52 protein-coding genes, 2 pseudogenes and 1 other annotated feature (1 of these 55 only partly in view) are annotated in these 57,444 nt (G+C 60.7%); of the genes and pseudogenes, 17 read left to right on the top strand and 37 right to left on the bottom strand.

Annotated features, from left to right (window positions below):
* The 5 genes from DI606_RS03745 to DI606_RS03725 all read right to left on the bottom strand — a co-directional run.
* Positions 1-538, bottom strand: the 5' portion of a protein-coding gene (locus DI606_RS03745) for an enoyl-CoA hydratase/isomerase family protein (RefSeq protein ID WP_293979858.1). 527 nt of this gene lie to the left of the window's left edge; the window shows 538 of its 1,065 coding nt (coding positions 1-538); the start codon lies at positions 536-538; its stop codon lies beyond the left edge, outside the window.
* Positions 535-1,680 carry an acyl-CoA dehydrogenase family protein gene (locus DI606_RS03740; protein WP_293979857.1) on the bottom strand — a complete coding sequence of 382 codons (1,146 nt, stop codon included), beginning with the start codon at positions 1,678-1,680 and terminating at the stop codon, positions 535-537. The genes DI606_RS03745 and DI606_RS03740 overlap by 4 nt, the downstream gene beginning before the upstream one ends.
* A gap of 221 nt (positions 1,681-1,901) precedes the next feature.
* Positions 1,902-2,552 carry a maleylacetoacetate isomerase gene (maiA, locus tag DI606_RS03735; protein WP_293979856.1) on the bottom strand — a complete coding sequence of 217 codons (651 nt, stop codon included), beginning with the start codon at positions 2,550-2,552 and terminating at the stop codon, positions 1,902-1,904.
* A 249-nt stretch (positions 2,553-2,801) separates the two neighbouring features.
* The gene (locus DI606_RS03730) at positions 2,802-3,644 is read right to left on the bottom strand and encodes an NAD(P)-binding domain-containing protein (protein ID WP_293979855.1); all 843 of its coding nucleotides are present in this window, start codon (positions 3,642-3,644) and stop codon (positions 2,802-2,804) included.
* Positions 3,645-3,835: 191 nt separating this feature from the next.
* Entirely contained in the window at positions 3,836-5,056 is a 1,221-nt protein-coding gene (locus tag DI606_RS03725) for a cytochrome P450 (protein WP_293979854.1), read from the bottom strand.
* Between the two features lie 119 nt (positions 5,057-5,175).
* Here DI606_RS03725 and DI606_RS03720 point away from each other — a divergent pair, with 119 nt between their 5' ends.
* Complete coding sequence (locus DI606_RS03720; protein ID WP_293979852.1) at positions 5,176-5,541, top strand: hypothetical protein; 366 nt, start codon at positions 5,176-5,178, stop codon at positions 5,539-5,541.
* Positions 5,542-5,577: 36 nt separating this feature from the next.
* On the opposite strand, the gene DI606_RS03715 is transcribed toward DI606_RS03720, so the two are convergent.
* The 3 genes from DI606_RS03715 to DI606_RS03705 all read right to left on the bottom strand — a co-directional run bounded on the left by DI606_RS03715 (position 5,578) and on the right by DI606_RS03705 (position 9,875).
* Positions 5,578-6,381, bottom strand: coding sequence for an SDR family NAD(P)-dependent oxidoreductase (locus DI606_RS03715; protein ID WP_293979850.1), 804 nt, complete (start codon positions 6,379-6,381; stop codon positions 5,578-5,580).
* A 72-nt stretch (positions 6,382-6,453) separates the two neighbouring features.
* Entirely contained in the window at positions 6,454-8,850 is a 2,397-nt protein-coding gene (locus DI606_RS03710; RefSeq protein ID WP_293979848.1) for a TonB-dependent receptor, read from the bottom strand.
* 146 nt (positions 8,851-8,996) lie between these two features.
* Positions 8,997-9,875, bottom strand: a complete 879-nt coding sequence (locus tag DI606_RS03705; RefSeq protein ID WP_293979846.1) for a helix-turn-helix domain-containing protein — start codon at positions 9,873-9,875, stop codon at positions 8,997-8,999.
* A gap of 240 nt (positions 9,876-10,115) precedes the next feature.
* Between DI606_RS03705 and DI606_RS03700 the strand changes: the two genes are divergently transcribed.
* Positions 10,116-11,396, top strand: coding sequence for an MFS transporter (locus tag DI606_RS03700; RefSeq protein WP_293979844.1), 1,281 nt, complete (start codon positions 10,116-10,118; stop codon positions 11,394-11,396).
* Positions 11,397-11,450: 54 nt separating this feature from the next.
* On the opposite strand, the gene DI606_RS03695 is transcribed toward DI606_RS03700, so the two are convergent.
* The 3 genes from DI606_RS03695 to DI606_RS03685 all read right to left on the bottom strand — a co-directional run bounded on the left by DI606_RS03695 (position 11,451) and on the right by DI606_RS03685 (position 14,144).
* A complete protein-coding gene (locus DI606_RS03695) occupies positions 11,451-11,843 on the bottom strand; it encodes a hypothetical protein (protein ID WP_293979842.1) in 393 nt (130 codons plus the stop codon).
* On the bottom strand, positions 11,840-12,688 hold the full coding sequence (locus DI606_RS03690) for an NAD(P)-dependent oxidoreductase (protein ID WP_293979840.1): 849 nt from the start codon (positions 12,686-12,688) through the stop codon (positions 11,840-11,842). The genes DI606_RS03695 and DI606_RS03690 overlap by 4 nt, the downstream gene beginning before the upstream one ends.
* A 127-nt stretch (positions 12,689-12,815) precedes the next feature.
* Positions 12,816-14,144 carry an MFS transporter gene (locus DI606_RS03685; RefSeq protein WP_293979839.1) on the bottom strand — a complete coding sequence of 443 codons (1,329 nt, stop codon included), beginning with the start codon at positions 14,142-14,144 and terminating at the stop codon, positions 12,816-12,818.
* A 144-nt stretch (positions 14,145-14,288) separates the two neighbouring features.
* Here DI606_RS03685 and DI606_RS03680 point away from each other — a divergent pair, with 144 nt between their 5' ends.
* Positions 14,289-14,561, top strand: a complete 273-nt coding sequence (locus DI606_RS03680; protein WP_293979837.1) for a PRC-barrel domain-containing protein — start codon at positions 14,289-14,291, stop codon at positions 14,559-14,561.
* A gap of 177 nt (positions 14,562-14,738) precedes the next feature.
* Complete coding sequence (locus tag DI606_RS03675) at positions 14,739-15,260, top strand: TetR/AcrR family transcriptional regulator (protein ID WP_293979836.1); 522 nt, start codon at positions 14,739-14,741, stop codon at positions 15,258-15,260.
* 3 nt (positions 15,261-15,263) lie between these two features.
* On the opposite strand, the gene DI606_RS03670 is transcribed toward DI606_RS03675, so the two are convergent.
* The 12 genes from DI606_RS03670 to DI606_RS03615 form a co-directional block, all read right to left on the bottom strand.
* Positions 15,264-15,794 (bottom strand): VOC family protein, encoded by a 531-nt coding sequence (locus DI606_RS03670; protein WP_293979834.1) that lies wholly within the window; start codon positions 15,792-15,794, stop codon positions 15,264-15,266.
* Positions 15,794-17,062 (bottom strand): hypothetical protein, encoded by a 1,269-nt coding sequence (locus DI606_RS03665; RefSeq protein ID WP_293979832.1) that lies wholly within the window; start codon positions 17,060-17,062, stop codon positions 15,794-15,796. Before DI606_RS03665 ends, DI606_RS03670 begins: the two co-directional genes overlap by 1 nt.
* Positions 17,059-17,835: an SDR family NAD(P)-dependent oxidoreductase gene (locus DI606_RS03660; protein ID WP_293979830.1), complete on the bottom strand. Its 777-nt coding sequence runs from the start codon at positions 17,833-17,835 to the stop codon at positions 17,059-17,061. Before DI606_RS03660 ends, DI606_RS03665 begins: the two co-directional genes overlap by 4 nt.
* Before the next feature lie 24 nt (positions 17,836-17,859).
* On the bottom strand, positions 17,860-19,047 hold the full coding sequence (locus DI606_RS03655) for a sulfotransferase (protein WP_293979829.1): 1,188 nt from the start codon (positions 19,045-19,047) through the stop codon (positions 17,860-17,862).
* A gap of 123 nt (positions 19,048-19,170) precedes the next feature.
* Positions 19,171-20,301, bottom strand: a complete 1,131-nt coding sequence (locus tag DI606_RS03650; protein ID WP_293979828.1) for a phosphotransferase family protein — start codon at positions 20,299-20,301, stop codon at positions 19,171-19,173.
* Between the two features lie 2 nt (positions 20,302-20,303).
* Positions 20,304-21,386 (bottom strand): TIGR03857 family LLM class F420-dependent oxidoreductase, encoded by a 1,083-nt coding sequence (locus DI606_RS03645; RefSeq protein ID WP_293979827.1) that lies wholly within the window; start codon positions 21,384-21,386, stop codon positions 20,304-20,306.
* A 61-nt stretch (positions 21,387-21,447) separates the two neighbouring features.
* A complete protein-coding gene (locus DI606_RS03640) occupies positions 21,448-21,903 on the bottom strand; it encodes a nuclear transport factor 2 family protein (protein ID WP_293979825.1) in 456 nt (151 codons plus the stop codon).
* Between the two features lie 11 nt (positions 21,904-21,914).
* Positions 21,915-23,084 (bottom strand): DUF1214 domain-containing protein, encoded by a 1,170-nt coding sequence (locus tag DI606_RS03635; protein WP_293979823.1) that lies wholly within the window; start codon positions 23,082-23,084, stop codon positions 21,915-21,917.
* Between the two features lie 129 nt (positions 23,085-23,213).
* Positions 23,214-23,978, bottom strand: coding sequence for a tyrosine-protein phosphatase (locus tag DI606_RS03630; protein WP_293979821.1), 765 nt, complete (start codon positions 23,976-23,978; stop codon positions 23,214-23,216).
* A 4-nt stretch (positions 23,979-23,982) separates the two neighbouring features.
* Entirely contained in the window at positions 23,983-24,495 is a 513-nt protein-coding gene (locus tag DI606_RS03625; RefSeq protein ID WP_293979820.1) for a VOC family protein, read from the bottom strand.
* 62 nt (positions 24,496-24,557) lie between these two features.
* Positions 24,558-25,343: an SDR family oxidoreductase gene (locus DI606_RS03620; RefSeq protein ID WP_293979819.1), complete on the bottom strand. Its 786-nt coding sequence runs from the start codon at positions 25,341-25,343 to the stop codon at positions 24,558-24,560.
* A gap of 127 nt (positions 25,344-25,470) precedes the next feature.
* Positions 25,471-26,349 (bottom strand): AraC family transcriptional regulator, encoded by an 879-nt coding sequence (locus DI606_RS03615; RefSeq protein ID WP_293979818.1) that lies wholly within the window; start codon positions 26,347-26,349, stop codon positions 25,471-25,473.
* A gap of 151 nt (positions 26,350-26,500) precedes the next feature.
* Between DI606_RS03615 and DI606_RS03610 the strand changes: the two genes are divergently transcribed.
* The 3 genes from DI606_RS03610 to DI606_RS03600 all read left to right on the top strand — a co-directional run bounded on the left by DI606_RS03610 (position 26,501) and on the right by DI606_RS03600 (position 28,740).
* Positions 26,501-27,790 (top strand): sulfotransferase, encoded by a 1,290-nt coding sequence (locus DI606_RS03610; protein ID WP_293979817.1) that lies wholly within the window; start codon positions 26,501-26,503, stop codon positions 27,788-27,790.
* Positions 27,791-27,880: 90 nt separating this feature from the next.
* Positions 27,881-28,198 (top strand): 2Fe-2S iron-sulfur cluster-binding protein, encoded by a 318-nt coding sequence (locus DI606_RS03605; protein WP_062731375.1) that lies wholly within the window; start codon positions 27,881-27,883, stop codon positions 28,196-28,198.
* 38 nt (positions 28,199-28,236) lie between these two features.
* On the top strand, positions 28,237-28,740 hold the full coding sequence (locus tag DI606_RS03600; RefSeq protein ID WP_293979816.1) for an ester cyclase: 504 nt from the start codon (positions 28,237-28,239) through the stop codon (positions 28,738-28,740).
* A gap of 32 nt (positions 28,741-28,772) precedes the next feature.
* Here the strand turns inward: DI606_RS03600 and DI606_RS03595 are convergent, their stop codons facing one another.
* The gene (locus DI606_RS03595) at positions 28,773-29,426 is read right to left on the bottom strand and encodes a TetR/AcrR family transcriptional regulator (protein ID WP_293979815.1); all 654 of its coding nucleotides are present in this window, start codon (positions 29,424-29,426) and stop codon (positions 28,773-28,775) included.
* 78 nt (positions 29,427-29,504) lie between these two features.
* Between DI606_RS03595 and DI606_RS03590 the strand changes: the two genes are divergently transcribed.
* The 3 genes from DI606_RS03590 to DI606_RS03580 are packed head-to-tail and all read left to right on the top strand — an operon-like array spanning position 29,505 to position 32,666.
* Complete coding sequence (locus DI606_RS03590) at positions 29,505-30,443, top strand: Rieske (2Fe-2S) protein (protein ID WP_293979814.1); 939 nt, start codon at positions 29,505-29,507, stop codon at positions 30,441-30,443.
* 13 nt (positions 30,444-30,456) lie between these two features.
* The gene (locus DI606_RS03585; protein ID WP_293979812.1) at positions 30,457-31,530 is read left to right on the top strand and encodes an aromatic ring-hydroxylating dioxygenase subunit alpha; all 1,074 of its coding nucleotides are present in this window, start codon (positions 30,457-30,459) and stop codon (positions 31,528-31,530) included.
* A gap of 59 nt (positions 31,531-31,589) precedes the next feature.
* Positions 31,590-32,666: an LLM class flavin-dependent oxidoreductase gene (locus tag DI606_RS03580; protein WP_293979811.1), complete on the top strand. Its 1,077-nt coding sequence runs from the start codon at positions 31,590-31,592 to the stop codon at positions 32,664-32,666.
* A 269-nt stretch (positions 32,667-32,935) separates the two neighbouring features.
* On the opposite strand, the gene DI606_RS03575 is transcribed toward DI606_RS03580, so the two are convergent.
* The 12 genes from DI606_RS03575 to DI606_RS03520 all read right to left on the bottom strand — a co-directional run bounded on the left by DI606_RS03575 (position 32,936) and on the right by DI606_RS03520 (position 49,513).
* On the bottom strand, positions 32,936-34,591 hold the full coding sequence (locus tag DI606_RS03575) for an FAD-dependent oxidoreductase (RefSeq protein ID WP_293979810.1): 1,656 nt from the start codon (positions 34,589-34,591) through the stop codon (positions 32,936-32,938).
* A 73-nt stretch (positions 34,592-34,664) separates the two neighbouring features.
* Positions 34,665-35,585 (bottom strand): TIGR03619 family F420-dependent LLM class oxidoreductase, encoded by a 921-nt coding sequence (locus tag DI606_RS03570; protein ID WP_293979808.1) that lies wholly within the window; start codon positions 35,583-35,585, stop codon positions 34,665-34,667.
* Positions 35,586-35,680: 95 nt separating this feature from the next.
* Entirely contained in the window at positions 35,681-36,226 is a 546-nt protein-coding gene (cofC, locus tag DI606_RS03565) for a 2-phospho-L-lactate guanylyltransferase (RefSeq protein ID WP_293979806.1), read from the bottom strand.
* A 23-nt stretch (positions 36,227-36,249) separates the two neighbouring features.
* Complete coding sequence (gene cofD, locus DI606_RS03560) at positions 36,250-37,176, bottom strand: 2-phospho-L-lactate transferase (RefSeq protein WP_293979804.1); 927 nt, start codon at positions 37,174-37,176, stop codon at positions 36,250-36,252.
* The gene (gene cofE / locus DI606_RS03555) at positions 37,173-37,910 is read right to left on the bottom strand and encodes a coenzyme F420-0:L-glutamate ligase (RefSeq protein WP_293979802.1); all 738 of its coding nucleotides are present in this window, start codon (positions 37,908-37,910) and stop codon (positions 37,173-37,175) included. The genes cofD and cofE overlap by 4 nt, the downstream gene beginning before the upstream one ends.
* 10 nt (positions 37,911-37,920) lie before the next feature.
* Positions 37,921-38,577, bottom strand: coding sequence for an NADPH-dependent F420 reductase (npdG, locus tag DI606_RS03550; protein ID WP_293979800.1), 657 nt, complete (start codon positions 38,575-38,577; stop codon positions 37,921-37,923).
* A 43-nt stretch (positions 38,578-38,620) separates the two neighbouring features.
* Positions 38,621-40,960, bottom strand: coding sequence for a 5-amino-6-(D-ribitylamino)uracil--L-tyrosine 4-hydroxyphenyl transferase CofH (cofH, locus tag DI606_RS03545; RefSeq protein ID WP_293979799.1), 2,340 nt, complete (start codon positions 40,958-40,960; stop codon positions 38,621-38,623).
* The gene (locus DI606_RS03540) at positions 40,957-41,958 is read right to left on the bottom strand and encodes an LLM class flavin-dependent oxidoreductase (protein WP_293979798.1); all 1,002 of its coding nucleotides are present in this window, start codon (positions 41,956-41,958) and stop codon (positions 40,957-40,959) included. The genes cofH and DI606_RS03540 overlap by 4 nt, the downstream gene beginning before the upstream one ends.
* Positions 41,959-42,061: 103 nt before the next feature.
* Positions 42,062-44,443: a TonB-dependent receptor gene (locus DI606_RS03535; protein ID WP_293979797.1), complete on the bottom strand. Its 2,382-nt coding sequence runs from the start codon at positions 44,441-44,443 to the stop codon at positions 42,062-42,064.
* 284 nt (positions 44,444-44,727) lie between these two features.
* Positions 44,728-45,822, bottom strand: coding sequence for a CaiB/BaiF CoA-transferase family protein (locus DI606_RS03530; protein ID WP_293979990.1), 1,095 nt, complete (start codon positions 45,820-45,822; stop codon positions 44,728-44,730).
* Entirely contained in the window at positions 45,819-46,748 is a 930-nt protein-coding gene (locus tag DI606_RS03525; protein ID WP_293979796.1) for a 3-keto-5-aminohexanoate cleavage protein, read from the bottom strand. Before DI606_RS03525 ends, DI606_RS03530 begins: the two co-directional genes overlap by 4 nt.
* Positions 46,749-46,831: 83 nt before the next feature.
* Entirely contained in the window at positions 46,832-49,513 is a 2,682-nt protein-coding gene (locus tag DI606_RS03520) for a LuxR C-terminal-related transcriptional regulator (RefSeq protein WP_293979794.1), read from the bottom strand.
* 216 nt (positions 49,514-49,729) lie between these two features.
* Here DI606_RS03520 and DI606_RS03515 point away from each other — a divergent pair, with 216 nt between their 5' ends.
* Both DI606_RS03515 and DI606_RS03510 read left to right on the top strand, forming a co-directional pair.
* Positions 49,730-50,731, top strand: a complete 1,002-nt coding sequence (locus DI606_RS03515; RefSeq protein ID WP_293979792.1) for a zinc-binding dehydrogenase — start codon at positions 49,730-49,732, stop codon at positions 50,729-50,731.
* Positions 50,728-51,504 carry an SDR family oxidoreductase gene (locus DI606_RS03510; RefSeq protein WP_293979790.1) on the top strand — a complete coding sequence of 259 codons (777 nt, stop codon included), beginning with the start codon at positions 50,728-50,730 and terminating at the stop codon, positions 51,502-51,504. The genes DI606_RS03515 and DI606_RS03510 overlap by 4 nt, the downstream gene beginning before the upstream one ends.
* Before the next feature lie 145 nt (positions 51,505-51,649).
* Here the strand turns inward: DI606_RS03510 and DI606_RS03505 are convergent.
* Positions 51,650-52,078, bottom strand: a pseudogene (locus DI606_RS03505) (transposase); the annotation flags it as partial.
* A 202-nt stretch (positions 52,079-52,280) separates the two neighbouring features.
* Positions 52,281-52,338 (top strand) — a sequence feature (sul1 is cis-regulatory element that is thought to sense ions involved in sulfur or methionine metabolism; They are found in Alphaproteobacteria).
* Between the two features lie 179 nt (positions 52,339-52,517).
* Between DI606_RS03505 and DI606_RS03500 the strand changes: the two are divergent.
* From DI606_RS03500 to DI606_RS03480, 5 genes and pseudogenes are all read left to right on the top strand, one after another.
* Positions 52,518-53,759, top strand: coding sequence for a cyclopropane-fatty-acyl-phospholipid synthase family protein (locus DI606_RS03500; RefSeq protein WP_293979788.1), 1,242 nt, complete (start codon positions 52,518-52,520; stop codon positions 53,757-53,759).
* 63 nt (positions 53,760-53,822) lie between these two features.
* Positions 53,823-55,307, top strand: a pseudogene (locus tag DI606_RS03495) (SulP family inorganic anion transporter).
* A 12-nt stretch (positions 55,308-55,319) separates the two neighbouring features.
* Complete coding sequence (locus DI606_RS03490) at positions 55,320-56,174, top strand: universal stress protein (protein WP_293979787.1); 855 nt, start codon at positions 55,320-55,322, stop codon at positions 56,172-56,174.
* Positions 56,175-56,176: 2 nt separating this feature from the next.
* Positions 56,177-56,515 (top strand): TraR/DksA C4-type zinc finger protein, encoded by a 339-nt coding sequence (locus DI606_RS03485; protein ID WP_293979785.1) that lies wholly within the window; start codon positions 56,177-56,179, stop codon positions 56,513-56,515.
* Positions 56,516-56,536: 21 nt separating this feature from the next.
* Positions 56,537-56,749 (top strand): cold shock domain-containing protein, encoded by a 213-nt coding sequence (locus DI606_RS03480; protein ID WP_293979783.1) that lies wholly within the window; start codon positions 56,537-56,539, stop codon positions 56,747-56,749.
* Positions 56,750-57,444 lie beyond the last annotated feature (695 nt).

Here is a 57,444-nt window from a genome sequence, read left to right as displayed (position 1 = left end):
CGATGCCGACGCCGGCGCAGTCAGCCCCATCGATCCGTGCGCCGGTGGCGGCAAGCCATGCGCCCACACGTCCCGGCAAGCGCGGCAGAAACCAGCCTCCGCCTACGTCGGGGAAAAGGCCGATGCCGGTTTCCGGCATAGCGAATGTCGTCCGCTCCGTCGCGACGCGGAAGCGCGCGGGCAGCGACAGGCCCACGCCCCCACCCATGACGATGCCATCGATGAAGGCGACGATCGGCTTTTCGTAGATGAACAGCAGATGGTTCATGCGATATTCGAGGTGGAAGAAACGCTCCGCCTCGACGCAATCCGCTTTCGCACTGTTGGCGATGAGCGCGATGTCGCCCCCGGCGCAAAAGCCCCGCCCTTCCGCATGATCGATAATGACCGCAACGACACGGTCGTCCTCCGCCCAGTCGAGCAGGGCCGCATTGATCGCCTCGCACATGTCCGGTGTCAGGGCGTGTATCGCCTTGGGGCGATTGAGACGGATGCGACCGACGCCGCTCTCGATGAAAGTAAGAACCTGATCCGTCATGAGCGCAGCATGTCCCTTGCGATGATCATTCGCATGACCTGATTGGTGCCTTCGAGGATCGAATGCACGCGCAGGTCTCGCAGGAAACGTTCGATCGGATAGTCCATCAGATAGCCATAGCCGCCATGCAGCTGAAGCGCGCGATCGACCACCGACGATCCCGTATCGGTCGCCAGACGCTTGGCCATAGCGGCGAAGCGGGTCTTGTCAGGCGCGTTTTCGGTCACCTTGACGGCAGCGGCGTAGAGCAGGGTGCGGGCGGCCTGAAGTTCCGTTTCCATGTCGGCCAGCATGAACTGGCTGTTCTGAAATTCAGCGATCGGCTGCCCGAACTGCTTGCGTTCCTTCGTATAGGAAAGGGCTTCGTCGATGCAGCGCTGGGCGCCGCCAAGCGAACAGGCGCCGATGTTGAGACGGCCCCCGTCCAGACCCATCATCGCGATGCGGAACCCCTCCCCTTCGGCACCGACGAGATTTTCGACCGGCACGCGTACCGCGTCGAAATTGACCTGCGCTGTGGGTTGTGAATGCCAGCCGAGCTTGCGTTCGTTCGCGCCGAAGCTGACGCCGGGCATGTCCTTTTCGATAACCAGGCAACTGATGCCCTTGGGACCGTCCTCACCGGTGCGGACCATGACGACGTAGATCTCGTTCTCACCCCCGCCCGAGATGAACTGCTTCGACCCGGTAACGACATAATGATCGCCATCGCGCACCGCGCGAGTCTTGAGCGCGGCCGCGTCAGACCCCGACCCCGCTTCGGTCAGGCAATAGCTGCCGATCCGCTCCATGGGGATCATGGACGGCAAATACTTGTCTTTGACCGTTTGATCCCCGAACCGGTCGATCATCCATGCGGCCATATTGTGGATCGAGATGAACGCGCTGGTCGAAGGGCAGCCATAGGCCATGGCTTCCATGATGAGCGCCGACTCCAGACGACCAAGACCGATGCCGCCCGATTGCTCCGACACATATATGCCGCCAAAACCCAGTTCTGCAGCCGAGCGGATCGTGTCGCGAGGGAAAATATGCTTTTCGTCCCACTCGGCGGCATAGGGCGTGATGGCGTCGGCGGTGAAGCGTTGGGCCATTTCCTGGATCGCGCGTTGGTCTTCGGTGAGGTCGAACTGGTTGGTCATCGTTTTTCGTCTCAATCGGGGAAACACGTCGATGAGAAGCGGCAAGCGACATCCTCATGCGGCGCGGACGTTTCCGTTGGCCTATCCTGCCGGTCTCCATGGACCATTGCGAATAGGCATTCAATCGCACATTAAGGCAGAGTTGATCTGCGTAAATGCAGAGGCGCCATGTCCGGTCGGATGTTCCGGGCATATCTGCATGAGGGGATATTGCCTGACCGCTATTCGGCATCCGGCTGATTTTCGGGCGCTGCCTTGCGAAAGGCGTCGAGGCAAAGGCATGCGCGCTCTGCCTCCAGGATGTGGGGCCACGCCGGTTCCACGCCGAAACGGCGGGCATTGGCAAGCTGAGGGACGAGGCAGATGTCAGCCAGCGTGACACTGCCGCCGAAGCAATAGGGGCCGGAAGAATGAGTTTCGGGGCGGCGGGCGATCAGCGCTTCGAACGCGTCGAGCCCTTCGGTGATGACGCGCGCAGCCCAAGCGGCGACCTGATCCTGCGACAGGCCGGCGTCGCGCAGATATTCTAGCACCTTGAGATTCTGAAGAGGGTGCACGTCGCAGGCTATCGCCTGCGCTGCCGCACGCACCTTGGCGCGGGCCAGCGGCTCCGAGGGGAGAAGCGGCGGATCCGGGAAGCGTTCGTCGAGATATTCGCAGATCGCAAGGCTCTGCGTCAGGACGTCGCTCTCGGCCTCCAGCGCTGGCACGAAACCCTGCGGATTGAGAGCCAGATAGTCGGGCGCGCGCTGTCCCCCCAGGCGCAGGTGATGAAAGGCGTCGGCATAGGCAATGCCTTTCAAATGGAGTGCGATGCGTACGCGGTAAGAGGCGCTGGAGCGAAAATAGCCGTGCAGGATGAAGTCTGTCATAAAGGATCCGGAAAATGCTCGTGGCGCATTCTTCCCTGTTCCTGTGCCATGAACAAGCCTCTCCCGCTCGGTGGCGGGGTCTGCGTCTCGGGCGAATTGAACCACGATGCTTCAGAACCTTGGCCGCCCGCGCTCCTGCGCATACCGAGCCGCACGGGCAACCTGCCGGGCGGGGGCGGCCGCGATCTGGCTGGGACCAAACCGCTGGGTTCGCTCACTATTTGGCTTTCTCTCAATGAATGAGCGCTTTTAGCTCTCTACGATAGAAAGCAGTGTCTTCTTCAGCAGCGTCTTGGTGTGACTGGTGATCGGCGAAGCGGCATTGGATCCAGCCGCAAGCTCTTCGGCCAGCGCAAGATCCTTTTCGCCGATTCCAGCTTGGCTGGCGAAAAAGGCGCGGCGGGCCGCGTCCCCGGGATTGTTGCGGAAATCGATGAAACCCGCCATGGGCGGAGTGAGATTTCCGTTGCGTTTCATCACGGTTAGCAGCTTGTCCATCGGAACGCCGGCCGCCTCCGCCACATTGGCGACTTCAACGCCCAGCATGATACCGCACCAGGACACAAGATTGTTGCAAATCTTGAGCGCCATTGCCGATCCGAGCGGCCCGATATGCATCGTGTTTGTCGAAAAGGCATCGAGTACGATCTGGGCGTGCGCGGCAGCCGCTTCACTGCCCCCGGTCATGCAAAACACGAACGGACCGTCATCGGTCATTTCGGTGCGCGTCACCGGCGCGTCTATGACATCGATCCCCAACGGAAGTGCGCGTTCCGCGATACGCTCTGCGGTCTTTGGCTTGATCGTACTGTGGATGAGCAGGATCGCGCCCCGCTTCATCACGGGGAACAGCGCATCGACGCACTCTAATACCTGTGTGTCGTCCCGTACGCAAATGCCCACGACATCCGCATCCACACCGACGTCCGCCATGGACGCTGCGAGGGTCGCCCGCCCTTCAAACTTGGACAATGCTTCGGGAAACAGATCGTAGACAGTAAGGTCGAGCGGCAATTTAGCCAGTTCCCGTGCTTGGTCGCCACCCATACTTCCAAGGCCGATAAAGCCAACTTTCCTGATAGCATCTGTCATGGAGAGTCCTTCAAGTTCGTTAGTGAGCCAGTCGCTTCGGGCGCCGTCGTAAATCCCCAACTCCACTCGGCCCATGTTCTGAAAGCAGGCAAATCAGGAGCGGATACCGAGTGAAATTGGATATCCGCTCCAAACCCGATTTTAAGGCGATGAGGTTCGATATTCCTTCATGTCAGGACAATGAGCCCCGTTCAGCCCCATTGAAGCTGCAGGTCGGGCACATGCAGGATATTGCCGACGAAATAGGGCACACGGAACCCATCCTTGATCCGGAATTCGGGTATCGCCTTGACGAACTCCTCTACCGCGATCTGCAGTTCCAGCCGCGCCAGGTGCATTCCGAGACACTTGTGAATGCCGCTGCCCAGCGACATGTGCGGAGCCTTACGATCGAACCGGATAGCCTGGGGATCTTCATAGAACGCAGGATCGCGCCCGACTACGGGAGAACTGAACGCCACATAATCCCCGGGCATGATCGTCTGACCTTGGATTTCGATGACCTTGGTGGCAATCCGGAAGGCCGTGACCGGCGCAAAGGCGCGGAGAAACTCCTCGACTGCCAGAACGATCAGCGCCGGATCATCGCGCAGTTCATTTTGCTTGTCGGGATGCGACGCCAAATAATTGAAAATGTTGCCCAACAGAGATGTGACCGTGTCCAGGCCGCCGATATACAGATTGAAGCAATGGCCGAATACCTCGTCGTCATTCCACAAACGACCGTCGACCTCGAAAGTCAGAACCTTGCTGATATAGTCGTCTCGCGGATTTTGGCGACGTGCTTCGATTTCCTCAAGCAAATAATCTTTTACGCAGCGGACAGCGTTACCGCGAACGGACCAATCGTTCGAATGAAGCATTTCCTTTTCCCACTTGAGGAACTGCGTCATTCTGTCCTGCGGAAGTCCCAGCAGATCGAGAACGATGAATATGGGGAATTTTTCCGAGAACTGGTCGATGAAATCGCAATGCCCGCTATCCTTGAAGCCATCGATCAGGGTTCGCGCTCTTTCGCGAACCTGTTCTTTCATCGCGAACATCTTCTGCGGCGCAAAATGGCTGTTCAGCGCCTTCCGATAACCGGTATGCACCGGCGGATCGGCCTCTGTTGGGATGACCAGCCAGTTTTCACCGATATTCTGGGCCCACTTGCCCATGCCATTCTTTGTGAAGTTGTCGGCGTCCCGCAGCATTGCCTGGACATCCTCCGCATTTTTGAGGAGCCAGCCTGGCTGATCGCCCGGGAAGATGTTGGTGACATAGGTGACGGGCGGCAGGTCCGCATGCATCGCGGGGATGATCACGTCCTGCGGATTGTCATAAACGATCTTCCGCGAAAAAAGCGGCAGTGCTATAGCCAGTTCGGGCGGTACGTGAGCCGGCAGAGGCTGTTGTGTGGCTTGGGTCATGATTGTCTCCGAAACGAGAAGCGGTAAATTTCACCCTTGCCAACGACAGGTACGTTCGTGGCCGCCAGGCATAGACTGGCGGCTATGCGGAATACCCGCGATGACAGGAGGCGATGCACATGAGCGACATAGAAACGCTGGATCTGGAACAGGCGATCCGGGATAATTACCGGCTGTGGAACGAAGGAAAGCGTGAGGAACTCGACAGGCTTTTCCGGACGCTGGGACCAAAAGGGTTTACGATCGAATATGTAGGCTCTCCAGCGGTCGACGGCGAAGCTGCAATGGCGAAAATGTGGGCTGAATACGGCGGAACATGCACGACCGAACCGCTGGAGGTGATCGTTAACGGGGGCGAAGGCGCAGCTTATGTCGCTAACCGCCTGCAAACGAAGGATGGCATCGTTACGTTGCCAAGCCTCGAAACCTACAAGGTTTCCGACGGTCGGCTGACGATCCGATATTTCCACCGGACCGAACACTAACCTCTCATCTCCCCGAGTGCAGGCGCTAGACACGGTTCAATCCGGCGCCTGCATGAAGGCGAGCAAATCTGCATAATGGGGTTGATGGACGAGACCGCCGCCTGAAATGGAGATATTTTCACCCGTGATATAGCGCGCTTCGTCCGAAGCCAGGAACGCAACCAGCCCGGCAATATCGTCGGGCGTGCCGAACTCCGGCGTCAATATGTGGCGCTGGATGATCTCCTTCAGCCCCGGCACTGTCTTTTCGAGCGCTTCGGTCAGCACGACGCCGGGAGCGACGCTGTTGCAGCGGATGTTCTGCCGCCCATGCTGGGTCGCTACATATTTGGTGAGCCCGATGATGGCCGCTTTGGACGAGCCGTAGGCGACACGGGCGAGATCTCCCGCGCTCCCCGAATTGGAGGCCGTGTTAATGATCGACCCGCCGCCGCCTGCGACCATATGCGGGATCGCATATTTACACCCCAGCAGATAGCCGGTGAGATTGACGTCGATAATCTCACGCCAGATGCCGATGGGAATATCGACCGCAGTCGTATCCTGAGGGCTTTTTACAGGATCGGTCATGGCGGCATTATTGTGCAATATATCCAGCCGACCGAAATGATCGACCGCGCGATCTACCATCGCCTTGACCGATTGCGGATCGGCGGCGTCGAACTGAACCGGCAGCGCCTTGACACCTAGTGGTTCCGCCGCACGAACCGCAGCATCCATGAACAGATCGGCGATCACGACCTGAGCACCCTCCGCCACCAGACGCCGCGCGACCGCAGCGCCAATGCCGCCGCCGCCGCCTGTGACAATCGCCACTCTGTCTACCAACCTCATCATCATGCGTACATCCTCGTCATAGCTGGCGGAAAAAGCTGCGTTGATTGCCGTTTTTTTCGCCGGCCACCTTGTCGATTAGAATTTGAACGTCGTTTCAATGCCATAAGTCGCAGGTTGGCCCACATAGGCCGCTGCTATGCCCAACGTCCGATACAGGTCGGGGAAGCGGCGCAGCAGATATTTCTTGTTCGTGATGTTGCGACCATAGATCGCCACTTCGAGATTGGGGTTTTCAAGCTGGAACGCGATACGCCCGTTGAAAATGCCATAGCCAGGCACGAAACCGAGGCGGTTCTCCGTATCATATGCGGCTTTCGTCGCCGCTGACGACTGATCCGCCGCCCGGACGGCATCGAAATGCTGACCGCCGACATAGGCGTAGGCGCCGGTCACGGCCAGCGTGCCGCCTCCGATCGGGAATTTCTGGGTAGCGCTGACATTCAGCTGCTTCTTGGGCAATTGCAGCAACGGCAGGCCACTCAGGTCGACGACGCAGCCGTTGGCCACCCCGGCGCTGTTCGTGCAGCCGCTACCGGCGACTACCTGGATTTCGCTGAAGCTGCCCTTTACATATTTGCCATCCTGCAGCGAACCGTTGACGCTGAGCGTCATGCCTTGCCACGGCACGAGCGTGATTTCGTTTTCCACGCCCCAGATGCGAACCTTCCCGTTGTTCTGGATATATTGCGTGACGCCTATGCCGGGCACGAAGCTGTTGACGATCGCCTGATTGTCGTCCTTCCATGTGTGGAAGACTGCCGAATTGAAGCGCAGGCGACGGTTGAAGAGATCGACCTTCAAGCCGGCCTCGACATCCTTCACCTTTTCCGGAGAGAAGGCGGGAAGGCCGCCTGCACGCAGGTTCCACCCACCGGCTTTTGCGGCGCCGCGGGTTGCGACGTACAGGAAAAGATCCTTGGTCGCCTGCCAGTCCAGGCCCAAATTCCACGCCGGGTAATTGAACTTGGCATTTTGCGCCTGGTTGCATGTGGTGGCTGTGACAGGCTCGGTGGGCGTAACGGTGCAGTTGATGCCGGTCGGGGTTCCCGCCACAGCGACGTTATACGGCAGGCCGAAGACCTGCGCATTGTGCAACACGCTATCCCGTGTGTCCCAGGTATAACGAAAGCCGCCGACAGCACGGAGTGTGGGTGTCAGCTGATAATAAGCTTGAGCGAACAAACCGAAAGTCTTGTTGGTGACGTCGGCATTGGAATCGCGAATGAGGCCGCCGAATATTTGGGACCGGCTGAATTCATCGCCGCTTTCCTTACCCGCATAAGCGCCGGTAATAAAGCTGAGGCTGTCGGTGATATTCCCGGACAGCTGGAACTCCTGCGACACATAGTAGGAACTGGATCCCGCGTAGGTCGCAAGCAGAGGAACGACCGTTCCGTCCGTGTCGTTCTGGCCATAGTTCATCGAGTGGCGATAACCGGTGATCGATTTGAAGTTCAGGCCACCCAGTTCGATATTGAGAGTGCCGGAAAAGCCATAGACCTCAAGCGTATTGAATGGCTTCACGCCGTAAAGAGACTGCGCTTCCGGAGTCAGGGTCCCGATATTGGCGGGGATCGATGTCCCGGTGGCCGTATTGCCCCACCAATTATCCTTTGTCAGAAGCCCTGCCCTGAGGCCCGGCTGAAATGCCGAAGGGACAACGGCAGGGTTGAAGGCCCAGAGCGCGATCTGCTGGCCATGATTGGACTGGCGGTTCCAGTCTCCCGCTACAGTCAGATCCCAGCCATTGCCTTCGTATTTGAGCTTACCGCGCAGGAATTTGCTGCTGTTGTCTGCGAAATCGCGCTTGGTATCGACATTGTAGCCGTAACCGTCCCGCTCATTGATCGCACCGCTCAGGCGGACGGCGAGGCCTTCGGCGAGCGGCACGTTGATATTGGCCTGCGCACCGAGGGTACTGTAGTTGCCAAACTCAGCCTTGAACGTGCCGCTAAGCTGGTCGGTGGGATCGTTGGTGACGATGTTGATCGCGCCGCCGGTCGTGTTGCGCCCGAAAAGCGTGCCTTGCGGCCCGCGCAAGACCTCCAGACGCTGAACGTCCTGAATGTCGGTCATGCCAGTCGAGGGCCGTGGAATATAGATTCCGTCGATATAGGTTGCGACCGCCGGATCGTTGGCAAGAATGGGCTGAAGATTGCCCTGTCCGCGAATGGCGACGAAGACGATACCGTCACCCCCTGCGGAACCGCGTCCGATGACGAGGCCCGGTGCGGTACGTTGAAGATCGACGACATTTTCCACCTTGGCCGTCGCCAAGGCTTCGGGAGTCAGCGCCGTCACGGCAATCGGGGTCGTCTGAAGGCTTTCTTCGGTGCGACGCGCTGTCACGACGATATCCTGAATACCTTCGCCTGCACCCGACTGGGCTCGCTGCGCAAAGGCGGGCGGCGCCATGGCGGCGACAAGCGCGCCGGCGCCGATCGTACCGAGGGTAACGGCCTTCCTACTCATATTTTCCTCCCCATCATATTATTTTGCTGTGTTTTACACATAGCGTTAAGCCTAGCGCGGAACCGCCACATTCCACAGTGGGCGGTTCCTGTTTGACTGCGCAGCGACAGAATTTGGCCGCTCGTCGATATTTTCCTGCCGCCAGGTCAATGCACCTGCGACGATGTCGAACGAAACGCCTTGGGCGTCTGGCCCGTCGCGGATCGAAAAGCCGCAGAAAAGGCCGACGTGCTGCTGAAGCCGCACCGCCAACTGATTTCCTTGATGCGGGCACCGTCCCTGTGCAGCAGTTCCTTGGCCAAGGCGATACGGCTCCGCGTCACGAATTCACCCAGGCTAACGCCGGTACCTTCCTTAAAAACACGGGCGACATGGCGTACACTCATGTTGCATTCGCGCGCGATATCCACGACCCCGAGAGGCGCGGAGAGATTGTCCATCACATAGTCGATGATGTTTTGAACCTGACGCGGGTTACGCGAACAAGAGGCGCCGATATCGCGCGGGACGATGTGCCGGGCCAGTTCGACCGCAAGCGCCATGAGCATGGATTCAATGAGCGTCTGGCTGGCAAATCCGGGTGTACGCAATTCCGCAGCGAGGCCCGCAAAGAGCCGACGCATCGAAATATTCTGAATGTCGGCGCAAGGCTCGACCCTGTTCAGCGGACGCTCGCCGTCGAACAACTCCGCCAGAAATTCGTCGCCAAGGGCCACGCACACGAGATGCCGCTCTTGCAGCGCGGGCTCGCCAAAATATTGGCGGTGCGGCGGCATGTAAAGAATGTCTCCCGACGCAGCGCGCCGATCCGGTCGGCCCATGCTGACGATACTGCGCCGAGGCTGGCTGTCGAGTGAGTAATCCAGATAATGTTTTGCCGGGCTGAAAACGCCGCTGCTGGGCTGCACCCAGTCGAAATGGCGCACGTCCACCCGCGCGTCGCGTACGGACGCCATCGCTTCGATGTAGAAGTTCTGGACGCCGTCCATAACCTGGCCGGTCCAATCACTTTCCGGACGAAACATCGCTACCTCTGCCAAATCTTATTTTTTATCGCTCTCGAATGAGGCTCCCCGGGCTGTTTCGCCTCTATCTTCGGATAGGTGGTCAAGACTCGAGGCGACGGCAAATGGCTTTCATGCCCAATCGAGCGTGGCATGGGTATCGCGGCGAGAAGTTTTGCCATGTGCCCGGTTCGGTATTCGAAACCAGGAGGCGCACATGTCAATCGCACCGCTCTTGCCAATACGCGCATCATGACGGCGATGTCGGACAAGTCCGTCTTGGGCAGCCAATATCGTTGGTATGTGCTGGGCATATTGACGCTCGCGCAAACGTGCCATGGCATCGATCGCGCAATCATCGGGCTGGTATTGGCGCCGGTCGGGCATGAATTTGCACTGTCAGACGGGCAATTGGGGATATTGGCCGGCTTTGCGTACGGCATCTTCTTTGCACTGGCGGCCTTGCCCTTTGGCGTAGCCGTGGACAGTCTGAACCGACGTAATTTGATGGCGGCGGCTTTGACCCTGTGGAGCGGCGCGACCGCCTTATGTGGGCTGGCGACAGGGTTTTGGACCCTGCTGATCGGCCGCGCCGCCGTGGGGACTGCCGAGGCGGGTGGATCGCCGACCGGCATGTCCCTGCTTAGCGATTATTTCGGCGAAGACCGGCGAGCTACCGCTATCGGCATCTGGTATCTGAGTTCCGGCATCGGCCTTGCCATCGCGTTCATCGTGGGCGGTGTGATCGTACAGAATGTGGGATGGCGATGGGCATTCGTGGCCGCGGGTGTCCCGGGACTGTTATTGGCGCCCCTGCTGCTGCTGACCGTGCGTGAACCCGTCCGAGGCGCGCACGACGGACCTGCCCCGGAACAGCCTGAGACACTGAAGCTGTTGCAGCGTATTCGCCTGCTCATGGGGAGGCCAGGGCTGCTCTATTGCATCCTGGCCATCGTTTTGATCGCGGCTGGAATCTATGGAATGAGCACCTGGCTCACCACTTTTCTCATCCGGGTCCACGGCATGCCTATCGCCAAGGCAGGCGTTCTCATCGCGATCGCCTATGGCGGGCTTGGCTCGGTGGGCGGATTTCTCGCAGGATGGGTGATCGATATCGTCAACCGGCGGCGAGGAGGCTTCGATCCGGCACGGACTTGCCTGTTCGGCGCGATGATCCCCTTGGTGACGGCAGTGACAGGCGTGGGCACGGTCCTGGTTCATGACGTCAATCAGATGCTGGCGCTGCTGATGGCCTGCGGCTTCCTGAGCGCCTCCTACAACGGTCCGATCTACGCCGTCATCGTGACGCTCGCAGGCCCGCGCCTGCGTGGACTTGCGGTATCGCTCGTGCAGCTGGGCGCGAACCTGATAGGCGTGGGCGCGGGTGCTTATCTGATCGGAGCAGTCAGCGACTTCGTCGGAGGCACGGCCGGTGTCGCCTGGGGGATCGGCACTGCCATGCTGTTCACGTTCGGAGGGGGCATATTGCTTCTACTGGCGTCGCGCGCCATCCGACGTGCCGAGGACGGCTTACAGACCTAAGAAAAGGGCGGCCTCGTCTTGCGACCAGGCCGCCCCTCGTTCACCGAGGATTCGTCATTTGGTCGCGTTGCGTTCCTTACGCCTCGCCTTGGCCGCTTCGATGCCGCGGAATACGGTGGTCGTATTGCCGGCGCCGGCATAGAACAGCAGGAATAACGGCATGAAATCCAGCTCCTCATCGGTGAATTCATCGTTGATGAGGGCGCCGTTCATCTGGATTTCGACAAGATCTGCTCGACCGAGCATGGCGGTGGCTCCCAGGACCAGCAGGCGCTTTTCCCGCATGGACAGTATATCGCTTCCCCATAGGTTGGCGAACTGATTGCCAACGATTTCCTGGTTGAAGGGCGATTCGCGAAATGGGAGCGTCATTTCCGACGATCCCGGCCCATAGACCTGGTCGAAGACCTCCAGCCCCTTCTGCCACTGCGCTTCGTCGATGCTCATGCTTTTTCTCCCATTGCATTTTCCAGGCCAACGACCGACCTGTCGGTCTGGCGCGTCAATTCGACCAACGGCAGTGCTATGCCGTAACTGCGCGCCAGATCGATGGCGGCATCCAGATCCTTGATCATAAGCCCGCGCGTATATTCGCGCACCGCCGCTTCCTGCTCGCTGGACGAAGGGTCGTCCCGTACCGCCAACATCAACGGTCCGCCGACGCTGTCCGAGGTAGCATCGATGGCCTGTGCAAGCTGGCGAATGTCCACTCCGGCGTTCCGGCACAGAATCGATGCTTCGTAACCGGCCCGCAGACAGCCGAATACGATGACATTGCGAGCGATCTTTGCGGCCATGCCTGCGCCGGGGCCGCCCATGTGCGCGACCAGCTTTGCAAAACCGTCCAGAACCGGACGCACCTTCGCAACGGTTTCGTCCGCGCCGCCAACGAGACAGACGAGCCCGTTTTCTCTCGACTTCGGGCCACCGCTCACGCCGCAATCGACAAGATCTACGCCCGCCGCATCGGTCAGAGAGCGAATGGTGTCCAAATCCTCGATCGACACGGTTGCTACCAGGACCACGGCCATGCCAGGCCGCGCGCGCGCCAGTACCCCATCTGGCCCCGACAAAACGTCGATCGTCTGTTTTGCGTTGACGACGGCGATGATGACGACATCGGACAATGCAGCCAGTTCAGCCGGGCTGCCGACCACCGGCGGCACGCCGTCGAGCGTTTCAGCCGCATCGGGCCTAATGTCGTACACTGCGGCCAGTTGATTTGTCCGCGCAAGACATATGGCGACGCCCGCGCCGATTTGCCCCAAGCCGATAACACCTGCTCTTTGCATCCTCATCGTCCTTTCCGCCGCCTAGTTCGCGGTCCTGTCTAGTCATGCTGCAAGGGTGGCATAGTCGAAGATGCGACGTCAGCCCGTCAGGCGCTTCGTGGCCGAACCTCGACAGATTTACCGCCTTTCACGACGTTTTTACTTCATGCGGCAAATTCTTCGCCGCCAGGCAATAATGCAGCACCGCAATCAGGAGTACCGATGCCGACACTTGCAGACTGAGCTGCAGGCCGCTCGCCGCTGCCGAAAGACAAGCGGCAGGGAGCCGAGCTTTATCCGAGACGAGGCAGTCGACGGCATAATTGCCGTTATACAAGAATCCCGCGAGGCGATCACTGAGATAGCTCAGCAGGACCGATCCTAGTCCCAATCCCGCAACGGTCTGGCCAAAAGCATGAAGCGCGGCGGCGGATGCACGCATGCGAGGTTCGACCAGTGACTGGGTTATGGTCATGATCGCAGGCGTGAATGCGTAAAGCAGGCTGGTTGCGACGAAAAGGAAGGCGACCAGCCACCGCCAGTCCGATTGATGGATCGCCAGCAGATAGAATGGCAAAGCAAGCCCTACCGCGATTGCGGGCGCCCAACCGCCCCAGCGTATGTCCCGCCGGACCAGCCGTCCGATCAGATAGCCACCGCTGACCTGCCCCACCATCGTCGCGAAACTGAACGACAGCGCAAACACCAGCCCTGCCTGCGTTAAAGGCAGGCCGAAACGGCGAACCAGCAGGGGTATCAGGAAAAGGTTGGTGCCGAACCCCACTAGCCCCACAAAGCCGCTGCCGAAGGTCAGGTGCAGGAAGGAAGGAGAGCGGGCAAGCCGCCGCAGCACCATGACGAACGGCGGCGTATCCGCAGACTTTCCGGCATCCTTGCGCTCAGGTTCGGGAATTGTGGCGAGCAGCAGCAATGCTAGCAGCAGGCCGGGCGCGCCAACCGCCACCAGCGCCATTCTCCAACCGAATGCCTGCGCGACGGCGCCGCCCGCAACCGCAGCAATCGCGCCGCCTATGGACACCCCCAACGCAATCAGCGAGAATACGACAGCTCGGCGTCCGGCATCGAACCGGTCGGAAATCATCGACACAAGCGCTGGCGTGAATCCCGCTTCGCCGACGCCGACCCCCATGCGGCAAAGCAAAAGCTGGATATAGCTGCCTGCGGCACCGGACAAGGCGGTCATCACAGACCAAAGCATCGTGACGATAGCGATGATCCGCACCCGGCTATAACGTTCGGCCAGCCGTGCGAGCGGAATGCCCAGCACGGCGTAGAAGATCGAGAAAGCCAGCCCACCCAGCATGCCAAGCTGAAGGTCACTCAGACGAAGATCGTGGCGAATCGCCTCTCCGACCACGGCTATGATCGTGCGATCGATGAAATTGAACATGTAGATCGCACCCAGCAGCAGCAGGAACCATCTGTCGTGGGATTGGAACCCCTTTTTGCCTGTCATCGCCCATCCCCCCGCCATCCGGCCGCATCGTTATTCATGTGGGACAGATAGAACAGATTCTTTTCGATGTGTATCGGTTTTCCCTTGAAACCATCCTGGGTCTGCGCCAACAGATCGCCAACTTCGACAAAGGAATCTCAGCATATGAAGACGATCATCTTCGCGCTCGCCGCTCTCGGGCTGACTGCGCCTGCCTTTGCCCAGGCTCCCGCGGTCGATCGCAACGATGCGATCTACTCCGCCGACGGAACCAAGATCGGCAAGGTCGATCGCGTCATAACCGCCGCCGATGGCGCTGTATCCGCCGTTCGCATCATCTACCGGGGCAAGTTCATCGCCATCCCCGCTTCCACGCTGAGCGCTGGAGAAAAGGGCGTGACCACTACCCTGTCGAATGCCGAGCTGAAAAAGCTCTAATTATTTGCCCCACGGTCCGGAAGGACCGGGGGCATGGACCGTCGCCGTTGCTACGTCTAAAGCGGACGGATGAGGGCAGACCAGCAAACGATTACGCGCACATCGCGACGCGGCCGACCGCCGCAATCCGAAGGCCCTGCTCTCGACCGTGCGCGGCTGGTTGCGACATTGCTGGATATGGCGCGTTCAGGCGGGATCGAGGCGCTGAATATCCGCCCGGTTGCGCAGCGGCTCGGCGTATCGCCGCGGCTGCTCTATCACCATGTCCGTGACAAGGAGGAAATGCTCGGTCTGCTGACCGACGAAATCCTGAACGGCCGGATGCCCGACCTGTCGGCACCCGACTGGGAGAGCCGTCTGCGGAGCATCGCTCGCGCAGTCCATATGGCCTACAGGGACTTTCCCGGCTCCGCCACCTTCATCCTGTCGCGCAGCGCCAATCGGCTGGAACTGCCCAACGCATTGGCTATTCGACGCGCTATCTTCGCAGCATTGGAGGAGGCCGGGCTGACCCCGCGACAAAGCGAAGAGATGCTGGTGATCTTTTCCGTGATCGTGCTTGGCAATGTCGTGGTGGCGGAAAGCCTGACCGACAATGACGACCGGCTGGCGATGCAGCGCAGCGTCGTGGAAACCGCCTTCATCCGCGCGACCGACATGCTGCTGGATGCCATCCGCGCCATCGCTGGCACGGCATGACCATCAGTGGAGTTCGGCGATCGACCGAACCGGACGCTCGATTCCATCCCAGGCGCGATGGGCCGCATGCATCCTGTCCAGCGAAGCCTGCATCGCGGACGAAATCTCCATCAGTTCGATATAGCCGCCATTGCCCGCGCGCGTGTCGAACAGCGCGAAACGTTCGCCTGACGGCATCCGTCCGCTGAACGCCATGGCATAGCCTTCGCCCGACAGCCGCTCTACACCAGCGTCATAGGGTATGCGCAGCATGACATGATGATAGCCCTCGCCATGCCGATCCAGCATTTCGGTGAAGACCGAAGGCCCGTCATTGGTCTGTTGAAGCAATTCTATCAGCAATCCGCCGGAAAAGCCGAAAGCGACCTTCATCGCCACCTCTGTCGGTTCGCCACGATAAATCTGACCGGGCAGCACGGGCACGTCGAACACAAAAAACGGCCCCGCGCCCATGACGCGGGTCCAGTGATCCAGGACGCGGTCCATATCGCGCACCACCTGGCACAGTTCGAGGATAGAGCCTTCAGGTTGCATTACCGGTCTCCCCAGGTGGAGGCGTGGGTGCGCAGGCCATGCTGGCATGCGCGATCGCGCAATTGCTGTCCACGCGCAGCCAGGCCGACCCGGGGGACGCCCGCGTCCACCTCGCGGTCGATGGCAGCCAGGTCGACGAGCCTTACATCGCGAATGAAGCGAGCCGGGTCCGCTCCGTCAGGCACGCCCTGCCAGCGCAGCAACACCCAGCCTTCCTCCAGACCCGTGGTGTCGATCCAATTGGCGATACCCGGATCGACACCCGCCACCACATAGCTGATCGTTCCGTTGGGCGAGGGCGCGACCTGGGCGCTGTTGAGGCTGACCATGCGCAGCATCGGATCGGGCGAGATCGTCCACGGGTCGGCAATCTGGATGCCGGTATAATAGCTGCCCGCCGGATCGATGGTCACGAGCAGCCCCTGCCCTTCCCCCAGATCGAACCGCCCGCCCGCCAGATAGCCCCAGCCCCCTTCGCGGCCATTGGGTCCGATCAGTCGGTTGGGTTCAGGGTGGCCCAGAAAATCATTCTTGAAACTAGACCAGAAGGCCACCCAGGCCGGCAGGTCGACGATCATGGTCCGGGCGACCTCTTCCTCGTCGCGCGGGCGCAACTTGGCGGGCGGATCGAGACGGCGCACGCGGACTTCAGCAGGCACCTGCCGCCAGTCGCGCTGACTGTCGCGAGTATAGACCTGTATCCGTGCGCCCGGCTCCGTCCGCAAATGGGTCGCACCGCCGTCCTGCGGGCCGACGGTCACCGTCACCCGGCCATCGGCATCGCAAAAGGGTGCAAGCTGCTGGAGCGTCAACGCACCCAGATTGCGGCCAAGACCGGCATGATGCGCCGGTTCGACCTCCGCCACGATGCTGAATTGTGGCGGATCTGCGGCAAAGCGGATATCGACGGCATATTGGCCATCGCCATCGATCGGAATTTCGCGATTGAAATTGTCGGGATTGTCGATCGCCACCGCCGCACCAGCGTAGACATGACCGAACCAGCGTCGCGGCGCATTGCTGATGTTCCATACGACCCTGGGATCGGAGGGATCGCCATTGGCTTCGCGCATGGCAAGGCCAAGCACCCACTGATCCAGCGCACGGTCAAGTCCCAGGCGGCCATCGAGCGTGGCGGCGAGCGGGTCGGCGAGCAGCATGCGACGCGCGTCTTCGCGCGCAGCGCGGACGTCAGCCCGTTCAATGAGGCGAAGCGCCAGCTTTTCCGCTGCCGCCTGGTCATCGGTCCAAAGCGGGTTGTCGGTCATGAAATCGTCCCCACCCGGCCGCCTTCGGTGAAGATGGTGCTGCCGGTCGTGTAGCTGGAGCCGTCACCCGCCAGCAATATGGCCGCGCCGACCGCCTCGTCCGCTGCGCCGAACCGCTTGATCGCGTTGCGTTCGGCAAGCCCCAGCCCCTTGTGGATGGCCGCTTCCTGACCGTCCGGGCTCATCGATCCGACGCACAGGCAATTGACCCGGGTGTGGGGCGCCTGCGTCTTGGCCAGTTCGCGCACCAGGAACAGCAGCGCCGCCTTCGACACGCCATAGGCGACGGCGGGCGGGATCGGCGTGAAGCCGCCGCAGCTCTGGACCGAAATGATGCTGCCCTTGCCATGCGCCTTCATGTCGGCTTCCGTCAGTTCGGTCAGACGCCAGGTCGCCATGACATTGACGTCCATCGCCGTCTTCCAGACCTCGTCCGTATTCGCCCATAGCCCGCCGTCAGCGGCATAGACCACGCCAGCGGCTGCATTGTTGAACAGGATATGGATGGGGCCGAAAGCGGCGCGCGCGCCCGCCACCAGCTTTTCGAGATCGGCCTTTTCTCCCGCGTCGGCGGCGATGGCGATCGCTCGGCCGCCATCGGCAGCGTTGATTTCTGCCGCGATCCGGTCGAGCCGGTCCTGCGAGCGTGCGGAGAGGGCGACATTGGCGCCCAGTTCGGCATAGGCCTTGGCGACATGTTCGCCTACCCCCGGCCCCACGCCGGTCAAGATGGCAGTGCGTCCGTCAAGACGAAAACGGTCGAGTATGCTCATGCGGGATACTCCGTAGGTTCAGGGTCAGGCGCGATCGAACAAATGGCCATAGCTCGCATAATAGTCAGCAAGCCGTTCATGGACTTCGCCCGGATCGATGCCGAACTGGTCCGGGCTGTGCCTGTGCTTGCCAAGACGGCTGGCGGCGGGATTGTTCGTCAGGAAATCGGCGATGCGGTCCCGGTGCGGGCCGGTGAAGCGCAAGCCGAAGCGGTCATAGATACGCTCGATCGCCGCCATCGGGTCTGCGACAATATTGCGATGAGCAAGGTCGATAATGCGGCCCTCGATTGCCGGATTGCTTGCTCGCGCCAGCGTCGCCCGCGCCAGCCCCGCGCACCAGGTATCGACCACCGACCGGCCAATGGCCTTTAAGTCGTCGGCTCCGCCCACCGCCGCCAGGAAACCGGCGATCATGCTGGACAGGGAAGAGAGTGTCAGCACAGGGTCCCGGTGCGTCCACACCAGCATTGCGCCGGGATAGGCCTCCACCAATCCCGGAAGATCCATCAGGTGCTGCGGCGATTTGAGCGTCCAGCGGCCCTTGGGGCCTTTCCACTGGAATTGCTGGAGCATGCGCTTGTGGGTGCGATATTGTCCTTCCGGCACCACCTGCTGCAACCATTGGGCAAAGGCGGGCACGCCCAGTTCAGCCGGGAAATTGGTGCTGGCGAAATGGAGCATCATGCCATGATTGCATTCGCCCGGCTGGGTGCAGTCCATCCGCTGAATGTCGGCCAGTTGCGGCGCATGCTTCAGCCAATTCTCATAGATGGCCTGCACCTGCGCGATACGCGGATCGCTGTCGAAGCTTTCCTGTTCCGGCGCCGGCCAGGGAACATACCATTCCCATTCGCGCGGCGCCCGGGCCGCAGGATCCAGGCAGAGCAGATCATAGGTGATGGTCGTCCCGGTGCGTGGCAGGCCGCAGACGATCAATGGATCACCCACATCCTGCGCGACGATATCCGGATACCGCCGTTCGTCCTCGGCGAAGCGCAACCGCGTCGAGAGCAACCCGACGATCTTGTGATGGGCCGTCTCGCGCAACTGGCTGGGCGGGTCCATCGCCTCGACCGCGCCGACCAACCTGTGGAAACCGGTCATGAAGGAACGGTCAGGCCCGAAGTCCGACAGTCCCGTCGCGGCGCGCGCCTCCGCAATCAGCGCCTCTGCGGAAAGCGGCGCACGTTCTGCAACGGCGCCGTTCATAGACACGCTTCCAACGGTAGCTGCCGCATGACTCACCTCTCCATCATATTATTCCACACCGTATATTTATGAGGAGAGGCATCGGTCAAGCAGACATTGGCATCTGCCCGCAGAAAAGCAGTTTCAGGCGGCCTTATCCTCCACAGGCGTCAGATTTTTCATGAAGGCGACGAAATCGGGTCCGAACTCAGGAATCGGCAGCCCCAGCTTTTCGGCCAGATACAGGGTCATGAAATTGTCGTTCAGCGATTTGTTGGTTGCCGGGATATTGCCGATGCCGACCTGCCGGTCGAAGGCGCCCACCACGACCAGCGCCATCCGAAGCGCGGCGACGATATCGTAATAGTCGAGATGTTTTGCCTTGCGACCGCTTGCCGCTTCCCAGATGGCGATCGTCTCTTCCTTGCTCGGCAACCCTTCAAGACGGGTGACGCCGAAGCGGCGACCGAACAGATCGTCGAAATAGAGCCACCAGGCGAGGTCGAGTTCGGCTGGCCCCAATGCGGCCAGTTCCCAGTCGATCAGCGCATTCACTTGCCCATCGGCGGAAAACATGACGTTCGACGGGGTCGGATCGCCCCACAGAACATTCACGCCCGCATCGCTGGGCATGTTGGCGCGCACATAGGCCATGGCTGTGTCGACGATCGGCATGGCCCGGCCCCGTCCGGCCGCCTTGTGCCATGCTTCTAACGCGCCAACATATTGATCGAGGCCCGGTTGACCGTTTTCCGGCTGGGCAAGAAATTCAAAGCCGTCGCGCCAGTCGATCTTCGCGAGGCTGGCAAAGGCGTTAATGGCGTTGGTGAAGCTTTGCCCACGCTGAGCCGGGGTCATCTCGACCAGCCAGCCTTCGACATTATAGTTGGGTTTCTGCTTGGCGCATTCCCCTTCCACCTTGCCCATCACCAGGAACGGCAGGCCGAGAATATCGGGGTCGAGATGCATGCCGATCCATGACGGCACCGGCAAATCGCCCCGCGCGTCGAGCGCTGCCATCATCTTGCCCTGCAGCGCAAGGCTGCTGCCGAACACGACTTCCAGGTCCATCGGCTGACGGCGGACGACGAGCGTCTGGCTCTGCGGGCCTGCCGGATCGACATAATCGACATCGACGAAAAAAATGTCGGCGGAAAATCCCGCGCCCAGCGTCACATCGAGCGGACGGACTTTAATGTCGCGCCATTCGGGCTTCTCGCCCGCCAGCCAGTCCTGCAGCGGGCCGGTGATCCGTTCAGGGGTCAGCAGTTCCATGATTACAGCCCCTTCGCCGCCAATGCGCGCTTCAGTTCGGTGGTGAGCGGCCCCATGTCCTTGGGCGAGGAGCCGTGGAGCAGAATTTCATCGGCACCGGCATCCAGAAAGGCCATGAGCTGGTCGGCGCATTGGGCCGCGGTGCCCACCGCAGCGCCTTCATCCAGCCACTGCTGCGGAATGATGCGGCTGACATCGACCAGTTCCTGCCGGGTATAGGCCTGATCCGCCGGCTTGCCGTTCAGGCTCGCGATCTTGGGATGGGCGCGGATTTCCTCCAGCACCTTCTTGTCCCAGCCATTGATGTCGACGATCAGGTCGCCAAAGCCGGGCAATTCGAAATAGGTGATGGCGCGACCGCCGACTACGGCTTCCTCTTCATCCTTGGGCAGGTCCGGCGCGACGATGATATTGTGATAGATGCGCACCGACATGGGATCGCGGCCTGCCTTTTCGGCGGCATCGCGGACGATCTTCGTGCTGTTCTTCACCCCCTGCGCCGATACGAAGGGATGCAACAGCACGCCGTCGCAATGCTCGCCCGCAAATTCCAAGCTCTTGGGGCCAATCGCGGTGAAAATGATCGGCGGCGGCGTGCCGCCATGGCGGTCGGTCAGGCTGATGGCGGGGAATTTGCCCAGCACGCCTTCATAATCGACCTTTTCGCCCGCCCAGAGACGCCGACAGATCGAGATCAGATCGGCCAGCCGTTCCATGGTGATGGGCGGCGAACCGAGCATCTTCATATAGGCGGGGACTGCCCGCGCGAACATCAGGCGGAACCGGTCCCCGCTCATCGCCTGCATCATGTCGGCGACGCTGGCAGTGACCAGCGGATGGCGCATCGTCGCATACATGGTGCCGGTGATGCGAATCTTCGATGTGGCCTCCGCCACGGCGCCCGCCAGCACCGCCGGTTCCTTCAGCGCATAGCGCTCGGAAATCCAGACGCAGCCAAGGCCGATGCGTTCCGCCTCCTGCGCCTCTTCGATGCCGCGCCGCGGATCGCTCACTCGGCCAGGCAGGATATAGGTGCCGAATTTATCGAACAGTGCCTGTGCGCCGGGTTCCACAGCTTCCGTCATTCCCACGTCCTCTCAAAATATCTGCGGCTGCATTGCCGGTGGGATGATCGTTGGCAACCTGTCAAAGGACAGGGTTGGGGTGCACCTCGACATAGAGACGCGTGAGCTTAAGCGCAGAGATTTTCCACTCGCCACCTTGGCGCACATAATGTTCGGTATAATGGCCAAAACCGGTGATCGACTCGCCGCCGGGGATCGGGCATTTGCCCGGCGACCAGACCACCCGGTCCTGCATCGCCGTGATCATGTCCGCTTCATCGCCGCGCAGATCGATTTCCGTCGAGTGGATCTGATGCGCCGTCCGTGCGTCGATCACGGCGGAGCGCACCTGCTCCAATATGGCGGCGTGCCCGCTTATCGGGGGGTTGCCGGTATCCTCCTCGACATCCATCACCGCATCGGGCGTGAACAGCGCCATAAAACCGTCCCAATCCTTGGTATCGAGAAAGCGGCAATAGCGCGCCTTCACATTGCGGATCGCCTCATAGTTGATCAGCTTGGTCAGTTCGTCGCTCATTGCCACCTCCATCACCAGATAATCCGCGTATGCGCCCGCAGCGTGCGTTCGCGGATCGCCTGCGCGCGCGCGTCGGGCGTCACCAGCACGGTGTCGGCGGGCAGATGGTTGCGCACGTCGGCCAGCTTGACCTTCTTCATCGTCGGCGTCGGCCGCTCGTCGGTGTTAAACCAGCGTCCCTGCACCGCGCCGCTGGCATAGCCCGATGTGTCAAGCCAGTTGTGCACACCCGGATCGCGGGCCGAAATGACCGCGCGGAAATAGCCGTCGCCATCGAGCACGGCCTGCGATGCATTGAGGCTGGACTGGTTATGATACCAGTCGGTCGTTTCATACAGTTCGTTGGTCAGGATCAGCGACCAGTAGCCGACCTCCTTGGGTATCTGGACTTCGGTGATCAACGCTTCGTCATCGGCCAGTTCATAGGCGCCTTCATAATAGGATTGCCGGGCGAGACCGGTCATCTGCGAGAAATCGACAACTTTGAGCGTATTGATCAGACCTTCGTCGCGCAGCTTTTGCACCTTGTCGGGAAAGGCCAGCGCGCAAACCGCCGCAGTGGCGGGAATTTCGGCAAAACGGTGCGCCAGTTGCTCCAGCGTGGGGCGCCCCTTGGCCGCATGATCGGCGTCTAGGCGCACGATGCCGAAGCGCGGCTCGCGCTCCACGCCCCAGTCGCAGGCGACGATCCGAACCATCAGCTTTTCGGTGGCGGGCTTCAGTTCCCACCAGTCGCCTTCATGGCCGGCGGGCCGGGTCGGCGAAAGGATGACGTCGAACGTCCCGTCGGCGCCGATATGCAGATCGTCGAAATCATTGGCGTCCTGTGCGGGATGATGCTGGCCGGTCCGCAACGTGTCCGGGCCGAGTTGCGCCAGGATCATCATCCGCGTCGTGCCACGGTCGCCGCGGATGCGATAGGTTCCGCCCTTTTCGATCAGCGCCGCCTTGTAAATGGTGTCCGCATTGGGCTGAAAGATATTCTGGCAGATGTTGAGTTCGGGCACGAAGATAGGATGGCTGCGGTCATGCATGATCGCGTCGTTAGTGGTCCGCAACACGCCCGACAGCAGCAGCCGCATCGATTCCTGCATGACGTGCGGGTCGCTGCGCAGCCTTTCGGGAATGCGATCGCGCATCAACTGGCCCAGCGGCCTAAGCTGGTCGAGCAATCTTCCCACTCGAAAATGCCCTTGTCGCTCATCTCATTCTCCACGATGTTTTCTCCGTTGACGACTCCAGCAATGGCCTGCCCGCCCGACAGCAGAAACCCGGCCACCGCGGCAGGACCGCCTGCGCATATTTCCCGCCTAGTCGGTGACAAGCAGCGACCTGAGCGCCGCGCGCCGATCGGCATCGATGCCCGCCGCTTCGAAATAGCCTTCGATCCCGCCCCAGCGCGCCGCGATCGCATCGAGTGCGCTCAGCAGGAAATCGTCCTGCACGCCGATCAGTATCGCGACCATGTCGTCCGGGGGCACGAAGCCGAAGGTCTTTTGCAGATCGCGCGAGAGATGGCCCGACATGCGCAGATTCTGGCCGAACACATCCGATTTGCGGTAGTCCTCCATGATTGCGGGGCGGGGCACGGAAAGCAGGTCGAGGAACAGGGCGACGACGACCCCTGTACGATCCTTGCCCGCGGTGCAGTGAACCAGCATCGGCGTGTCCTGCGCCAGCAGCGCATCGACCATCCGCGACAAATGCGGCAGGAAGGCCTGCGGCATCAGGCCATAATTATGCGACATTACCTCGACAGCCCGCGCGGCGGTCGGCTCCCGTCCCAGCGACAGCCACATGTCCTCCCCCTGCGCGCGCAGATCGGTATTCATGTCGAGGTCGAGCATCAGGCAGTCCGGCCCGCACCAGCGATGCGGCGCCGCGTCCCTTTCGACCGTGGATCGAAGGTCCGCCACCGAGCGGAACCCCAGGTCCGACAATTCCGTATGATGATCGTCGAAAAAGCTGGCCGGGCCTTCCGAGCGGTACAGGATGCCGGATCGGACTTGGCCTCCGTCCGCGGTCGGCAATCCGCCGATGTCGCGGAAATTGAGGCGGGATAAAGCGATGGTCATGCAGTCAGCCCTTCACTGGCGGATAGGTGGGAACGACGGTGCGCATCTGCGCTAGAAGGTCCGCTGACATCCAGACATGCTCGACATAATGGCCCACAGTCGCGCGCTCGTCGGTATAGATATAGCGCAGCATGTCTCCCACACCACCTTCGAATACGACAGGGTGGCGCGTCAGATCGAGCGAAGCGACATGGGCGTCCCAATGGGCGATCGGCCCGTCTATACGCGTCGCGACATGATGAAAACAAATGGCCAGGCCATCGCCGCTGGGCAGGCAATCGCTAAACAGGGGGGCCGTGTCGCCTACCGGTTCGATCAATTCGACCTCGACGCCGCCCACCACCGCCAGCGCGACCTTAAGGACTGGCTTGCCGGTGGGATCTTCTCCGGGTTGGATATTGGACAGTTCGAAGAATCCCGGCGTGCCATAGGCATCCTTGAGCGCTGCCATCGCCGCGTCGAGATCGTTTGTGACATAAGCGATCTGACTATGCTGGCTGTTGGGCCGGGCGAACATGCTTCTCTCCTGCTATTGCGGCATCAGGCCGTGAAAATATTTGGTTCGCATCTGCCGCCGGGTCAGTTGGCAAACAATTTTCCGCCGTCCACCACCAGGGTGTCGCCCGTGTGGTAGGCCGCCATGTCGCTTGCCAGATAGACGACCGCGCCCTCCAGATCGGCTGGCTTTCCCGCCCGGCCGAGCGGCGTTTTGGCCGCAACCATATCCGCGACCATCTGGCCGATCTGAGGGTCTGCAAATGTCATCTCGGTTTCGATGAAACCCGGCGCTACAACGTTGCAGCGCACGCCGATCGGACCGAGTTCGGCCGCCAGCGCCTTGGCGAGGGCGTTGAGCGCGCCCTTGGCAATGCCGTAATGCGCCATGGTCGGCACGCCCTGAAAGATCGAACCGCTGCCGCAGATAATAAGCGAACCGCCAGGATCGCCTGCTTGCGCACGCGCCTGCATGTGGCGCGCGCCTTCCCGCAACGTGAAGACGGCGCCATCGAGGTTGACGTCGATCAGCTTGCGATAGGTGGCGACGTCCAGGTCGGTGAAGGCCACCTGGCTGACCATGCCGGCATTGGCGACGACGGTGTCGACGCGCCCCATCGCATCGAGCGCGCGAGCGAAGCCCGCGACGATAGCGGGCTCGCTGGATACATCGACGGCATCGCAGAACACTCGTATGCCATAGGCGCGCAATTCAGCCGCCGCTTCTTCATTCTTGTCGGCACGACGCCCCCACAGGACGACATCGCTGCCGGCCCGCGCGAGGCCGCGGGCAAAACCGAAGCCCAGTCCCGAATTGGCGCCGGTGACCAGCGCTACCTTGCCGCTGAGGTCGAACAGATTTTCCGGCACATGCCTTCTCCCGATGGCCGCTCGAACCGCGGCGGCGCTTTGACCCGACATTGCTGGCGATCAAAGCAATCGACAAGCGAACCCAGTTTCGCAATCGTGCCAATGCCATCGCCAAACGGCCCTGCATTCAGTGCAAAACGCCTTCTCGAAATTGCCTCGGCGTCACGCCGGTCGCCTTACGGAAGGCTGCGGAAAAGGCGGCTGCGCTGTCGAAGCCGCAATCCCAGGCAATGATTTTGATCGCCGGGCGGGCCTGGCGCAGCAACTGTTTCGCGCGGTCGATCTTACGGTCTGTGACATAGCGGGTCAGCGTCTGGCCCGTGGCGACTTTGAACTGCCTAAAGAAATGGCGGGTGGAAAGGCCACATTCCGCCGCCAGTTCGGCAACGGACGGTGGCTTCCCGGGCTGCTCGACCCGGTCGGCTATGCGTTGCAACTGGGTTCGCGACATGCCGCCGACCGCCATTTCACCGTCTGACGTCGAACCGAGCAGATAGCGTTGCAGTTCGATTGCGGCCTGAAGCCAGATTGCCTGTGTCAGCATTTCGCTGCAAAAGCCCGGCTGCGCGATCTCGGCGGCAATGCGCCGCAAGGCCTCGCGCACCGTCGGACTGCGTACGTCGAGCGAAGCCCGCAAGGCATCGTCCGATATGTCCGGCCCATCATGGTCGAACCCCATGCCGTCGAAGCCGCAGCATATTGACGTCTGTTCGCCCTCTCCCCATTCGGTATGCAGTTCGCTTCGCGCCGGGACGAACAATATGTCGCCCAAGGCGCAGGCCTTGCCCTGTTCGATACCGCCATAACCGCCGCAGGGACGACCGGGCCGGGGGGACAGCGCCAGATCGAGAAAACTGCGCGGCGATGAAAAGACCCCGCCCTGCTGGCCGCGAAATCGGTAATGATGCAATTCCATCACCACGCCGGGCAGCGCGATCCGGCCCTGGACCGTGCAATCGATCGTCGGCGTGACGGGCAGGTCGTAGACCTGGGAAACAGCGTTCATCCAACCCCTCCGGACAGTTTTGCCTTTCGCGGCATGTTCGCCGCGCGACATGGCGCTTTTGCCGAATATTTGGCGCGACGGCGATGGCTGGGCACCTTGCGAAAGAGAGGGCGGGCGCATTTAGATGGCGCACCGAAAAAAGGAGAGAGAGATGGGCAGTGCTGTGCAGGAAGAGGCCGCGCGCCGTAACATCATCGACATCACCGACCTGCACCACCCTGTGCTGACCGATGTCCAGAAGCAGGTATTGGCGGGGGCAGAGGCTGCGGCGGATCAGATCGTCCTGAAGCCCGAGGTCATATTGGCTGCGGCGCAGGCGCAGACAGGGCTGTCGGATTTCGGCGCGGACGATTTTCGCGAACGTCTTGCCGTCTGGTGCCAGGCGGTGGACGAAGATACGAACGCTTCGGCGGTCACGCGGGCCAACCTGTTCCAGATGATGATCCGCCTTGCCGCGACTCGGCTGCGGATAGAAGGCTTGGTCAGACGCCACCCGGAGATCTTGGACATCCAGATCGACCGGCCGATCATCGTTGCGGGCCTGCCGCGATCGGGCACCACGCATCTGCTGGGCCTGCTGTCGGCTGACCGCCGTTTCCGGTCGCTGCCATGGTGGGAAGCCATCGCGCCTATCCCCGCGCCCGACGAAACCCCGACCGAAGAGGACAGCAATCCGCGCTGGACCAAGGCGGAACAGGGCTGGCGGACGATGGAATCGATCCTGCCCTATATGGCGATCATGCACGAATTTTCGCCCGATCATATCAGCGAGGATATCGAGTTGCAGGCGGTCGATTTCTCCTCCTATCTGATCGAGTGGCTGGCGCATGTGCCGCGCTGGCGCGACTATTATCTGAACCACGACCAGTCTGGCACCTATGCCTATCTGAAAAAAGGGCTCCAGGTCCTGACCTTCCTGAAAGGACCGAACCGGTGGGTCATCAAATGCCCGCAACATATGGAGCAGTTGCCTGCTCTCTATAAGACTTTTCCCGACGCCACGTTCGTTCTGACCCATCGCGATCCGGTCGGGTCGATCCGGTCGCAGCTCACCATGTACAGCTATGCGGCGCGCATGTTGCGCAAATCGGTCGATATTCAGGAGCCTCTGAGCTACTGGCCCGACCGCTATGAAAAGCTGCTTCGCGCCTGCGTGCGCGATCGCGACATCCTGCCCCCCGAACAGACAATCGACGTCTATTTTCACGACTGGATCAAAAATCCCGATCCGATCCTGAAGGCAATCTATCGCATTGCCGATATCCCACTGACCGACGAGGCGCTGGCCGATCTGCACGCCTATTTGGCCGAGCATGGCGAGCAGGCCAAGGGCAAGATCGTCTACGATCTGGAGCGTGATTTCCATGTCACCGGGGAGGAATTGCGCCGCCCCTTTGCATTCTATTTCGATAGGTTCCCAGTACAGGTCGAAGTGAAATAGCCTGTCTCACGACCTGTCTTTCGACAGGACGGAAAGCGGCGCGCGCTCACTAGGACGGGGCATCGCCTTCGATTGCACCAAAGGAATGCCATGCCGGAATTGAATGTCATCACCCGTGACGGCGCACAGCAGACGATCGACGCATCCGCCGACAGCTCGGTGATGGAAGCCATCCGCGACGCGGGCTTCGATGAGCTGCTGGCGCTTTGCGGCGGATGCTGCTCCTGCGCGACATGTCATGTCTATGTCGACCCGGCCTTCGCGCAGGCCCTCCCCCCGGTATCGGAAGACGAAAGCGATCTGTTGGACGGATCGCCCCACCGCAACGACTATTCGCGCCTGTCCTGTCAGGTCATGATGACGGAAGCCCTGTCGGGACTTACGGTCACCATCGCACCTGAAGACTGAGCATAACCCCAATCCTGAATCAATGAGAGAGGATTATCGTGGCCTGGAAAGAAGACATTCGTGAACAGCTGGACGTGTCGGGTTCGACCGTACTGACCGACAAACAGAAGAAGATGGTCAAGCATTGGACCGATCTTCAGGAAACCCTGAACGCCGGCGATTTTGACGCCATGGACCGGTTTTTCCATCCCGACTTCCGGTATGGCAACCCCAACCGCCCCGACCTGGGCACCTATGAACAGTGGAAGACCTCGCCGGTCGCACTCTACAAGACCTTTTTCCCTGCCGCCTACAAGACCATCGACGCGGTCGGTAAGGGTGACGACGAAATCTGGATCTACGCGACCCACTACTGCAAGCATGTCGGCGGACCCTATATGGGCGTACAGCCGACCGGCAACGAGTTTCAGGTCAACTGGTTCTCCATCGTCAAGTTCAAGGACGACAAGATCGTCAGCATCTTCAGCATTTCCGACGTGTTGACCATGTTGAAGGACATTGGTGTGGTGGAAGTGCCCCAGCCGGTCGATCCCTACAAGTAAGCGACTGCGCCGCTGCCCTTCTTCCGCTTCGGTCAGGCGACCGGCGGCAGCAGGGCAGCGAGCAGGAACGTGGCCAGCCTGTCGGCATGTTCGACCGCGTGGACGTCATCGACCTCCTGCCCCGCCCCCAGCCGATCCTGCATCGGCACGGCACAAAAATAATAGCCGACCCCCTGCACGAGCAGGGCCATCAAGGCCGCTGTCGAAAGACCATGAACCGGTCGCCGCAGCCGTACCGCGTCGAGCAGGCTATCGAGCCGCCGCTGGAACGGCAGCACGAAATGTTCCACGATATGATCAAGTCGCCAGGTGGAACGGCACCCTTCCATATTCGTCATCAAAACGATGTCGCTGTTGTTCGTCGCCCATAGGCAGAAACGCTGGATCAGATGGCGTAACCGGACTTCCGGATCGGCATGTTCATCGAAGGCAGCTTCGACGAACGGCGAAGCCTGACCCATGCGCCAGTCGACCGCACGTATCCACAAATCCTCCTTCCGGCCGAACCGGACATTCAGCAGATTGTGGCTGACCCCAAGCTGCTTCGACAGGTCTCGCAGCGTCGTACCTTCATAGCCGCGCTCTGCAAACGTCGCAAAGGCCAGCCCGAGCAGCTTGTCCTCGTCCAAGGCCTGAGCGGCATTGAGTGCGGGGCGACCGCGTGTGCGCTGGGGACGATCAAGCATCGACAATTCCATAACGAAAAGAGGTTGACAGATAAATTGTCATCCGTCAATTTAATCGAAAGGAGAGTGGATAGCGCTATGAGTCTCGATACTGATCTTTGGTGGGCTGTCGCACGGTCCGAGGAAGTAACCTCCCAAAAGCCGCTGTCCGTCGATATCGGCGGCCAGCCAGTGGTGCTGTGGCGCGACAATAACGGCATCGCCCGCGCGCTGGAAGATCGCTGCCCGCATCGTCGCGCGCCGCTATCGCTTGGCTGCATCCGCGACAATGGCATGATCCAGTGCGGCTATCATGGCTGGAGCTATGACGGCGAAACCGGCCGGCTCAAAGAAATCCCCAACATGAAGGATCAGCAGAAGTTTCCGCCGATATACAAGGCCAATGCCTTTGCCGTGACCGAACAGGCCGGGTTCGTGCGCGTGTGCCTCAATCCCAAGGCGGAGGCGCCACTCAGCGCCGATCCCAAATATACCTATGTCGGCACGGTCAACCTCAGCTGTAGCCATCAGGAATATCTGAACGCCCTCTATGACGATCCCGGCTTGATCATGTCGATCCGCGGCGTTCGCTTCAGCCCCTATCTTATGTCGGAACTGCACGAGGAAAACGGCCTGCTGGTGATGGAGCGGAACTGCCAATGGCATCCGCTGCATTGGCCATCGCATTTCGTGGCCGAATTTCCGTTGACCCTGTTGACGCGCACCCATCCGCTGACTGGCGAGACGCGTCTGACGCTGCGGGACGACCAGTTCAACGACCTTCTGTATGCCGTGCTCTCGCCCGTCCCCTCGGCGCGTGGCGTGACGGCGGTTCGCTGGCGCGCCCAGCTGGGTGCGCGTCATCCCGGCCTGCGCGGCGCCATCCTGCGCGGGATCAACCCGCTCACGATCTTCGATTCCGTCGACGGATCGAAATTGCGCGCCACCAAGCCTTCCGTATCACTGCATGGCGAGGATTTGCGCAAGGCCATGTTGGTAGATACGCCCGAGAACCATGATCAGACCGTAGCGGCCTGAAGGAGGATTTAAGATGCTTGAAACCGCCGACCGTCCCGTCTCGCACGATGACAACTCCGCCGCGCCGTCGGGCAACAGCCCGGTCGCGCTGAACGCCATCAACCGCTGGGTACCGCATAATCTGGTGATGCGCGACAGCTGGTTTCCGGTAGCGCACGACTATTCCGTGACCGGCAAGCCGGTCCGTCGGGCCATCTATTCGCACCCCATTTTCCTGTGGCGCGACAATGGCGTCGCTGTTGCGAGCGAATTCCACCCCAACGAACGGATCGCCCGCGACAAAAGCGAATATACCAATGCCCAGGGTCGCTATCCGGTCATGGAACATTATGGTGTGGTCTGGGTGTGGTTCGGCAACCCTCTGGCCGCTGATCCCCGCCATTTGCCCAGCCTGCCCTTCCTTCCGCCCCAGGGCGGGCTGCCGCGTCACATGACCGCGACCGTCCGCTTCGAAAGCTCGGCGCCGATCAGCTTGGAAAATCTGATTGACCTGACCCATGCCGACTTCCTGCATGCGGACGTCGTCGGTGACGAACGGTCGGACAGCGAAACTGTGGAAACCTTTTATGACAGCGAGACTGTCACGATGGTCCGCACCTGCGTCAACAAATCGGTCGCGCCGGTCATGAAATTCTTCAGCGGCATCAAGCAGCCGACCCAGAATGTGCGGCAGGTGATCCGCATCTATCTGCGCTCTCACTGCGCGATTGCCTATGGCCGCTTTAGCCCCGGCGACGATGTGCCTCTGTTCCACCCTTGCACGCCCGAAACACGGGACCGTACGCGGATGGAGATGGTCATGAACACGTCCAATGCCGGTCTGATGTTCCGCCATGTCATGCCCAAGGCGGGCTACAAGGTCTCGCGGCAGGATAGCTATATGACCTCTCCCCAGAGCCCGCGCTACATGCGCCATACCGACCGCAAGGATCTGCACAGCAAATTCGATCAGGCCGGGCAGCGCTATCGCATGGCGATGATGGAACTTGCCGACCGACAGGCGAAGGGCGATTTTGCCTATCGCGATAATGTCAGCGAAGATTGCAGCGACATTATTGGCCTGCGTAAAGAACTGTTCCAGTTCTGATTTGATCTCTCCCCATGGGCGGACGGCGACGTCCGCTCTTTTTTCTTTTCGGAGACGCCATGTCCAAGCTCGTCAATGCCGTCGGCGGCGAACGCCGCTGGTGGGCCGTTATGCCGACCCTCCCCGCCCCCGCCATGGCGGGAATCGGCCAGCAGATGGAACAGGCGGGCTTCGAGGGTTGCTTCTCGCTCCAGATCTACGGGCCGCCCTTCGTACCGATGGCCGCCACTGCCGCGCTGACAGAAAATCTGAAGGTAGGCACTGGCGTCGCGATTGCAGGAACCCGCAGTCCGGTCGAGACGGCCTATGCGGCGATGGATGTGGATCGCATTTCCAACGGTCGTTTCGTGCTGGGGCTGGGCTCCAGCATCAAAAGCTGCGTCACGGGCATGTATGGCGAGCCGGAACGCAAGCTGCTGTCTCACCTGCGCGAAAGCGTCAAGGTGATCCGCTACGTCATCGCCAATGCACATAAGGATCTCGATCCGATTGCGGGGGAATATTTCTCCGCCGATTTCGAGGAGATGATGCTGACCGCCCCCCCTGTCCGCGAAGAGATCCCGATCTGGATCGCAGCATTGCAGGAAAAGATGACCGCGCTGGCGCTTGAGGTTGGCGATGGCCTGATGGTCCACGCCCTCTGGTCCGCTGCCTATACCAAGAGCCGCCTCCCCTTCATCAACGATACGCTGGCCAAATATGGCCGCAAGCGCGAGGATATTGAAATCAACGCCTGGCCGTGGATCGCGGTCAATGACGACAAGCAGAAGGCGATCGACGACAGTCGCGCCACCGTCGCGGCCTATTCGGGCTATAAGGAATATGAGCCCTTCTTCGAAGCTATCGGCTTTGGCGATCAGGCCCGTGCCTGCCAACTTAGCCTGGGCGAGCATGGCGACATCGCAAAGGTCATCGGCAATGTATCCGATGAGATGGTCGAAGCCTTCGTGACCTGCGGGCCCGTGGACGAGGTGCTCGAAAAAATCGAGCCGTTCTGGGACGTGGTGGATTCGCTCTGCCCGATGACGCCCTATCGGGATCTCACCATGGAGCAGTTGACCGACTATAATGCGGGCCTGTTCAAGCTGGTAGCGACGACCAGAGCGCGCGCGGGCTTGGTTTCTGAACCAGCCTAAAGCGATTTCCCGCCACATGGGATCATCTGACGGTTACGAAAGCGCGGGTACAACAAGTGAGAGTGCCGATCTATGTCCTCCGATCCGATCGCATCGTATGGGATGACATAGCTTGTTGTTTTACCTCATTTTTCAAGCGAGCAGATGATTCCATCTGCTTAGGAAATGCTCCAGCCGCTACAATTAGCTAAAATATTAAGACGATGGACGCCGCGATCGGGGATAAATCCGATCCCGGCGTCCATCGTTTCAATCCGTTAAAGAAGAGCTCAGGCCGGGACCACAGCCTCCGCCATCGATTTGCCCGCGATGAAGCCGGTCACCATGGCCGGGCCGACATTGCAACCATGGGCCGGCGACTTTCCGCGCCAGATGGAATTGGCGTCGAGCCCCGCCGCAAACAATCCACCCACAGGTGCGCCATCGGTGCCGATCACGCGGCATTGCGAGTCGATCTTGAGCCCCACCGTCGTCGATCCGTCCCCGGGATAGATTTTGATCGCGTAGAAGGGCGCCGTCTCCACGCGGCCCAGGCATGGGTTGGGCTTATGCTTGGGATCGCCGATCTCGATGTCGATCTGGGTGTCGCCCTTGCCGAAATCCAGATCCTTGCCGGTTTCGGCATAGCGATTCATCTTCGCGACCGTCGCCATCAGGCCATCGGCATCGACGCCGATCTTCCCGGCAAGTTCGCGCAGACTGGGCGCCTCTATGACATAGCCTGCCGCGATCAGCTTCTTCAGGCCGCCGCCGCCGGGATATACCATGCCCATCCCATATTTCTTGATGAATGCAGCATCGCCGATGATGTGGGCAGGCACGGTGCCGCTTTTGTGCATGGCTTCCACAAAGTGGACGGAGGCTTCATTTCCGAACCGCTCGCCTTTCGCATCGACGGCGATGCAGCCCGGCTTCGACATGTCGATCAAGTGGGCGTAGCGGGCAACATAGCCATCCGGCCGCGTCATCTTGGACACCACGGCCCAAACGGCATTGACCAGATTGTCCCCGGCAAGCGATGCGCCAGCGTCCAGCCCCATGTTCATGCCGTCGCCGGTATTCTCATAGGGCAGGATCGAGACATGCTCCTCGGCATAGGGGATATAGGCCTTGCGCAATTGCTCGTTGGCAGAAAATCCGCCCGATGCCAGCAGGACGCCCAGCTTCGCTGCAATATCCTCCCCACTGACGCGCACGCCAGTCACCCGGCCTGCCTTGACCAACAGCTGATCGACGGCCGCATCCTTGCGCAGCGTGACGCCCGCATCGAGCGCAGACCGCAGCAGGCGCGCCGACAGCGCATTGCCCATGGTCAGACGCGTGCCCCGCGGATAGCGGCGGACCTTGTCCAGGCCAAATTTCGCGGCCAGCTTGCCGAAATGGACCAACGATTTGGGAGAAGGCATTTCGGCCAGATAGGGCAAATCGAACAGGTCGATCATGAAGCCGCCCGGCGCATTGAATTCCTCACGCGCGGGCCGAAGCTCGGCGAAATGATCGCCCAGCTTCTTGCCATCATATTCCTGCGGCGCGAGCAACCGGCCATGATCGGCTGCGCCAGCGACTTCCGGATACCAGTCGCTGCTGGGCGGGGAGAGAAGGAACCGGACCTGGCTGTGCTTGTCCAGCCATTCCACCATTTCCGGACCGGCATCGAGATAGGCGTCGATCAATGCGGGATCGGCGGTCGGTCCTATCACGTCCAGCACATATTGGCGGGCGACGGCGCGGCTATCGTCCACGCCAGCGGCTCTCGCCTGCGGGCTGTCGGGAATCCAGATACCGCCGCCCGAAACAGAGGTCGTGCCGCCGAAATATTGGGATTTCTCCAGCACCAGCACCGACAATCCGGCAGAAGCGGCCCTGATGGCCGCCGTCATGCCAGCCGCGCCCGATCCTACCACTACAACATCATATTGGGCCATCCGGTCCTCCCGATCCTTCTTCAGATAACCATCGAGAAAGTCGCAGCTTCCCGCGCCTTTCCCCCGGCAGGTTTCAGATTTTGGGCATGATTTCCTCGGCCACCCACTGGAGCCGGTCGAGATATTCGGTCAGCCCCGATATCCCCGGTGGCAGCGGCACGATGGTTTCGTTAACCCCCAGTTCCTTCAGCCAGCCCACCTGATCGATGACCTTTTGCGCATCCCGTGTACCGGGCGCGCGCGGGTCGTCCATAATCTCGTGATGGGCCCCGACATTGAGCATTTCGAGCGCAAAGAACAGATCGATCGGGCGGCAATCATATTCAGGCTGCGATCGGATGAAGTCGAGGCATTCGGGAAATTTTTCCGGCGGCGTGCGGAAGGGCGACCATCCATCGCCGAACTTCGCCACGCGTTTGAGCACGGGTTCGGCATCGCCGCCTAGCCAGATCGGCAAGCGCGGCTGCTGGACCGGCTTGGGCGCAAAACCGACATTTCGGAACTGCACAAATTCACCGTCGAACTCGGGCTTGTCGGCGGTCCACAGTTCGATGATCGCCGCGATATACTCATCGGCCATGCGTCCGCGCTTGTGAAAGTCGACATTCAGCATGTCGAATTCTTCCTTCAGCCAGCCGACCCCGAACAGCGCGGTGGCGCGACCGCCGCTCAGCCAGTCGAGCGTCGACCATGCCTTGGCTTGCACGATCGGGCTTTGCAACGGCAGAATCGACACGGACGAGCTGAGTTTCATAGTCTTGGTGCGACCGGCCAGGAAAGACAGGGCGACCGTGCCATGCACATAATGATCGCCCGAAAGATCGATATGCTCCTGCGGGATGATGAAATGTTCACCCAACATGCATTTGTTGAAACCCAGTCCGTCGGCGGTTGCCATCGCTCGGCCGATGTCGTCTCCGGTCAGACCATATTCCCAGGGTTGCGTCATCGCCGCGACATGCATGCTGTTTGGCACGCCCACGTTCAGTTTCATCGACCGATCCTCCCTGGTTTCCAGATTGGCGGGCAGAATGGCCCCGATAGATTCGACTACACCTTCCCTTGGGAAGGATATAGCAGATCAAGTCCTCAGCCTTGCTCTGCCGAGAACATATCATGAAGCTCGGCCAAATCTGCGGGCGTGTCGATGTCGAAGCCGAGGGCGGCCCGTTCCACGATCGCCGCTCCCGAGCGCTGCTGCCTGTGGAGCATAAGACTATCGCGTCCGAAGGCGAAGCGGAACGGATTGGCGTCCCGAAGTGCCACCGCATTTGTGCCGCGACCGTGCCGATCTGGTGCGAAAGCGCAGCCGCAATCGTCTGCAGCGTCGAGCAAGGCTTGGATATCTTGCACCGTCAGATGCGGCAAATCGGCATGGATCACGAGCATGGGACGATTACCCAATTGCGCGCGCGCTCCCTGCAACTCCGGATTGAGGCCTTTTCCGCTGTCGGGCAACCATTGCACCGGCCATTCGGAAACTTCCGCCGGCGCAAGAAGATAGAGGGAGTTGATCGCATTCACATTGGACAGGCATGAGATGACTCGCGTGGCCATCGCGAACGCCAACGCGACGCGTTCGGCGGGTTCCAGCACGTCCTGCAGCCGCGACTTACTTTCCGCACCCTGTTTCAAAGGGACGAGGGCAGCCCAGTCCGTCACGGTCGAAGGGTGAGCGCGAGATCGAGCGCCGCCTGCGCTACGCGAATTTTGTCCTCCAGTGTCGTCATCAAGGTCGGGCAACGCCCAACGACGATGTCCGGCGCCTCGCATCGATCTCCGCTATCGATCAAGATGGCATCGATCAATCCGGCATAATGCCGTGCAATGCTGTCGTTATCGACCGCCATGCCCAATTCCTGCATCAGCTTGGCAGTCGGGCCCTTGACCGCCGTACCGCCTACGAGCGGAGACACGGCGATCACGGGCGCCCTGGTCTTCTTGATCGCCAAGCTTAGTCCAGGCACGGCCAGCAAGGGATCGACACTGAGAAATGGGTTGGACGGGGCGAACAATATCGCGTCCGCCGCCTCGATAGCATCAATGACGCCGGGAGCTGGACCGGCGTCCGTCGCCCCTTCAAAAATGATCTGCCGCACAACCGGCGCGCAACGCTGCTCGACGAAATAGCGTTGAAACTCCAGACGTCCCTGTTCTGTATCCACTACCGTAGATACCGCCTGGTCGCTCATGGGCAATATCCGGGCCGCTATGTCCCACTGGGCAGCAAATCGCGCAGTGATTTGCGACAGGCTCTGCCCTTGCGCCAGCGCATGGGTCCGCGCCACATGCAAAGCCAGATCGCCATCGCCGAGTTGGAACCAGTCCTCTCCTCCCAATTCGCGAAGGGCTGCCATGAAACTCCAGCTTTCGCCTTCCCTCCCCCAACCCTGCACGCCGTTCGCCTTGCCTGACAGAGTATAGAGCAAGGTATCGATATCGGGCGATATATGCAGCCCCAAATGCCGGAAATCATCTCCGGTATTTACAATCGCCGTCAACGTATCGCCGGCCACGATGTGCGACAGACCTAGAACCAGCTTCGCGCCGCCCACTCCGCCGGTCAGGACGACAACGCGATTCATGCGAAGAGATCTTCATGCACAGGGCGCACCAGATCGGCGGCAGGACGAGCCTGGCCGGTCAGTGTGCAACCCCGCACCAGCGCCGCCGGTATGCCCTCCGCGCCTTCCCCGGTGGCGAGGCAGGCGGCCGTCGCGACGATATCGGCCAACGCCACCTGGGTGACTTCCAGCGTCCGACCGTCGCGATCCAGTTCACCCCTGCGATCCTGCAACGCCGGCAATCCGGCCGCGCCAATGGCCACCGCCACCACGCCCATCCGCCAAGGCCGACCGAAACTGTCAGAGATGACCACGGGCAGGCCCAAGCGCGCATGCAATTGCAAAGCCGTTCCATCGGGATCGACCGGAAGAAGCAAGGCGCGATCGCCCTCCCCCTCCCCGATATTGGAACGATCGATTCCAGCATTGGCCATGACATGACCCAGCCCGTGGCGCGCAATCAGGACATGGGGCACCGCGCGCAGGATGGCGCTGGATTCATCCAGCACCAGTTGCACGAGCCGAGAATCCTTGCGCGTGATATCGGCCAGGCGCCGTGCCTCTGTACCGGGCTCTACGTCAGCCAGGGATATAAATCGCCCCTCCGCCTTGGACACGATCTTCTGCGTTACGACCAGAAGATCGCCAGCGCGGGGTTCGACACCGCACCGGTCCAAAGCCAAATGTAGGATGTCCGCCAGATCGTCGCCCGGTCTGACCTCTCCAATTCCGGTCAACGGTACGATTTCGATCATCGAATACACCTCAAGCTTCGGGCGGGATCAAATCTCCTGTGATGCGAATACCCGCACCGTCAACCTTGTAGGTCTTGTTCATGAAAATGAGGATCGAGGTCAGCGCCTCGGCGGCGGCGGAGTTTACCAGGGCGCCGCCGTGAAGTCCCCGCAAACCCATAGCATCGGCCAGCGCCACGATGCGGCCACGAGCGTCTTTGTCGTCGCCGAACACCAGCACATCGCAACCGACATCGACGTCCTTTGCCAATTTGTGCGCCGCGACATTATGGAAAGCCGACACCAGCGCCACGCCTTCTCCAAGTACCGCCTGCGCCTTCTGCGCAGCGGAGCCTTCCTCGGGCAACTGGACCCGCATAACTTTTGGCGGCACGAGGGGGACCGTCGTATCCACGACCAATTTGCCGACGACATGCGGCGCGATTTCGCGAAGCGTCGCTTCCTGGGCGGCGAAGGGCACCGTCACGATGACGATGTCAGCCTGCGCAACGACATCCACATTGGCACCGCCCTGCAGGCCATGTCCCAATTCAGCAGCGGCCTTTTGCGCGCTTTCCGCGCTACGCGATCCGATCGTGACGGGATAGCCAGCGCGCCCCAGGCGCCAGGCAATCGCAGCGCCCAGATTACCGGTTCCGCCGACGACGGCAATGGCGGGAAGAGTCATATATTGTCCTTCAGTTACGCTCACGAGCGATATGGCAGATGATTCAGGATAGTCCAGCCAGAGCGGCACGCCGCGGTCTAACCGGTTCGTAAAGCGTGGTGCGTTGTAGCACAGGCCGTCCGACCGATGCCGCCAGCGCCTGCATTTCCTTCGGACCGAATTCCTGCCCGTTGACGCCACCCGCAGCCCGGGTGATGGATTCGTCCATCAGCGTGCCGCCCATGTCGTTGGCGCCCGCATTCAGGATCGCTGCAGCGCCCTCTGGCCCCATCTTCACCCAGGACACCTGGATGTTTGGGATCACCGGATGCAGCACGATGCGTGCCACGGCGTGCATCAGCACCGCTTCACGATAGCTCGGCCCCGATCTCGCCAGCCCCTTGCGCCATATCGGCGATTCCATATGGACGAAGGGCAGCGGCACGAACTCGGTGAAGCCGCCGGTCTCTTCCTGCAATCCGCGAATGCGGAGAAGATGCCGGGCCCAATGCCTATATTCTTCGACATGGCCGAACATGATCGTGGCCGTGCTGCGCAGGCCCACGCCGTGCGCCACGCGCATCACCTCGATCCATTCATCCGCCGTCACCTTGTCCGGGCAGATGATAGCGCGAATTTCGGGGTCGAGTATCTCCGCCGCCGTACCGGGCAGCGTGGACAGCCCCGCCTCCTTCAGCCGCGCCAGATAATCTTCCAGCGGCAGGCCGAGCGTGCGCGCGCCATGCGTCACTTCCAGCGGCGAAAAGGCGTGGATGTGAATATCCGGCGCGGCCTGGCGCACGGTCTTGAGGACATTGAGATAAGTATGCCCGTCATAATCGGGATGAATCCCGCCCTGCAGGCAGACTTCGGTCGCGCCACGATCCCAGGCTTCGGCCGCGCGACGTCCGACCTCGTCCATGTCCAGCCTGTAGGCCGGACCGCGCATCGCCTTGGTGCTGCCCTTGGAAAAGGCGCAGAAGCCGCATTTATAGAGGCAGATATTGGTATAGTTGATGTTGCGGTTGACGGCATAGGTCAGCGTGTCGCCCACGGCTTGCCATCTCAACCGGTCTGCCCGGTCAACGATGGCGGCGAGATCATGCTGCTCGGCACCGAACAGGGTCACGATATCCCGTTCGCTCAGCCGTTTACCTTCCTCCGCAGCGTCAAGGATGGACAGGATCGATGGGGAGGCGGAACCGGACTCCAGCGGCATGATGTCCGGCGCGGAATCGCCATGCCCTGCGAACCAATCGTCGCCCTTGGGCAATCCCCGTCCATCGATAGCGCGCAAAATATGCGCAGCGACGGCAGGCGCAGCCCAATCCCGCGCGCCAAGGGCATAGCGCGGGCCGATGGCCAGCCGTTGCATCAACTGGCGACCCGCGGCGTTGGTGGCGTCTTCCAATATCTCCAGATGCGGCCAGGGAGCCTCCGGATTCACATGGTCCGGCGTCACCGGCGACACCCCGCCCCAGTCGTTGACGCCAGCCCGGATCAGCGGCGCCAGATCGACGCGATCGTGCAGATTGGGCGGCGCCTGGATCGTCATCTCAGGCCCCAGGATGATGCGCGCGGCGGCAACCGCCCAAAGATGATCGTCGAGCGAGGGTTCTGCATGGTCGGCCATGCGCGTTCCAGGCTTTGCCCGAAAATTCTGGATGATGACTTCCTGAATATGGCCATAGCGCCGGTGCAGGTCGCGGATGGCGACCAGCGCATCCACCTGCTCATCGCGGGTTTCGCCGATGCCGATCAGCAAGCCCGTGGTGAACGGCACGCGCGCCCGTCCGGCATCCTCGATAGCGGCCAGGCGCAGGGCTGGCACCTTATCGGGCGAGCCGAAATGCGGGCCGCTTCGCGCGCACAGGCGATCGGAGCTGCTTTCCAGCATGATGCCCATAGAGGCGGCATGCGGCCGCAAGAGCGCATAGTCCTCGCTGTCCATAAGGCCAGGATTGAGATGCGGCAGCAAGCCCGTCTCGCGGAAGACAAGCTCTGCCATTTCGGCCAGATAGGACAGGGTCGAGTCATGCCCCAGCGCCGCCAAGGCTTCACGCGCGGCGGCGTAGCGGGATTCAGGCCGATCGCCCAGCGTAAACAACGCTTCGCGGCAACCGGCGGCCGCACCTGCGCGAGCGATGGCCAGAACCTCGTCCTTACCCAGATAGGCGTCGCCAGCGCGGGCAGGCGTGGTAGCAAAGGTGCAGTAATGGCAAACGTCACGGCATAATTTGGTGAGCGGAATGAAGACCTTGCGCGAATAAGTCACGCGACGGCCATGCGCGGCCATCGTCATCGCCTCCGCCACTGCCATCATGTCTTCGAGCGTCCGTGTTTTCAACACTTCCGCGATGCCCGCCGCTTCGTCTTCGCTCAGGTGCAGTAGATCCAGTATCACATCATACTCCGCGCTCGGGCAAGCCCGTGAATCGTTTCTAGCGGCGCCGCGTGCCCAGGCAAGGCCGCAATGAAGGTAGATACACCCATCGCTTTCAAGCTCCGCAACATATCTACGGCCGCATCTTCCGGGCCGGCCAGCGTATCGAAGTCCGCTAAAAACTCGGTCAGGCCCAATTCCTCCATCAGTGCCACATTTCTGCCGCCCACGACCACATGTTCAGTGGGATCGTAACGCGCATGCAACGCGTCGATCTTGCCGCGAAACTGTGTAGGGACACGCGCCAGGGTTTCGGGCGTGCGAAAGGCCATGCCGTTGACGACGATGAATGCCCTGAGGTCGTCCACTGCCTCGGCCCGGGTGGGGCGGATGGATGCGAAGGATACCACCCATATGTCGATCGACAGGGGGTTGCGACCTGCTGCCTGCGCCGCCGCCCGGACAATGTCGATCCTATCCTTCAGAGCGTCGAGATGCCGTTCCCCCGCGAAGAGTATGACACCGTCGGCCTGCTCGCCGGCCAATGCCAATGCCTTGGGACCGAAAGCCGAATAATAGATCGGAATTGGGCGGGCGAAACGGAGCGGACTGATGTGCGCGCCGTCCATCTGCGTCGGTTTTCCGGCGAACAGGTCGCGTAACGCCGACAGTTCCTTGCGGATTTCCTGCTGCGTGGCGGGTGGGCGGCCGATCGCCATCACCGTGCTGGCGCCGGTCGCCAGGCCCAGCGCCACTCGACCGCCGGAAAGATCGTCGATGCTGCCGAGGGCAGAGGCCGTTACCAGCGGATGCCGCATGAAGGGCGAGGTGACCAGCGGTGCCAGAATAGCGTTCGGCGCTTCAAGCGCAGCAAGCGTCAACGACACATAGAGCTCGTGCCAACCCGCTGGCGAATCGCCCACGTTGATCAGATCGAAACCGAGATCCGAGGCGAGACGGACTTCCTCTCGGAATCCGTCCAGCCTGTCTCCCCACATGCTGCATATGCCGAGCTTCATGGTCTTCCTCTCGGGACCTTCCTAAGCCCTGCCGTCCATGCGCAAACCTGTCCTTATAAAGGGGAATGCGGGCAGATCGCTCGCCTTCCCCTCCAATAGGCGCTTAGAAGGCGTATTTGGCCATGATGCCCCAGGTCCGTGGCTCACCGATATAAACGGAACTCGTCGGGAAGGATGGAATAAGGTTGCTGGTCGCCGCGAAATATTTCTCGTTGAACAGATTCTTGACGTAGAAGCCGAGGTCAAGGCCAATGCCACCAATACCGCGCCAATCCAGTCGGGCATTGGCCAGTTGGTAGCCCGGCAGCTGTTCGCCATTCTGACCGCCGAAATCGTCGGTCATGAACAGGTCGGCGTTGAACACCACATCCCCATCGGCCGGACGGATCGGCAGCGTCCAGCTTACACTGGCGGTGCCGGAGAAGCTGGGCGAATATCTGTTGATCTGCCCCTCACCCAGCACGATGGTCGAAGGCAGCGCTGCAGGGATGGTCAGGCTTTCCACCTTCACATTGGTATAGGCGGCGTTGAAACTGACGGTAAGGCTCCGCACGGGGCTGATCGATGCCTCCATTTCGACGCCCCAGATTCGCAGATCGGCGACATTGACGGCCAGCGATCCGTTGGTCGGCGAATCCGGCGTGCCGTTCGGAACGGTGGTCTGCGTGTTCAGGAACTGAAGCGCATTCTTATATTTGCTGTAATAAGCCGCGAGGTTGAGACGCCCGCGTGCCGAACCGACATGATAGTCATATTTGGAGCCGATCTCGACGTCGGTGATCTTTTCCTCCCCGGTCTTCTGGAAGGGGCGAAGGTCCGCGCAGACGCCGCCTGTCGCAGCGCAAGCCGGGTTCGTGCCGCCCGTGGTAAAGGGTGTTTCGAACAATGGCGTGTTAACGTTGACGCCGCGATAGCCTCGCCGCGACACGACATAGAGCAGCCAGTCCGGGGTCGCCTTATAGTCGAGGCCGATGGTCCAACTCGGCTCTTCGCCCTTGTTGGACACGGTGCCGACGCCGTCGGCCAGACCCAGGGCCGCCGTGCTGAGGCAGGTGGATTCATCGACATAGTTCGTGCCGATGGTGCCGCCGCAAGCCGACACCTTGTCCCAGCTGTAGCGAGCGCCGAGATTGAGCTTCAACTTGTCGGTGAATTCATAGCCGATCTGGCCATAGACTGCCCAGTTCTTGTTGCGGACATGGGCCGTCACCGCTGGGGCAGGCACGCCGCCCACCGAAAACGCCGTAAATTGCGATCCGCTCGCGCCGTTGGGCTTGTCATTATTGTAGAAGCCGCCGACGATGAAATTAAACGATCCAAAATCGCCCAGCAACTGGGTTTCATTCGTCAGATACTGCCGATCCAGCACGGACGACGCCGTGAACAGCGTGAACGGCACGGCAGAAGGCGCAGGGGCCGGCAGGCCCGTAGGCACCTGCAATTGCGGCAATCCACTGGTGTTGATCAACTGATAGCTGTAATTTTTCCGGTAGCCGAAAATATTCCGCAGCGTCAGATCGCCGAAGTTGAACGACGTGTCATTCGTGATGGCTGTGGTTTTGCGGTAGGATGCCCCACCGTTGATCCCGCCATCGAACGATCCGCGACGATTGTCCCTTTGCGTTTGGAGAGCCGCCTGCACCTGCGGTTCGACGGCACCCAATCCGAGCGCTGCGAACGGGAAATTCTCACGCAGAAGATAGACGCCGCCTGCCAGTTCGTCGCCCTTGAAATATTCATAAATGGTCGTGCTCTTGAGGCCGTCGAACGGCTCAACCAACAGAGAGAGGCGGTAGGCATCCTGATGGATATTATCGAATCCGGGGCCGCCGTCGAACGCTATCGTACGGGGATCCTGACGACGAATCTGACCTGCGGCGCGGAAAGCGACCTTATCCTCGACGATGGGGATATTCACAGCGCCTTCCAGTTCGCGATAGTCGAACCGACCGTATGTACCCTCCACATAGCCTTCGAATTTGTAGCTCGGCTTCTGGCTACCGATCACGACCGCACCGCCCAACGTGTTGCGACCGAACAGCGTGCCCTGCGGCCCCTTGAGTACCTGAATGCTGCCAATGTCGTAAGTGGGCACATTCGAACCGACCGCCGGCAAGGGTGTGTCGTTCAGATAGATGACCACGCCGGGCGTGACTTCGCCCAAAGGCAACTGACCGATACCGCGCAGCGTCAGAGCCACATTGTCCTTGCCTCCATCGGAGGAGAAAGTGAAGCCGGGCGCAATCGTCTTGATGTCGCTGACGGTTTGAACCGTACTGCGTTCGAGCGCATCGGCGGAGAAAGCGGAAATGGAGACAGACACGTCCTGCAGCCGCTCTTCGCGGCGGCGGGCCGTGACCACGATGTCACCACTATTGGCGCTATCCGCCTGCGGTGCGACTGGTGCGTCAGTCTGGGCCCAAGAGGGAACTGCAATTGCAGCAGCGCTCGCAACCAATGTCAGTTTCAGGGCAGCCAGTCGCATAAAAATCCTCTCATCAAAGCAATTTGTCGATTCCATCGGCACTGCGCGCAGGCGTGATCGCTTGCGGCAAAATCGGTATAGCCCCGATTTTCCCACCTATCTTCCGGTAGGATTTAGCTCCAATGAATATTATTGCTGATGATGTTGCATTTGCGCCGCAGTATCTCATGCGGAAATGGCGCGCGCCTTGTAAGCAGATCAAAGCGACAGGGGACCTCGGGCCTTTTCCCGATCCCAAGCAAATATACAAACGGCGGATCGCACAGCGCTGGCCTCACAGCATATTAAGACCAAGCCGCGATCAACTCCTCGACCGTTGCGACAGATGGCTCGCCGATCGCTGCAGCATCGAGCGACAATCGAGGCGCGGGCGCAGGCTGGACTATGCCGTGTCGTCCGACGAAAGTCCCGCGCTCTTCATTATGCGCATGACGAGGCGCTTCCTCCATCGATAGAACGGGCGTCACGCAAGCGTCGCTCATGGCGAACAAAGCCGCCCATTCATCCCGGCTCTTCGTTTTAAAAGCCGCCGCGAAATCGGTCTGCATCGCTGGCCAGCCGTCGCGATCGTTCTGAACATAGCGGCGGTCGGAAAGACCCAATCCGCCCACCATCTGGGCAAAAAACTTCGGTTCCAAGCAACCTACCGCGACATGCCGCCCGTCGGCGCATTCATAACAGCGGTAGAATGGCGCGGCGCCGTCCAGCAGATTGGACCCTGGCGCATCCTCCCACAAACCCTTGGGCTGCCATGCGTAGAAGAGGCTCATCAACGACGCTACGCCATCGGTGATGCAGGCATCGACCACCTGTCCCTGGCCCGTCCGCTGGGCCGCCAGCAATGCGCTCAACAAGCCGAAGATCAGGAACATAGCGCCGCCGCCATAGTCGCCCACCAAATTGAGCGGCACCGGCGGCGTTCCGCGCCGATCTCCCATTGCATGGAGCGCGCCGGTGATCGACAGATAGTTGATGTCGTGGCCGGCCCGCATCGCGAGCGGACCGGACTGGCCCCAGCCTGTCATCCGACCGAACACGAACCGCGGATTGCGCGCCAGACAGACGTCGGGACCGACCCCTAATCGTTCCATTACGCCGGGCCGGTATCCCTCGATCAAGCCGTCAGCCCGTTCGACCAAGGCTAGCAACTGTTCGCGATCCGCGTCCTGCTTCAGATCGAGATATGTCACTGCCCGGCTGCGGTGCAATATGTCGCCGCCGACATCGTCCCAGTCGCCCGCCGCTGCCGAGGGCGGGCGGGCAATTCGGATAATCTCCGCCCCCATGTCCGCCAATAGCATGGCAGCAAGCGGCACAGGACCGATCGCGTCGATTTCCAGCAGGCGAATCCCCGCCAATGCACCCGTGCCCGTCATCAGATATTCGTCCGGTCCGCACCTTTGAGATCCAGCATGGCGCGCGCCTCGTCCGGCGTGGCGACTTCGAGGCCCATGCCTTCGAGGATCTGCCGCGCTGTCGTCACCTGTTCCGCATTGGTCTGCGCCAGCCGCCCCGGACCGCCCCAAAGCGAATCCTCCAGACCGATGCGCACATTGCCGCCCATCGATGCCGCCATGGCGACGATGCTCATCTGGCGCGCGCCCGCCCCCAGCACCGACCATTCATATTGATCGCCGAACAGCCGATCGGCCGTTCGCTTCATATGCATGATATCGTCGGGATGGCTGCCGATGCCGCCCAATATGCCAAAGCAGGTCTGGATGAACAGCGGCGCTTTCACCAAGCCGCGATCGAGAAAATATTTCAGGTTATAAAGGTGGCTGGTGTCATAGCATTCAAATTCGAAACGCGTACCCAGCGGCGACAGGGTGGTCAACAGATGCTCGATGTCGGCATAGGTGTTCTTGAACACGAGATCCCGGGACGCTTCGAGCGCAGCGGGTTCCCAATCGTGCTTGAAAGATTTGAATCGATCTAGCATCGGAAACAAACCAAAACCCATCGTGCCCATATTCAGGCTGGCCACTTCCGGCGCAAAGGTCTGGGCAGGACGGATTCGCTCCTGCACCGTCATGGACGGGTGCCCACCCGTAGTCAGATTTAAAACGGCGTCGGCGCGCTGCTTGATGACTTTTAGGAAGGGTTCGAACAGATCCGGGTTCTGATCCGGTCGTCCATCGACAGGATTGCGTGCATGCAAATGAATGATGGCCGCGCCGGCCTCTGCCGCGCCGACCGCCGATTGCGCAATCTCCTCCGCCGTTACAGGCAGATAGGGCGACATGGAGGGCGTGTGGATCGCGCCTGTGATCGCGCAGCTGATGATGACCTTGCGTTTTGCCATGATATTTCCTTTCGCGCAGGCTGCGCCGGTCGCAGGTTGCGCCAGCGGCGCAATCTATCCTTCGATAGGAAGCGGTCGGCGCTTCATGGCAAAATGCCAAGCTGACGCGCCCTCAGTACCGCCTGCGGTCGCCGACGCACGCCCAGCTTGTCGTAGATTTGCTGCATATACCATTTCACCGTTCCTTCGGTCAGGCCGAGGCGATCGCCGATTTCCCGGTTCCGAAGCCCTCCGCTCACCATCGTCAAAATGTCGACCTCCCGATTGGCGAGGCGTCCGGTCAGGCCGAACTCGTCATTCTCCTCTTCCTCTGCCTCAATCTGCGGTCCCCGCCGCAACATCGACACAAGACGGACAGCGAAACGATCTGCCGGCGTTTCCAGTTCGGGGCCCTGCGAATAGGCCTCGATGATCAAAGACGCGATGACTTCCCCTTCATCGACAAAGACCCGCACCCAACCAGCCGGTTCGGCCATCTCTACGGCTGCGCGAACAGCCCTGCGTGCTTCGGATCGGTTGCCCTGAAGTACTGCGATCTCGGCCAGCAGCAATTCGAAGATCACGGCGGAACGGGTCGCTCCGGCGCGCTTGACGAATTCCAGCCAACGATAGGCGACCTTGCGCGCCCGGCCCAGCCGATGCCGCTGCATCTCTATCCTGAGCCATGCGATTGCAATATTTTCATTGCGTCGCGTGGGGTGCAGGGTCGGAATGGGCTCGCCTTCCAATTGCGGATCGCCTGCGATGAAATGCTGCTCCGCTTCGTCGATCTGCCCCGCTTTTATCAAAAGCCGCACCTCTTCGGCGACGATGAAGGAGCGCAGCCGGTCAAGCCCGCATTCGATCGCGACGAGATGGGCATCATTCAGGGTCGAAAGCGCACTGGGAAGGTCGCCTCTTGCAGCCCGCAAACGCGCGCTGACCAGATAGCCCGATGCCATCTGATCGGAAAATCCCCATTGCCGCACAACGGGCAGATATTGTTCCGCCAGTTCCGACGCCTGGTCGAGGTCGCCTGCGTCGTAAAGCAGCTCCGCCAGCGGCAGCGCGGGAAGCGCGGCTAAGCCGGACCCAACGCCATGGATTTCGACGGCCAGAGCGAAGGCCTCCTCCAGAAAGCGTTGCGCCAGGGGAATTTTGCCTTGTGCCATCATGGTCGGCGCGACCGAGGCCTTAAGGGCGATCGATGCGAAGGCCGAACCGGGACGCGACAGAGCGCGACTTGTTTCAGCCTCCAGCTTGAGCATGTCCTGAAAATGATAAAGCTCGCGCCGCGCCGACATGAGCTGTGCCAACAGGGTGCAGCTGAGATAGGCATGGCTGTCAGCCAATTCCGCCAGCAACGGTTCGGAATCGGTTTCGACCGTGACCATATCGTCGCGCGCCGCCGCCAGCATCACCAAGCGATGGCGGATCAGCAGGTCGAGCTGCTCGATTTCATGGGCGGGCAAGAACCGGGCCTCGCGCTTCGCTTCACACGCCCGCCGTGCGGCGCCGATCAGCCTGTCAGCCGATGAAAATGCCAATTGGCGGATGCGTCTCCATGCCAGCGCGAGAAGCAGGTTGGGCCTATCGGCCAATATATGCCAAGGCAGTTCCGCGCCGAGTTCGTCGATACGATAGAGATAACCCGAATAGGTTAGCCCCTCGGCCAGACTGTCCAGCTGGTCGGCGAGAAAGGTCTTATCGCCGCTCAGCCGTGCATGTTCGATCGCCATGGCAAGCTGGCCTATGTCGGCGAAATATACGCTGGCCCGCCGATGCATAATGGCCGCTCTGTCAGGCGCCCGATCGAGCAGCCGGCCCAGCACCATTTCCCGAAACAGCCGGTGATAGGCATAGCGACTATGCTCCTGATCGATCGCGTTCAGGAACAATCCCTCGCGAAAGACATGGTCCAGCATCGCACGGGCATTTTCGTCGCCCGTCACCGCGGCACAGGCCGAGGGCGTCAGTTCATCCAGGATCGATGTGTCCACCAAAAAGCGGCGGACATCGTCCGGTTGCAAATTCACGACCTCATCGTGGAAATACTCCGCGAACTCGGGACGCAGACCCGTCAAACGAAGCTTGACGGCGCTTTCGCTCTGTCGGCGATATAGGTCGCAGGCTATGACGATGCCGGATACCCAACCCTGAGTATCGCCTACGATATCCTGAAGATCGCGCGAATCGACAGGCGTTCCGATGGACCGCGTGACCAATTCCGTGGCTTCGGCCAAGGTAAACGACAGATCGGAAAAACCCACTTCGACCAAAAATCCGAGGGCGCGCATGCGTGCCAGCGACAGGCCCACCGTACCGCGAGCCGCAATGATAATGGTCAACGCATCGCGCGCGCTCGACGACAATTGCGCGAGAAATTCCATGATAGGCTTTGCCAGAAATTGCGCATCGTCGACGATGATGACCGGCCTCACGCTGCCCATCGACGCGAGCACGGACAGCCAGCTTGCGTCAGATGCGCTGGTGTCCAGGGCATCCCATTGCAGACCGGCAGAGAGGCCCGCCGCCTTGAGGGCCAGCAGGAACGAACGCTTGCTTTCTATCCCTGCCCTGGCCGCCAGCCAAAGAACGGGACGCCCCTGCGTTTTGAGTTGATCTGCCCAATACAACATCGCGGTCGTCTTGCCGCTTCCAGCAGGCGCGGACACCACCGTCATGCGCGACTGGGCTACCTTGTCCGTCAGCGCAACCAACGCGGCGCGGCGGATTGGCTGATGCGTCGAACGCGGCGGCAAGATAGCTGTAGGCACGACGGTCATGCTCTTCTCTCCTAGCGCGCTTGGCGCGATTCGCTTGTTATCCAAAATATATTCTACCCGGTGATTATATAAGGCAATCCCTTTTTCCTATCGACAGATAGGTTCCCGATGAGACGGAAAACTGTCCAGCTTCCTATCGAAGGCGCCAAGATCGTTACGCACCCAGCGTCGTGATACAGGTTGCGGTACCTAGCAGGATAATAGGAAAGGTTGACCATGAAGGCCCTATATCTCGAACGGATCGACGGCCCCGAATCCGTCGTTGTGGCGGAAGTAGAAACGCCCGTGCCCGGTCCGGGCGAGGTACGTGTCGCGCTTCGGGCGGCGTCCATCAACCATCGCGAACTGTTCATAACCCAAGGACAATATCCTGGCATGACCGTGCCGGTTACGCTGGGCTGCGACGGCGCGGGCGTGGTCGACATGATCGGCGAAGGTGTCACGGGCGTCGGCGAGGGCGATGAGGTCGTGCTGTATCCCGCGCGCAACTGGGGCCCGAACCGCCATGCGCCTGCCGCCGATTTCGGCCTGCTCGGCATGCCCTTTGCCGGTACGATCGCCGAATATATTTGTGTGCCGGTCGACAATCTGGCGCCCAAGCCAACCTTTATGAGCTTTGAAGAAGCAGGGGCGATGCCGCTGACGGCGCTGACATCATGGCGCGCGCTCATGTTCAAGGGACGGCTGGGAGCGGGAGAGACGCTGCTCATCAGTGGCGTGGGCGGCGGCGTTGCGACGTTCGGCTTGGCCTTTGCTGTGGCCAAGGGTGCCAATGTCTATGTCACCGGCGAAAATCAGGACGTGATCGATCGCGCCGTGGCAATGGGGGCCAAGGGCGGCCTGCTCTATACCGATCCCGATTGGCGTAAGCAGGTGGGCAAGCTGACCGGCGGCATTGACGTTGTGCTGGACGGCGCGCCCTCGCCCAGCTTCGCCAATTATGTCCGCGCGATCAATCCGGGTGCACGGATCGTCATCTACGGGTCAACCGCTGGAAATGAGATCAAGTTCAATGCGACCGACATCTTTTTGAAAAGCGCCAGCATCGTCGGTAGCCAGGTCGGCGATCCGCAGGACTTTAAGGAAATGCTCGCCTTTGCCGAGAAGCATCAGATTAAGCCCGTGATAGAAGCGGCCTATCCGCTCGGACAGGCCAAGGAAGCGCTGTTGCATCTGCGCGACCAGCATAAGTTCGGCAAAGTCGTGGTGACGATGTGAGCGACCTGTTCAGTCTGGTCGGCAAGAAGGCGCTGGTCACCGGCGGGGCGCAGGGCTTGGGCCGCATGATCGCCGAAGGCCTGCTGCGTGCTGGGGCAACCGTGGCGATCACATCGCGCAAGGCCGAAATTTGCGAAGAGGCGGCGCGGGAAATGGCTGCGCTGGGGTCGTGCATACCCCTGCCCGCCGATTTGTCGACGCCCGAAGCGGCCGTCGACCTTGTCGCCCGCTATCGCGATGCGGTCGGCGAATGTCATATATTGGTCAACAATGCGGGTAAAACTTGGGGGGGGGCGATCGATAGCTTTCCCGACAAGGCTTGGCCGAGCGTGATGGCGGTGAATGTCCAGACGCCGTTCACCATGGTCCGCGAACTCCTGCCCGAACTGGGTGCATCCGGCACCTCTGCCGACCCGGCGCGGGTGATCAACATCGGTTCCGTTGCAGGTGTTAAGACAGCGCGGCTCAGTGCCTACAGCTACGCCGCAAGCAAGGCTGCTGTGCATATGATGACCCGGGATCTCGCTGGCGATCTCGCCGAACGCAACATTACGGTCAATGCTGTCATTCCCGGGTTTTTCCCGACCAAAATGACGGCACACATGCGCGACGAGGATCACGTCGATCCCGATCTGCTGGCGCATATTCCGCTCCGACGCCTTGGTTCGCCGGATGATATTGCGGGCATCGTCATTTTCCTGTGCTCGCGCGCGGGTGCCTATATCACCGGCGCGGAAATTCCGGTCGACGGCGGTGTCGTGGGTTGCGGCTGAAGGCCAAAGCCCTCTCACGGCTGAAACACGGGTTCGATTCCGGCTCAGCCCTCTCCAAAGGCGTTCATTGACGTCCGGAGAATGGCTGTTTTTCGATGTTTTTGCTGGTACAATCTCCATAACGATCCGGACAGATGTGCCCGCATCCGTCCACCGCCAATAGCTCGTACCCGAACAGGTCGAGCTTGCGACACAGTACCACGAACGCGCGGAACACCGCCTTGAATGCGGAGCGGTTGTCACGCCGGAAATCAGCGATGGTCTTGAAGTCGGGCCGCAGCCCGCGCAGCAGCCAGATCGGTTGGAGATTGCGCGTCGTTTCCGCCTCAAGGCGCCGGCTCGACCGCACCCGGTTGAGGTAGCCGTACAGGTACAGCTTCATCATATCGCCCGGGTGATAGCCCGGCCGTCCGGTGGCCTTCGGCTGCGAACGATGGAACTCAGCCTCGCCCAGATCGAGATCGTCGACGAAAGCATTGATGAAGCGCACCGGGTTGTCCGCCGACACGTAATCCTCAACCTATGCTGGCAGCAGCAGCGCCTGGTCGCGCGCATGACCCTCGATATACGCCATACCCGTAGCATACCCCGATCCGCGGCACGGCGGAATCGCAGACCCATCTTTTCACACGGTCCGGAGATCGTGTCCCACGAGGTGGTCTGAATGGTATTTTGGGACAAAGCGCTTCTTCGGAGCTACGCCCCAAGCGCACCAAGGTGCCTGCTCGATTTTCTCTTGCACATGGGCAACATATCTTCTAAGTGCGTCGGCATCCGCCGGACCTAGCATTCTTTGCTAGGTGGCTCGGCCCGGCGCCTATCCCCGGGATAACCTGACAAACCCCGCCGCCTGCTGACCGATGTGGTCGCTGCCGCTTGGGCTTGTTCCCCCGTTAATCTGATCGCTGACACTCGGCCTTTCGCAGCCCTGTGCTGTGCAGCACGCGTGTACGCTCAGCTAAGGTTATTAGCCGATGACGCTTTGCGCGATACAATCCAACGACCAAGACCGCTTGTTCGATTCCACCCACGTCCACCCGGGGCGTGCTCTTTCCCTTCTCCTCGATCGTATCTTGACGGTCGGCAACTTAGCTTTCGTGGATGGTAGCTCTGGTGAGCTGCTCCATTTTGGCGATCGTTCCGGCCCAGAGGTCATTCTTGGCCTAACCGCCGTCGCTGCTCGAAGGATTTCGGCCAATCCAGATCTCGCGCTTGGCGAGGCATTCGTCGATGGCACGCTGGTGCTAGTGAAGGGCACACTCGCCGACATGTTCGCGCTGCTATTCCGCAACAAGGCGGCGCTCAAATTGTCGCAGTCCAATCTCAGCAACATCGCGCTGCGGCTGAAACGCCGGTTCCAGCAGACCAATGCGCGCCTGCGCTCGCGACGCAACGTTGAGCATCATTATGACTTATCGCTCGACCTCTATCGGCTCTTCCTCGACGCCGACATGCAGTACAGTTGCGCCTACTTCGCAGAGCCGGGGATGACCCTGGAGGAAGCGCAACTGGCTAAGAAGCGCCACCTCATCTCCAAACTGCTGCTGGAGCCTGGTCAGCGTGTTCTCGACATCGGTTGTGGGTGGGGCGGAATGGCGCTCGAAGTTGCCGCGACTGAGCAAGTATCAGTGCTGGGTGTCACCCTGTCGGGCGAACAGCTCCAGGTGGCGCGCGAGCGTGCTTCGCTCAGCAACGCGCACTTCGAGCTTACCGATTATCGTGACGTTGAAGGCTCGTTCCACCGGATCGTTTCAGTCGGCATGTTCGAGCATGTCGGCGTGCCAAACTATGATACCTTCTTTCAGAAGATCGCCGGGCTCCTGACAGATGACGGCGTTGCGGTGATCCATTCGATCGGCCGGAAGGACGGCCCCGATATCACCAACCCCTGGATCGAGAAGTATATTTTCCCAGGCGGCTACATTCCGGCGCTATCCGAGGTGTTGCCGGCGATCGAGCGGGCTGGCTTGTGGGTCACCGACATAGAGATCCTTCGTCTCCACTATGCTGAGACGCTGGTTGAGTGGCAGCGCCGCTTTCACGCCCACCGTTCGCAAATTGCCAAGCTCTACGACGAACGCTTCTGCCGCATGTGGGACTTCTATCTCGCGTCAAGCGAGAGCGCGTTCCGCCATCAGGGCCACATGAACTTCCAAATTCAGCTCGCACGGCGTGTCGACGCTGTGCCGCTCACCCGAGACTACATCACCGACAATGACCGGGCGAATGCTCGGCCGATGGCTGACGCTGCCTGAAGCGGCGCTGCTGTTGAACGCATGACGCGGGTCGAACCCGCATACACACAGAACAGAGGCTTCATGACAAGCATCACATCCATAAGACAGGATTGGCTATCCAATCTCAAAGGGGACGCCCTGGCAGGCATCGTTGTCGCGCTCGCGTTGATCCCGGAAGCGATCGGCTTCTCGATCATCGCCGGCGTTGATCCGAGCGTCGGGCTGTTCGCCTCCTTCTCGATCGCCGTCATCATCTCGCTGGTGGGCGGTCGCCCCGGCATGATTTCGGCCTCAACCGCGGCGATCGCCGTCCTGGTCCTGCCGCTGATCCGCGATCACGGCGTCGAGTACCTGTTTGCAGCGACAATCCTGATGGGCATCATTCAGGCGATCGCCGGGTTTCTGAAGCTCGACCTGCTGATGCAGTATGTATCTCGCTCGGTCATCACCGGCTTCGTCAATGCGCTCGCAATCCTGATCCTCATCGCGCAGCTCCCTCAGCTTACCAATGTCGGGTGGGCAACCTACGCAATGGTCGCAGCCGGTCTGGCGATCATCTACCTTTTTCCGCGTTTGACCAAGGCCATCCCGTCGCCGCTGGTGGCGATCGTCATCCTTACGGCCGTTTCGATCTACGCCGGAATTAAGGTCAACACCGTTGGCGACATGGGCAAGCTGCCTTCGTCGCTGCCGGCGTTCTCGATTCCAAAGGTGCCGTTCACGCTCGACACGCTGCGGATCATCTTCCCCTTCTCGTTGACCATGGCCTCCGTTGGCCTGCTCGAATCGATGATGACCGCCCAGATCGTCGATGATCTGACCGATACGCCATCGAACAAGCGTCGCGAGATGAAGGGACAGGGCATCGCCAACTTCCTGACCGGATTTCTCGGCGGGATGGGCGGCTGTGCCATGATCGGGTAATCGGTCATCAACATCAAATCAGGTGGCTCGACGAGGCTTTCGACCTTCGTCTCCGGTGTCTTCCTGCTGTTCCTGATCGTCGTCCTGGGACCGCTGGTTGCTCGTATCCCGATGCCGGCGCTGGTCGCGGTGATGATCATGGTGTCGATCGGCACCTTCTCGTGGGGATCGATCAAGAACCTCAGGAGCCACCCGTGGCAGTCGTCGGTGGTCATGCTGGTGACGGTGCTGGTCGTCGTTTCAACCCACGACCTCGCCCAGGGTGTGGTGGCCGGCGTGGTTCTTTCCGGCCTGTTCTTTGCCAGCAAGGTCAAGCGCCTGTTCGACGTCTCGTCCGATCTGAGCGGCGATGGCAAGACGCGCACTTACCGTGTGTCCGGTCAGGTGTTCTTCGCGTCATCCGAGCGGTTCGCCGATGCCTTCGACTTCAAGGAAGTCCTTGATAGCGTCATCATCGACGTTTCGGCTGCGCACTTCTGGGATATCTCAGCGATCGGCAGCCTTGACAAAGCTATCCTGAAGTTCCGCCGCGAAGGCACCCACGTCGATGTTCTCGGCCTCAACCAGGCGAGCGCGACGATGGTCGACCGCTTTGCCATTCACGACAAGCCCGGCGCCGAAGCAGCGCTAGGCGCTCACTAAGGAGAGGGCATCATGAGCCGTATCTTGGCGTGTATCGACGCCTCCATCTACGCAACCAGCGTCGTCGATCTGGCAGCATGGGCTGCGAAAGGTCTCGGTGTGGCTGTCGAGTTGCTCCACATCGTTCAACGAAAAGACGCGATCGCCGCGCGGCACGACCACAGCGGTGCCATCGGTCTCGGTGTCAAAAGTGAGCTACTTGAAGAGCTGACCCGAATTGAGGAAGCGACCGGCCGCCTCGCAATCGAGGAGGGGCGCATCCTCCTCGATGCTGGAACGGAACGCCTGAAAAGCCATGGCCTCACCGTATCGTCGATGCACCTGCATGGCGGGATCGTGGAGACGATCGTGGAGCGAGAGGCGGACGCAGGCCTCCTCGTCATCGGTAAGCGTGGTGCGTCAGGCCAATTCGCAATGGAGCACATCGGCTCCAAGGTCGAACGCGTCGTGCGCGCCAGCGACAAGCCGGTGCTCATTGCGCCGCGCGAGTTCAAGCAGAGCCCGCGTTCGGTGGTCATTGCCTACGATGATAGCGCTGCTGCGACCCGCGCCGTTGCCATGGTAGCGGGGTCACCGCTGTTCAGCGGCCTGCCTGTGCACCTGGTTTCTGCGGGCGTTCGTGAGCCTGACGGCCGCGATATTCTTGCAAGAGCGGCGGAGCCTCTCCGCATGGCCGGATTCAGCGTCGGGACGTTTGTGGATGAGGGCAAGCCTGAGAAGGTTATCCCGGATTATCTGATGGCGAACGCTGACAGCATCCTGGTGATGGGTGCCTATGGCCATTCGCCACTGCGCACCCTCATCGTCGGCAGTACGACAACGACAATGATCCGAACCGCCCATGTTCCAGTGTTGCTGGTCCGCTAACAATGGGCCTCAACCTCGATACCGTTCGCCAGCGACTGCTCGCCAGGCGAGCGGCGCTGGTCGATGAGGATAGGCTGAGCGAAGCAGACCGTGCCCCGGTCACGCTGGACCAGGAAAGCGTCGGCCGGCTTTCACGGATCGACGCCATGCAAGTCCAGGCGATGGCACTCGCTTCCCAGCGGCGTCGCGCCCAGGAGCGAGAGCGGATCGATACTGCTCTTCAGCGCCTCGACAGCGGTGAGTATGGCTGGTGCGTAAACTGCGGCGAAGAGATCGCCATCGCCCGGCTAGATCATGCACCCGAGGTACCAACTTGCCTTGAATGTGCCCGAGGCACCTGAGGTTACAATAAGGAGAGGATCATGCCGACCGGCACGGTCAAATACGTCGACGCGAACGGGCAATATGGCTTCATATCGCGCGACGACAAGCAACCCAAGGTTTTCTTGCATGTCAAATCCGTGCTGCGCGCCGGGGTTGGTGAGATCCGCAAACACCAACGCTGGTCATTCGACCTTGCCGAGGGCCGCGATGGAAGACCTCAAGCCGACAATTTGTCCCTCTTACCCGACTGAGACCATCCATGCTTATCTTCTTGCGCGCCAATTTCCGCCGGCTCGCATGTGGCTTTCTGCTCACGCTTTTGGCCGCCTCGATCCTGGCGACTAGGTAGATCGCCCGAAGATCGGCCGTCGCTTCCTTTACGCGGGGAAGGGACTCATGAACCGCCCGATTGTACAAGATCGGGTCAGCTTTAATTTTGTTGGCCAGCCGGGCCGCATGAGCCGGCCGGGTGTGAAAACCGACACGCCGTATGATGCCTGATCCAAATACCCCTTTTCAATATCAGATGCGGTTAGCCGTCCATTGGTGGCGGCCAACACCTTGGCGAAACGCTCAACGTTCTCAATGTGGATAGTAACTGTCAGTGGATCGGCGCTTGCGGGCGTCACCGGCCCTGTCACCTACGGGGTAGCATTGGCCGTCCGCGCATTTGCGGGTGCAGGTAAACACGCCGTGGCTAGGAGCAACGCTGCGGTTCGAGACACAACTTTGGTAGGCATTTTCCGCTCTGAATAATCGCTTGGAGCGATATGCCCGCATAATACAGTCGTCAACGGATTGTCGTTCCCTGACCGGCACCAGCCGCCTCTCGATCATTCCCGATTAGGAACGGCCAGCGAGACAGACAAAGCCGTCTCGTTTGGGATCCAGACCGTCCGAAGACGCGACGCGATTCGGTCCGGTGGGGACGCCCAGGGGGGAATTG

It is taken from the genome of Sphingobium sp. (genome assembly GCF_003248505.1).
GTDB lineage: Bacteria > Pseudomonadota > Alphaproteobacteria > Sphingomonadales > Sphingomonadaceae > Sphingobium.
Note: the sequence above shows the minus strand (reverse complement) of the source record. Positions and strands in the feature narration are given on the sequence as shown.

What these genes read in the sequence shown, in the direction of transcription:
- DI606_RS03740 (WP_293979857.1), bottom strand. Translation starts at nt 1,680, where the DNA reads ATGACCAACCAGTTCGACCTCACCGAAGACCAACGCGCGATCCAGGAA.
- maiA (WP_293979856.1), bottom strand. Translation starts at nt 2,552, where the DNA reads ATGACAGACTTCATCCTGCACGGCTATTTTCGCTCCAGCGCCTCTTAC.
- DI606_RS03730 (WP_293979855.1), bottom strand. Translation starts at nt 3,644, where the DNA reads ATGACAGATGCTATCAGGAAAGTTGGCTTTATCGGCCTTGGAAGTATG.
- DI606_RS03725 (WP_293979854.1), bottom strand. Translation starts at nt 5,056, where the DNA reads ATGACCCAAGCCACACAACAGCCTCTGCCGGCTCACGTACCGCCCGAA.
- DI606_RS03720 (WP_293979852.1), top strand. Translation starts at nt 5,176, where the DNA reads ATGAGCGACATAGAAACGCTGGATCTGGAACAGGCGATCCGGGATAAT.
- DI606_RS03715 (WP_293979850.1), bottom strand. Translation starts at nt 6,381, where the DNA reads ATGATGATGAGGTTGGTAGACAGAGTGGCGATTGTCACAGGCGGCGGC.
- DI606_RS03710 (WP_293979848.1), bottom strand. Translation starts at nt 8,850, where the DNA reads ATGAGTAGGAAGGCCGTTACCCTCGGTACGATCGGCGCCGGCGCGCTT.
- DI606_RS03705 (WP_293979846.1), bottom strand. Translation starts at nt 9,875, where the DNA reads ATGTTTCGTCCGGAAAGTGATTGGACCGGCCAGGTTATGGACGGCGTC.
- DI606_RS03700 (WP_293979844.1), top strand. Translation starts at nt 10,116, where the DNA reads ATGTCGGACAAGTCCGTCTTGGGCAGCCAATATCGTTGGTATGTGCTG.
- DI606_RS03695 (WP_293979842.1), bottom strand. Translation starts at nt 11,843, where the DNA reads ATGAGCATCGACGAAGCGCAGTGGCAGAAGGGGCTGGAGGTCTTCGAC.
- DI606_RS03690 (WP_293979840.1), bottom strand. Translation starts at nt 12,688, where the DNA reads ATGCAAAGAGCAGGTGTTATCGGCTTGGGGCAAATCGGCGCGGGCGTC.
- DI606_RS03685 (WP_293979839.1), bottom strand. Translation starts at nt 14,144, where the DNA reads ATGACAGGCAAAAAGGGGTTCCAATCCCACGACAGATGGTTCCTGCTG.
- DI606_RS03680 (WP_293979837.1), top strand. Translation starts at nt 14,289, where the DNA reads ATGAAGACGATCATCTTCGCGCTCGCCGCTCTCGGGCTGACTGCGCCT.
- DI606_RS03675 (WP_293979836.1), top strand. Translation starts at nt 14,739, where the DNA reads ATGGCGCGTTCAGGCGGGATCGAGGCGCTGAATATCCGCCCGGTTGCG.
- DI606_RS03670 (WP_293979834.1), bottom strand. Translation starts at nt 15,794, where the DNA reads ATGCAACCTGAAGGCTCTATCCTCGAACTGTGCCAGGTGGTGCGCGAT.
- DI606_RS03665 (WP_293979832.1), bottom strand. Translation starts at nt 17,062, where the DNA reads ATGACCGACAACCCGCTTTGGACCGATGACCAGGCGGCAGCGGAAAAG.
- DI606_RS03660 (WP_293979830.1), bottom strand. Translation starts at nt 17,835, where the DNA reads ATGAGCATACTCGACCGTTTTCGTCTTGACGGACGCACTGCCATCTTG.
- DI606_RS03655 (WP_293979829.1), bottom strand. Translation starts at nt 19,047, where the DNA reads ATGAACGGCGCCGTTGCAGAACGTGCGCCGCTTTCCGCAGAGGCGCTG.
- DI606_RS03650 (WP_293979828.1), bottom strand. Translation starts at nt 20,301, where the DNA reads ATGGAACTGCTGACCCCTGAACGGATCACCGGCCCGCTGCAGGACTGG.
- DI606_RS03645 (WP_293979827.1), bottom strand. Translation starts at nt 21,386, where the DNA reads ATGACGGAAGCTGTGGAACCCGGCGCACAGGCACTGTTCGATAAATTC.
- DI606_RS03640 (WP_293979825.1), bottom strand. Translation starts at nt 21,903, where the DNA reads ATGAGCGACGAACTGACCAAGCTGATCAACTATGAGGCGATCCGCAAT.
- DI606_RS03630 (WP_293979821.1), bottom strand. Translation starts at nt 23,978, where the DNA reads ATGACCATCGCTTTATCCCGCCTCAATTTCCGCGACATCGGCGGATTG.
- DI606_RS03625 (WP_293979820.1), bottom strand. Translation starts at nt 24,495, where the DNA reads ATGTTCGCCCGGCCCAACAGCCAGCATAGTCAGATCGCTTATGTCACA.
- DI606_RS03615 (WP_293979818.1), bottom strand. Translation starts at nt 26,349, where the DNA reads ATGAACGCTGTTTCCCAGGTCTACGACCTGCCCGTCACGCCGACGATC.
- DI606_RS03610 (WP_293979817.1), top strand. Translation starts at nt 26,501, where the DNA reads ATGGGCAGTGCTGTGCAGGAAGAGGCCGCGCGCCGTAACATCATCGAC.
- DI606_RS03605 (WP_062731375.1), top strand. Translation starts at nt 27,881, where the DNA reads ATGCCGGAATTGAATGTCATCACCCGTGACGGCGCACAGCAGACGATC.
- DI606_RS03595 (WP_293979815.1), bottom strand. Translation starts at nt 29,426, where the DNA reads ATGCTTGATCGTCCCCAGCGCACACGCGGTCGCCCCGCACTCAATGCC.
- DI606_RS03590 (WP_293979814.1), top strand. Translation starts at nt 29,505, where the DNA reads ATGAGTCTCGATACTGATCTTTGGTGGGCTGTCGCACGGTCCGAGGAA.
- DI606_RS03585 (WP_293979812.1), top strand. Translation starts at nt 30,457, where the DNA reads ATGCTTGAAACCGCCGACCGTCCCGTCTCGCACGATGACAACTCCGCC.
- DI606_RS03580 (WP_293979811.1), top strand. Translation starts at nt 31,590, where the DNA reads ATGTCCAAGCTCGTCAATGCCGTCGGCGGCGAACGCCGCTGGTGGGCC.
- DI606_RS03575 (WP_293979810.1), bottom strand. Translation starts at nt 34,591, where the DNA reads ATGGCCCAATATGATGTTGTAGTGGTAGGATCGGGCGCGGCTGGCATG.
- DI606_RS03570 (WP_293979808.1), bottom strand. Translation starts at nt 35,585, where the DNA reads ATGAAACTGAACGTGGGCGTGCCAAACAGCATGCATGTCGCGGCGATG.
- cofD (WP_293979804.1), bottom strand. Translation starts at nt 37,176, where the DNA reads ATGAATCGCGTTGTCGTCCTGACCGGCGGAGTGGGCGGCGCGAAGCTG.
- cofE (WP_293979802.1), bottom strand. Translation starts at nt 37,910, where the DNA reads ATGATCGAAATCGTACCGTTGACCGGAATTGGAGAGGTCAGACCGGGC.
- npdG (WP_293979800.1), bottom strand. Translation starts at nt 38,577, where the DNA reads ATGACTCTTCCCGCCATTGCCGTCGTCGGCGGAACCGGTAATCTGGGC.
- DI606_RS03540 (WP_293979798.1), bottom strand. Translation starts at nt 41,958, where the DNA reads ATGAAGCTCGGCATATGCAGCATGTGGGGAGACAGGCTGGACGGATTC.
- DI606_RS03535 (WP_293979797.1), bottom strand. Translation starts at nt 44,443, where the DNA reads ATGCGACTGGCTGCCCTGAAACTGACATTGGTTGCGAGCGCTGCTGCA.
- DI606_RS03525 (WP_293979796.1), bottom strand. Translation starts at nt 46,748, where the DNA reads ATGGCAAAACGCAAGGTCATCATCAGCTGCGCGATCACAGGCGCGATC.
- DI606_RS03520 (WP_293979794.1), bottom strand. Translation starts at nt 49,513, where the DNA reads ATGACCGTCGTGCCTACAGCTATCTTGCCGCCGCGTTCGACGCATCAG.
- DI606_RS03515 (WP_293979792.1), top strand. Translation starts at nt 49,730, where the DNA reads ATGAAGGCCCTATATCTCGAACGGATCGACGGCCCCGAATCCGTCGTT.
- DI606_RS03490 (WP_293979787.1), top strand. Translation starts at nt 55,320, where the DNA reads ATGAGCCGTATCTTGGCGTGTATCGACGCCTCCATCTACGCAACCAGC.
- DI606_RS03485 (WP_293979785.1), top strand. Translation starts at nt 56,177, where the DNA reads ATGGGCCTCAACCTCGATACCGTTCGCCAGCGACTGCTCGCCAGGCGA.
- DI606_RS03480 (WP_293979783.1), top strand. Translation starts at nt 56,537, where the DNA reads ATGCCGACCGGCACGGTCAAATACGTCGACGCGAACGGGCAATATGGC.